Consider the following 57,671-nt stretch of genomic DNA (forward strand, 5'->3'; position numbering starts at 1 on the left):
GCCCAGGGCGCCCGCCCGGTGGCCCTCGACCTCTCCCACCGCCAGCTCCAGCACGCCCTGCGCATCGGCTCCGCGTTCCCCCTGGTGTGCGCCGACGCGACCGTGCTGCCCTTCGCGGACGGCTCGTTCGACCTGGCGTGCTCGGCGTACGGGGCTCTGCCGTTCGTCGCCGACCCGCGGCTGGTGCTGCGGGAGGTGCGCCGGGTGCTGCGTCCCGGCGGCCGCTTCGTCTTCTCGGTCACGCATCCGCTGCGCTGGGCGTTCCCGGATGAGCCGGGACCCGAGGGGCTGTCGGTGTCGGCGTCGTACTTCGACCGCACGCCGTACGTGGAGCAGGACGACGAGGGCCTCGCGGTGTACGTCGAGCACCACAGGACGCTCGGCGACCGGGTGCGGGACGTGGTGACGTCGGGGTTCCGGCTGGTGGACCTCGTGGAGCCGGAGTGGCCGGACTGGAACACCTCGGAGTGGGGCGGCTGGTCACCGCTGCGCGGGCACCTGATCCCGGGGACGGCGATCTTCGTCTGCGAACGGGACTGAGCCGGACCGTGCCGACCCGGGCGAAGGGCGCCCTGTCACGCGCGCGTGGAGGGCGGTTTCGCCGGCGTACGACACTGGGGTCGTGATCCGTTACGACGCCCTGGACGCGCTGCCCGTGCGCGGTGCCCTGCCCGCGCTGCACGACGCCCTGGAGGGGCACGGCACGGCGGTGCTGGTCGCGCCGCCCGGCACCGGCAAGACGACGCTGGTGCCGCTGGCCCTGGCCGGGCTGCTGGGCGGGGACGAGGCTCCCGCGCGGCGCGTGGTCGTGGCCGAGCCGCGGCGGATCGCGGCGCGGGCGGCGGCGCGGCGGATGGCGTGGCTGCTGGGCGAGCGGCCGGGCGCGAGTGTCGGGTACACGGTGCGCGGGGAGCGGGTGGTCGGGCGCCACGCGCGCGTGGAGGTCGTCACGACCGGTGTGCTGCTGCAGCGGCTCCAGCGTGACCAGGAGCTGACGGGCGTCGACGTGGTGGTGCTGGACGAGTGCCACGAGCGCCATCTGGACGCGGACACGACGGCCGCGTTCCTGTGGGACGTGCGCCAGACCCTGCGTCCCGAGCTGCGGCTGGTGGCCGCGTCGGCGACGACCGACGCGGAGGGCTGGTCCCGGCTGCTGGGCGGCGCGCCGGTCGTCGAGGCGCGGGGCGTGTCGTGTCCCGTCGAGGTCGTGTGGGCGCCCCCGGCGCGTCCGGTGCGTCCGCCGCACGGGATGCGGGTGGACCCCGCGCTGCTCGCGCACGTGGCGTCGGTGGTGCGGCGGGCGCTGGCCGAGCGGGACGGGGACGTGCTGTGTTTCCTGCCGGGCGTCGGTGAGATCTCGCGCGTCGCCGGGCAGTTGGGGGCGCTCGCGGACGTCGACGTGCTCCAGGTGCACGGTCGGGCGCCCGCAGCCGTGCAGGACGCGGTACTGGCACCCGGGGCGCGCCGCAGGGTGGTGCTGGCGACCTCGGTGGCCGAGTCGTCGCTGACGGTTCCGGGCGTGCGGGTGGTCGTGGACGCGGGCCTCGCGCGGGAGCCGCGGGTCGACCACGCGCGCGGGCTGAGCGCCCTGACGACGGTACGGGCGTCGCGGGCGGCGGCCGGGCAGCGGGCGGGCCGGGCCGGCCGTGAGGCGCCGGGGGTGGTGTACCGCTGCTGGGCCGAGGCGGAGGACGCCCGTCTGCCGCGGTTCCCGGCACCGGAGATCAAGGTGGCCGACCTGACGGCGTTCGCGTTGCAGGCGGCCTGCTGGGGCGATCCGGACGCGTCCGGTCTCGCGCTGCTGGACCCACCGCCGGGCGGGGCCATGACGGCCGCCCGGTCGGTGCTGGAGGCGGTCGGCGCGGTGGACCCGGCAGGCCGGGCGACGGAGCGGGGCGTGCGACTGGCCCGCCTCGGACTGCACCCTCGGCTGGGCCGGGCACTGCTGGACGCGCCGGAGCTGAGTGGTGGTGCCAGGGGCGACGCGGCCGAGGCGGTCGCCGAGGTGGTGGGGTTGCTGAGTGAGGAGGCGCCGCGGGAGTACGGGGACGATCTTCCGGCCGCGCTGCGGGCGGCCCGGCGTGGCGGGGACGCGTACGGGGCGCGGTGGCGGACCGAGGTGCGGCGGCTGCGGGGCGCCGTGGAGGGCGGGGACGGCGGGCGCGGGCGGCAGCGGGTCGGTGAGGAGGCCCTCGCCGGGCTGGTGGCGGCTCTGGCGTTCCCCGAGCGGGTGGCCAGGAAGGACGGCGGTTCGTATCTGATGGTGTCCGGTACCCGGGCGGAGCTGCCGGAGGCGTCGGCGCTGCGCGGGGCGCCGTGGATCGCCGTCGCCGTGGCCGACCGGCCCGTGGGAAGGGGACACGCGCGCGTGCAGCTCGGTGCGGTCGTCGACGAGGACACCGCCCGGCTCGCGGCCGGGGCGCTGCTGACGGAACGGGACGAGGTGCACTGGGCCGACGGCGACGTGGTGGCCCGGCGCGTCGAGCGGCTCGGGGCGGTGGAGCTGGCGGTGCGGCCCCTCGCCGACGCCGGCCCCGGTCTCGTGCGGGGCGCGTTGCTGGAGGGTTTGCGGCGGGAGGGGTTCGGGCTGCTGCGCCGGTCGGCCGACGGCGACCTGCTGCGCCGGCGGCTCGCGTTCCTGCGGATGCATCTCGGTGAGCCCTGGCCGGACGTCGGCGACGACGCGCTCCTCGCGCGCGCGGACGAGTGGCTGGAGCCCGAGCTGAGCCGGGCGCGGCGACGGGCCGACCTGGGGCGGATCGACACCGGGCAGGCATTGACGCGGCTGCTGCCCTGGGCCTCCGGGGAGGCGGGGCGGCTCGACGAGCTGGCCCCGGAGCGGATCGCCGTCCCCAGTGGGTCCAGGATCCGGATCGACTATGCCGACCCCGAACAGCCCGTCCTCGCGGTGAAGTTGCAGGAGATGTTCGGGCTCCAGCGGTCACCGGAGGTCGCCGGGGTGCCGCTCCTGGTGCATCTTCTCTCCCCGGCCGGCCGTCCCGCCGCGGTCACGGCCGACCTGGCCTCGTTCTGGAGGGACGGCTACAGGGGCGTACGGGCGGAGCTGCGCGGCCGGTACCCGAAGCACCCGTGGCCCGAGGACCCGGCCACGGCGGAGCCGACGCGGTACACGAAGGCCCGGCTCGCCAAGTGACCGCTGTCCGGCGGGGGTCGAGTGCCCCCGCCGGGCTTCGACCGGTGCCTACGCCTCCGGTTCGGTCGACGGCTCGGTGGACGGGGCGGACGGGGACGGGTCGGCCGACGGGTCCGGCGTGGATTCGGCCGCCTCGGCCACCTTCAGGGTGATGTCGAGCTTGCCGCCGCCCGGCGTGGTGAGCCGGAGGATGTACGTGCCCTCGGCGTCGTCCGCGTACAGCTTCGGCAGCTCCAGCAGGCCCTTGGCGTCGGTCTTCCGGCCGGTCAGGGTGCGCACGGCCTTGCCGTCGGCGTCCTTGAAGTAGGGGCCCTTGTCGTTCTCGGCCGGGTCGGTCTCCGACTTGACGAGGGTGGCGGTGACGGCGACCTTGTCCGCGACGGCGCCCTTGAGCGTGGCCTTCACCTCGACCGGGTCGGCGAACTCGCCGCCCGGCGTGCAGGTCAGCGCCGTCTCGGTGGTGCGGGTCAGGGCGTCGGCGACGCGCTCGGTGACGGTGGCCTTGTAGTCCAGGACCGGGACGGTGCGGCCGATCACGGTGGCGCGGACGGTGAATCCGCCGGTCTGCTCGCCCGCCACCAGCGCGGGCGCCACGGCCACGCCCGAGGCGTTGGTGGTGACCGCGGCGACCTTCTCGCCGCCGGTGAAGGTGGCGTCCGTGTCGCCCAGGACCGTGAAGCGGATGCGCACCTTGCCGACGGCGTCTCCGGCCTCGGTCTCGGCACGGGCGCTGATCTTCTCGGCGAAGGTGTCGCCCGCGGTCGCGGTGAGACCCTTGGTGCCGGCGTTCTCCAGGTGGTGAACGGTGTCGGTGGGCGTCGGGGTGGGCGTGGGGGTTCCGGTCGGCGGTGCGGGGTCCGTCGGGGGTTCGGTGCTCGGGCTGCCGGGGCCGGTGGGCCCGCCCGACGCCGGCGGCTTGCTCGGGGTCGGGTCCGGGCTGGGCGTCGACGCGCCCGGGGCCTGGGAGCTCGCACCCGTGCGGCCCGGCGAGGGACTGGCGCCCGCGCGGGTGTCGTCGCTGCGGCCGACCGGGAGGCTGCCGGTGCCGTCCGGGATCTCGTGGGTGCCCTTGCGGTAGTGCTCCAGCCACGACAGGACCGTGTTCAGGTAGTCCTGCGAGTTGTTGTAGCTGAGGATCGCGCGGTTGAGGTCGGCCTGGTCGGACAGGTTCCAGTCGTAGCGGCACAGGTAGTGGCCGGCGGCGAGTGCGGCGTCGTAGACGTTGTTGGGGTCTTCCTTGCCGTCGCCGTTGCCGTCGCGGCCGGCCCACGCCCAGGTGGACGGGATGAACTGCATGGGGCCGACGGCGTTGTCGTAGCTGCTGTTGCCGTCGTAGACGCCGTTGTCGGTGTCCTTGATGAGCGCGAAGCCGTTGCCGTCCAGCTGCGGGCCGATGATCCTGCCGATCGTGGTGCCGTTCGCGTCCACGCGGCCGCCGCGCGCCTGGCCGGACTCCACCTTGCCGATGGCGGCGAGCAGTTGCCAGGGCAGGTTGCAGCCGGGCTTGGCCCGGCGCAGCTCCGCCTCGGCCTTCTTGTAGGCGTCGAGGACGGTCGCGGGAATGCCGGTCTCGGTCGCGCCCAGGGACGTGGGCGTGCCCGTGGTCGGGGCGGGGCTGGGGCTGTTGAGGGGCGGCAGGTCGGTGTAGTAGGGCGAGTTGCCGGTGGCGCTCTCCGCGGAGGGCGTGTCGGACGTCGGCATGTTGTCGGCGGTGGTCTGTCTGCCGTTGCCGTCGGCCGTCACGTCGGGGGCCTGGGACGCGGACAGGGCCGCGACCGCGACCGCCGCCACGGTGGTGGTGACCGCCGCCTTGCGGAGCCTCCTGTCGAAATGCGCCGCCATAGAGTGAACCCCTCCCCTGGACGCCCGCGCGTCCTTCTCCGTCCGTCTTCTGCTGTCGTACTCGCCCGTTGTACCCGCTGTAACCGCCCTGTTGTGACGATCGACGGGCACCGACGGTTGCACCGCGCTCCTGCGAGCACGGTGATCGTCTGTTCGACCCGTACGGTGCCGCAGGCGACCCTACGACAACTTGCTTTGCACGGGCACCCGTTCACGCCCGATATTCACCACTTGGCCATATGCGCCCCGGGGCCCTGCGGCCGTACTCAGTACGGAGCGGGACCGCCGTGGCGCCCACCCGGGGTGTCGGCGGACGCGACGAACACGGTGAAGGTGCGGGCGGGGCGGGTGCGCGGCAGCAGGGTGAGGGCCAGCGCGAGGTAACCGCGGGCCAGGTCGGCCCACACCTGCCAGGCGGGTGTCTCGTGCGGGGCGCGGGCCGTGGAGGCCGCGAGGGCCCGGCGGTGGGCGAGTCTGCGGCGGAGGCCCTTCGCGGTGCGGTGCAGGGCCGTCGTGAGGGTGGTGGGGGTGCGGCCGGTACTTGCGCCCGGTGCGAAGACCGGGACGGGGAGATGTGGCACGCGGGCGGGTCCGTCTGTGCGTGCCCGTGCCGGTGTCGTCCGGTGGTGGAGCATGCGTATACCCATGCCCGCATCCTCTGGGGAGAGCGGGGGCGGGGCGTTTCCGCGGGGGCCAGCGGAGTGACGGGGGCGGTCGGGGTGAGGGAACGGGCAGGTCGGGAGGGTTGGTGGGTGGGGCCGGTGTTCCTGCGGGGCGGGCCCGTGCCGGGGTGTGCCCAGCACGGGCCTACGGCGGGGGCACCCGGCGGTGCGCGGCCCGGCGTTGCGGAGTGCCCCGCGTCGGCGCGGGCGCGGGGCGGGGGCGCGGCCCGGCGTTGCGGGGTGCCTCCCCCAGTGCCTGAACGGCCTGGGAGGTACCCCCACCGCCCACCCGTGCCGCCCCAGCGGCACGACTGCCCGCAGCGACGGCAGGAGCGGCGGCAGCAGCGACGGCTGTGCGACAGCGGCGCGGCAGCGGCAACGGCAACGGCAACGGCAACGGCAACGGCAACGGGAGCAGGGGTGTCCGCGGACTAGGGGTTAGTGTGCTGCCGACTCCCAGTCTCGGCCTGCGCCTACCGAGACGCCCAGGGGGACGCTGAGCTGTACCGCGTCGGCCATTTCGCGGCGGACCAGTTCCTCCGCCGCCGCGCGCTCGCCCGGGGCGATCTCCAGGACGATTTCGTCGTGGACCTGGAGGAGCATGCGGGACTCCAGGCCGGCCTCGCGCAGCGCCTTGTCCACGTTGAGCATGGCGATCTTGACGATGTCGGCCGCCGTGCCCTGGATCGGCGCGTTCAGGGCCATGCGCTCGGCCGCCTCGCGGCGCTGGCGGTTGTCGCTGTTGAGGTCGGGCAGGTAACGGCGGCGGCCGAAGAGGGTCGCCGTGTAGCCCGTGGCCCGTGCCTCGTCGACGACCCGGCGCAGATAGTCGCGCACGCCGCCGAAGCGCTCGAAGTAGGCGTCCATGAGGCCGCGGGCCTCGGCCGCCTCGATGTTGAGCTGCTGGGAGAGACCGAAGGCGGACAGGCCGTACGCCAGCCCGTAGGACATGGCCTTGATCTTGCGGCGCATCTCCGCGTCCACGGCCGACTGCTCGACGGAGAAGACCTGGGCCGCGGCGGTGGTGTGCAGGTCCTCGCCGGAGGTGAACGCCTCGGTCAGGCCCGCGTCCTCGGACAGGTGGGCCATCACCCGCAGCTCGATCTGGCTGTAGTCGGCCGTCATCAGGGACTCGAAGCCCTCGCCGACCACGAAGCCGCGGCGGATGGCGCGGCCCTCGTCGGTGCGGACCGGGATGTTCTGCAGGTTCGGGTCCGTGGAGGAGAGGCGGCCGGTCGCGGCCACCGTCTGGTTGAACGTGGTGTGGATGCGGCCGTCCGCGGCGATGGTCTTGATCAGGCCCTCGACCGTGACGCGCAGCTTGGCCTGCTCGCGGTGGCGGAGCATGATCACCGGCAGTTCGTTGTCCGTCTGGGCGGCGAGCCAGGCCAGGGCGTCGGCGTCGGTGGTGTAGCCGGTCTTGGTCTTCTTGGTCTTCGGCAGGTTCAGCTCGCCGAAGAGGACTTCCTGGAGCTGCTTGGGCGAGCCCAGGTTGAATTCTCGACCGGCCGCCGCGTGCGCCTCCTTCACCGCCTGCTGGACGGCGCCCGCGAACATCTGCTCCATGGCCTGGAGGTGCTCCCGGTCGGCCGCGATGCCGTGCCGCTCCATGCGGGCGAGCAGCGCGGAGGTGGGCAGCTCCACGTCGCGCAGCAGGTCTGCGGCGCCGACGTCCGCCAGGCGGCTCTCGAAGGCCTCGCCCAGGTCGAGGACGGCGCGGGCCTGCACCATCAGCGCCTCGGCCTCGGCGCCCTCGTCCGCGCCGAAGGCGAGCTGTCCGTCGGCCGCGGCGGCGGGGGCCAGCTCGCGGTGCAGGTACTCCAGGGACAGCGCGTCCAGATCGAAGGAGCGGCGGCCCGGCTTGACCAGGTAGGCGGCCAGCGCGGTGTCCATGCCCACGCCCGCGACGCTCCAGCCGTGCTCGGCGAAGACGCGCATCGCGCCCTTGGCGTTGTGCAGGACCTTCGGCCGGTCCGGGTCGGCGAGCCAGGCGCGGAACGCCGTCTCGTCGGCCTCGTCGGTCTCCGTCGGGTCGAACCAGGCGGCCTTCCCGTCGGCCGCGGCCAGCGCGACCTCGGTGACCGAGCCGGTGCCCAGCGCCCAGGTGTCGACCGTGGCCACGCCTAGCGGCTGGTCTCCGTGCCCGGCGAGCCAGCCGGCCAGCTCGCCCGTGCCGAGCACCGTGCCGTCCAGCTCCACGCCGTCCGCGACGACGGGGGCGGTCTCGGCCTCCTCGGCGCCCGGGTCGACGGCGTAGAGCCGCTCGCGCAGGGAGGGATTGCGGATCTCCAGGGTGTCCAGGATCACCGCGACACCCTTGCGGTCGTACGCGGTCCGCTCCAGGTCGGTGACCGTCCTCGGCAGCTCGACGCGCCGCTCCAGCTCGGTGAGCCGGCGGTTGAGCTTGACGGACTCCAGGTGGTCGCGCAGGTTCTGCCCGGCCTTGCCCTTGACCTCGTCGACGCGCTCTACCAGCTCGGCGAAGGACCCGAACTGGTTGATCCACTTCGCGGCCGTCTTCTCGCCGACGCCGGGGATGCCGGGGAGGTTGTCGGAAGGGTCGCCGCGCAGCGCCGCGAAGTCGGGGTACTGGGCGGGGGTCAGTCCGTACTTCTCGAAGACCTTCTCCGGGGTGAAGCGGGTCAGCTCGGAGACGCCCTTGGTCGGATAGAGCACCGTGGTGTGCTCGCTGACCAGCTGGAAGGAGTCCCGGTCGCCGGTGACGATCAGCACGTCGAAGCCCTCGGCCTCGGCCTGGGTGGCGAGGGTGGCGATGACGTCGTCCGCCTCGAAGCCCTCGACGGCGAAACGGGGCACGTGCATGGAGTCGAGCAGCTCGCCGATCAGCTCCACCTGCCCCTTGAACTCGTCCGGGGTCTTGGAGCGGTTCGCCTTGTACTCGGTGAACTCCTCGGACCGCCAGGTCTTGCGGGAGACGTCGAACGCCACCGCGAAGTGCGTGGGCGCCTCGTCACGCAGGGTGTTGGCCAGCATCGACGCGAAGCCGTAGATCGCGTTGGTCGGCTGGCCCGTCGCGGTCGTGAAGTTCTCCGCGGGCAGCGCGAAGAACGCGCGGTACGCCAGCGAGTGCCCGTCCATGAGCATGAGCCGCGGTCGGCCGCCGGAGGTGCTGTCGGTCTTCTTCGATGCTGTCTTCGCCACGACTCCGATCCTGCCATGCGCCACTGACAGTCGGCTCCGCCCTCGCCGTTCCGCGGCTTCCCGCATCGCCCCGCGCCGGGCCCGCGACCGGGACACCGCGGGTTCCGCAAGCTTTGCTCACCATCTCCGCCCCGCCCGGGCGGTCTCGATGTCGGCGGGGCGTGCGAGGATCGGAGACCTACTTCACAACGCGTAAGCGAAGGAGCGCGCGATGGCGACCAAGCCGCCCAAGGGTGATCCGGTTCAGGACGCGCCGCAGGTCTCGGAGCCCCAGCACGCGGCGGCGGGCATCCCGGCGATCGGCCACACCCTGCGGGTCGCGCAGCGGCAGATGGGGGTGAAGCGGACGGCGCTGACGCTGCTGCGCGTCAACCAGAAGAACGGCTTCGACTGCCCGGGCTGCGCCTGGCCGGAGGGCGACCACCGGCACAAGGCGGAGTTCTGCGAGAACGGCGCGAAGGCGGTGGCCGAGGAGGCCACCCTGCGCCGCGTCACCCCGGAGTTCTTCGCCGCGCACCCCGTGGCCGACCTCGCGACCCGCAGCGGCTACTGGCTGGGCCAGCAGGGCCGGCTGACGCACCCGGTGTACCTGCCGGAGGGCGGCGAGCACTACGAGCCGGTCACCTGGGAGCGCGCCTTCGACATCGTCGCCGGGGAGATCGCCGCCCTCGGCTCGCCCGACGAGGCCGTCTTCTACACCTCGGGGCGCACCAGCAACGAGGCGGCGTTCCTCTACCAGCTCTTCGCCCGCGAGCTGGGCACCAACAACCTGCCGGACTGCTCCAACATGTGCCACGAGTCGTCCGGCTCGGCCCTGTCCGAGACCATCGGCGTCGGCAAGGGCAGCGTCCTGCTGGAGGACCTCTACAAGTCCGACCTGATCATCGTGGCGGGCCAGAACCCGGGCACCAACCACCCGCGGATGCTCTCCGCCCTGGAGAAGGCCAAGGCGAACGGCGCGCGGATCATCAGCGTCAATCCGCTGCCCGAGGCCGGCCTGGAGCGCTTCAAGAACCCGCAGACCCCCAAGGGGCTCACCGCGGGCGCCTCCCTCACCGACCTGTTCCTGCAGATCCGCCTCGGCGGCGACCAGGCCCTCTTCCGGCTCCTCAACAAGCTGATCCTGGAGACCGAGGGCGCGGTCGACGAGTCCTTCGTCGAGGAACACACGCACGGCTACGAGGAGTTCGCCGCGGCCGCCCGTGCCGCCGACTGGGACGAGACACTCGCCGCGACCGGTCTCACGCGCGCGGAGATCGAGGAGGCGCTGCGCATGGTGCTCGCCTCGGAGCGCACCATCGTGTGCTGGGCGATGGGCCTGACCCAGCACAAGCACTCGGTGCCCACGATCCGCGAGGTCGTCAACTTCCTGCTCCTGCGCGGCAACATCGGCCGTCCCGGCTCGGGTGTCTGCCCGGTGCGCGGCCACTCCAACGTGCAGGGCGACCGCACGATGGGCATCTTCGAGCGGCCCGCGCCCGCCTTCCTGGACGCCCTGGAGAAGGAGTTCGGCTTCGCCCCGCCGCGCGAGCACGGCTACGACGTCGTACGGGCGATCCGCGCGCTGCGCGACGGCGAGGCGAAGGTGTTCTTCGCCATGGGCGGCAACTTCGTCTCCGCCTCCCCCGACACGGAGGTCACCGAGGCGGCCATGCGCCGCGCGCGGCTCACCGTGCACGTGTCGACGAAGCTGAACCGCTCGCACGCGGTCACGGGCGCACGCGCCCTGATCCTGCCGACGCTGGGCCGCACCGAGCGCGACGTCCAGGGCGGCGGCGAGCAGTTCGTCACCGTCGAGGACTCCATGGGCATGGTGCACGCCTCCCGGGGCCGGCTGGAGCCCGCGAGCCGGGAGCTGCTGTCCGAGCCCGCGATCGTGTGCCGGCTGGCGCGCCGGGTGCTGGGCGAGGACAGCCGCACGCCGTGGGAGGAGTTCGAGAAGGACTACGCGACGGTCCGCGACCGCATCGGGCGGGTCGTGCCCGGCTTCGAGGACTTCAACGCGCGCGTGGCGCACCCCGGCGGCTTCGCCCTCCCGCACGCCCCGCGCGACGAGCGTCGCTTCCCGACGGCCACCGGGAAGGCCAACTTCACCGCCGCGCCGGTCGAGTTCCCCGAGCTGCCCGAGGGGCGGCTGCTCCTGCAGACGCTGCGTTCGCACGACCAGTACAACACCACGATCTACGGCCTGGACGACCGCTACCGGGGCATCAGGAACGGCCGTCGCGTCGTCCTGGTCAATCCGGAGGACGCCCGGAAGCTGGACGTCGCGGACGGCTCGTACGTCGACCTGGTCGGCGAGTGGCGGGACGGGGTGGAGCGGCGGGCACCCGGTTTCCGCGTCGTGCACTACCCGACGGCGCGGGGCTGCGCGGCGGCGTACTACCCGGAGACCAACGTCCTGGTCCCGCTGGACGCCACCGCGGACACCAGCAACACCCCGGCCAGCAAGTCCGTGGTCGTCCGTCTGGAACAATCGGCGACCGACTGAGCGTTTGCTCAGCGAGGCGAGGTGAAGCAGCCGACCGGTCACCGCGACCGGTCGGCGGGCGCACAGACGGATCGACGCAGACGAACGGAGCCGGCCCATGGGCGAGCAGCAGCAGGTGCAGTTCCCGCAGGAGGTCATCGACGAGTACGCCGCGCTCGGCGTCGACCTGCCCGCGCTGTTCTCCGCCGGACATCTGGGGACGCGCATGGGCGTCCAGATCGTCGAGGCGTCGGCCGACCGGGTCGTCGGCACCATGCCGGTGGAGGGCAACACCCAGCCGTACGGGCTGCTGCACGGCGGCGCATCGGCCGTGCTGGCCGAGACGCTCGGGTCGGTCGGCTCGATGCTGCACGGCGGCGCCTCCAAGATCGCCGTCGGAGTCGACCTGAACTGCACCCACCACCGCGGCGCCCGCTCCGGTCTGGTCACCGGGGTGGCCACGCCGGTGCACCGGGGCCGGTCGACGGCGACGTACGAGGTCGTGATCAGCGACGGGCAGGACCGCCGGGTGTGCACCGCCCGGCTGACCTGCCTGCTGCGGGACGTGGCCCCCGGCGCCGGGGCCCCGACGGGCACGGCCGGCTGACACCCCGGCCGCACGGTCCGGGGCGCCCACGCCGCCCTTCCCGGCGCCCGTGCCCGCGACGTCACCCGTCCCGGCCGTGGACATTGCCCCCTGCCGCCGGGCGCCATGGCGTCGGGGCATGGGACGGGGAGGGGACCCTCGGCCGGGGGCGGCGTCGCTCGGGCGCCGCGCCGTGCGGGGACGGGCCGCGCCCGGAGGGAGCGTACGGGCCGCGGCCAGCCGCCCTCCGACCCTGCCCCTGGCCCTGGCCGCCCCGCTGATCGCCGTCTCCGCCGCCGCGGCCCTTGTCCGGCGCGGAGTTGTGCGTGAGCGCCGTCGGGTACCGGGCGCGCGAGACGCTGGACGGCGGTGAACCCTACGGCGACTATCAGTCGATGGGAATGCCCGACCGGCAGTACGACATCCTCCGTCAGGTCGTGGACGCGGCACGGCCCGTGAGGCGTGATCAAGGTGCCCCGGCGGCACGGAACCTGATCGTCCGTCAGGTAGGGCAGGCGTGCGCCGAGGAATACCGGGGCGGCGGTCCGAGCCACAGCCCGTGGCAGTCATGAGCGGCGTCGGCCCCGTCGAGGACACCGTCGTCCGGGAGGCGCCGCGGCCCCGGCCGCGCGGACGGCTCGCCCTGCGCTACGACCGCCACCGCCGGACCGTCCTCGCCGCCGCCGCGCTGGTCGTACTGGCGGGCGGCGGCTACCTGTACGCGAGCCGGCCACAGCCGCGTCCCGGTCCCCCGCCGCCCTACCCGTCCCAGGCGATCGACCTCGTGTACCTGGCCCCCGCGACCGGCTCCCCGGGCACGACGGCCGGCGACTTCGGCTTCACGGTGCTGCTGAGCGTGCGGTCGGGACCACCCGTCACCGTGACGCGGCTGACGCAGCCCTACGACGGCCTGTCGGTGGCCTCCTCCCCCGCGGCACCTTTCCAGACAAAATCCCATTCCACCCGCAAGATCATTGTCACGCTCCGGGTGACGGAATGTGAAAAAGCGCCCCGGAATCCCGGACTCCCTTTCCTGGATGTAACGCTGCGTAATGCGCGCGCAATAGAGTCCCACAGTTTCATCCTGGGGACGCGCTATGCGCGGGACCTCTCCCGCGCCCTTGAGGTCGCCTGCAGCAACGATTCCGGGTAATCACCAAAACGCCCCAGACGCCTGAACACGACCGGCCGGTCCTGCGGGTTCTCACCATGCGGACAGGGCGAATCGGCCTGAATTCAGCCCTTCTTCCCAACCAGTACCGCTCTGCAATACCCGATGTCATAACAAGAGAGTCACAGCATGAGTCAGACCCTCCTCCACCTTCCCTGCACACGCTTAGAGTCACGGCCAGTCACCGCGCCGTCGGATTGTCATTTCGGCCCCGCGCTCGACTCGACCGCCTCCACGGGGAAGCGGCCGTGCCAGGGAAAGGACTGATCGTGCGTCAACGTTCGCTCATCGCCATCACCGCCGCTCTCGCGGCGGGGGCGCTCACCCTCACCGCCTGCGGCTCGCGCGACGACGACGGCGGCTCGGACTCCGGCAACGGCGGCGGTGGCACCACCGTCGTCATCGGCGTCGACGCCCCGCTGACCGGCGACCTGTCCGCGCTCGGCCTCGGCATCAAGAACTCGGCGGACCTCGCGGCCAAGACGGCCAACAAGAACAAGACCGTCGACGGCGTCACCTTCAAGGTCGAGGCGCTCGACGACCAGGGCCAGCCGTCCGTCGGCCAGCAGAACGCCACCAAGTTCGTCGCCAACGACAAGGTCCTCGGCGTCGTGGGCCCGCTGAACTCCTCGGTCGGCGAGTCCATGCAGAAGGTCTTCGACACGGCCAAACTGGTCGAGGTCTCCCCGGCCAACACCAACCCCTCGCTCACCCAGGGCGTGGACTGGCAGACCAAGAAGGTCCGGCCGTACAAGTCGTACTTCCGCACCGCGACCACGGACGCCATCCAGGGCCCGTTCGCCGCGCAGTACGTCTACAACGACTCCAAGAAGCGCAAGGTCTTCGTCATCGACGACAAGAAGACCTACGGCGCCGGTCTGGCCGCCACCTTCACCCAGGAGTTCAAGAAGCTCGGCGGCAAGGTCGTCGGCACCGAGCACATCAACCCGGACACCAAGGACTTCAACGCGGTCGCCACCAAGGTCAAGAACTCCGGCGCCGACGTCGTCTACTACGGCGGCGAGTACCCGCAGGCCGGCCCGCTCAGCAAGCAGATCAAGGCCGCCGGGGCCAAGATCCCGCTGGTCGGCGGTGACGGCATCTACAGTGCCGACTTCATCAAGCTCTCCGGTGCCAGCGGCAACGGCGACCTCGCGACCTCCGTCGGCGCCCCGGTGGAGGAGCTCCCCTCCGCCAAGGAATTCGTCGCGAACTACAAGACCCAGGGCTACAAGGAGGCCTACGAGGCCTACGGCGGCTACTCCTACGACTCCGCCTGGGCGATCATCGAGGCCGTCAAGAAGGTCGTCGAGGCCAACGACGGGAAGCTCCCCGACGACGCCCGCACCAAGGTCGTGGACGCCATGCAGGACGTCTCCTTCGACGGTGTGACCGGCAAGGTCTCCTTCGACGAGTTCGGTGACGCGACCAACAAGCAGCTCACCGTGTACGCCGTCGAGAACGGTGCCTGGGGCTCCGTGAAGTCCGGCACCTTCACCGGCTGACACCCCACCCGCACCACAGCCCACGAGCCGCGCGGGGCGCTGTTCCACAGGCGCCCCGCGCGGACTCGCATCCGGCCACATCCGTCGATTATCCGAAAGTCTCGGAGGACATGCGGTGAACGAACTGCCGCAGCAGCTGGTCAACGGCCTGCTACTGGGATCCATGTACGGGCTGATCGCCATCGGCTACACAATGGTCTACGGCATTGTCCAGCTCATCAACTTCGCCCACGGCGAGATCTTCATGACCGGCGCCTTCGGCGCGCTCACGGTCTACATCTACATCCTGCCCGACGGCACCTCCATGCTGATCGCCCTGCCCCTGATGCTCCTCGGCGCCATGGTCGTCTCCGTCGCCGTCGCCGTCGGGGCGGAACGGTTCGCCTACCGGCCGCTGCGCGGCGCCCCCCGCCTCGCGCCGCTCATCACCGCCATCGGCCTCTCCCTCGCCCTCCAGCAGGCGGTGTGGGCCTGGTACCCCGAGGCCAAGTCGGCACGGACCTTCCCGCAGATCGACGGCGGCCCCTTCCACATCGGCAGCGTCACCCTCCAGACCGGCGACATCTTCCTGTTCATCGCCGCCCCGGTGAGCATGGCCATCCTCGGCTTCTTCGTGATGCGCACCCGCACCGGACGAGGCATGCAGGCCACCGCGCAGGACCCGGACACGGCCAAGCTGATGGGCGTCAACACCGACCGCATCATCGTGGTCGCGTTCGCGCTCGGCGCCGTCTTCGCCGCCGTCGGCGCCGTGGCCAACGGCCTCAAGTACGGTCAGATCGACTTCAAGATGGGCTTCATCCTCGGCCTCAAGGCCTTCACCGCGGCCGTCCTCGGCGGCATCGGCAACATCTACGGCGCCATGATCGGCGGCATCACCCTCGGCGTCGCCGAGACCCTGGCCACCGCCTACATCGCCGACATCCCCGGCCTGGACAAGTTCGGCAGCCAGTCCTGGTCCGACGTCTGGGCCTTCATCCTCCTCATCCTCGTGCTGTTGTTCAGGCCGCAGGGCCTGCTCGGCGAACGCGTTGCGGACAGGGCGTGACACCGATGACCACACAGACCACCGCGCCGAAGAACACCGGCGCCCCCGCCGCGGGCGACACCTCCGGCCTCATCGGCATACCCGCGAACCTGGGCCGCGCCCTCGCCACCGGCGGCGGCGTCCTCACCGTCGTCTCCACGTTCCTCGCCTGGACCTGGACCGCGGAGTTCCCCGGCGACCTCACCGTCTACGGCTACCCGGGCGGCCTCCAGGTGCTGGTGCTCGTCGCCGGCGCCCTCACCGCCCTCCTCGGCCTCGCCTCGTACGACGTCAAGGGGCTGCGCTGGCTGGTGCCGGCCGGCGCCGACGCGGCCCTCAGGTTCGCCGCGCTCGCCGCCTTCGCCACCGCCTGGTACACGGTCGTCGCGATCAGCGCCCAACTCGGCGGCGTCGTCAACCTGGAGCCCGGCGGCTACCTGGTGGCCGCCGCCACCCTGATCGCCCTGCTCGGCTCCCTCGCCCTGCCCGTCCAGCGTCCCGAACCCGACCCGTTCGACCCGGACGACACCGGCTGGGAGCGGTTCAAGCACAACAGCTCCCACAACTGGCAGACCGTCAAGGCGGCCTTCGCCGCCGACAGCCCGCGCCCGCTGCGCACCCTGCCCTCCTACGCCGAGATCCTGATCATCGTCGCCGTCCTCGCCGTCGGCCTGTTCGTCTTCACCTACGGCATCGGCACCGAGTACGACGAACTCTTCGTCGGCTTCCTCATCACCGCCGGCTTCGGCTTCGCCGCCCTCAACAAGTCCGGCCTCATCGGCCAGGTCTCCCAGATCACCGCGCGGCACCAGAACATCACCGTCTGCGGCGCCTTCGTCGCCGCGGCCTGCTTCCCCTTCACCCAGTCCGACGACCAGTACGCCACCATCGGCGTCTACATCCTCATCTTCGCCACGGTCGCCCTCGGACTGAACATCGTCGTCGGACTGGCCGGTCTGCTCGACCTCGGCTACGTCGCCTTCCTCGGGGTCGGCGCCTACGCCGCCTCCATGGTCTCCGGCTCCCCCAGCTCCCCGTTCGACCTGCACCTGCCCTTCTGGGGCGCCGTCCTCGTCGGCGCCGCGGCGTCCCTGATCTTCGGCGTCCTGATCGGCGCTCCCACCCTGCGGCTGCGCGGCGACTACCTCGCCATCGTGACGCTCGGCTTCGGTGAGATCTTCCGGATCACCGCCAACAACCTCGACGGCACCTCGGGCCCGGACGTCACCAACGGCTCCAACGGCATCTCGTCCATCCCCGACCTCGACATCCTCGGCTTCGACCTCGGGATCTCGCACGACTTCGGCGGCTTCACCATCGGCCGGTTCGCCAACTACTTCTTCCTGATGCTCGTCATCACGGCCGTCGTCGTCCTCGTCTTCCGGCGCAGCGGCGACTCCCGCATCGGCCGCGCCTGGGTCGCCATCCGCGAGGACGAGACCGCCGCGCTCGCCATGGGCATCAACGGCTTCCGGGTCAAGCTGATCGCGTTCGCCGTCGGCGCCTCGCTGGCCGGACTCGCCGGCACCGTCCAGGCGCACGTCACCTACACCGTGACCCCCGAGCAGTACCTCTTCGCCGGCACCACCCCGCCCAACTCCGCCTTCCTGCTCGCCGCGGTCGTGCTCGGCGGCATGGGCACCATCGCCGGCCCGCTCATCGGCGCCTCGCTGCTGTTCCTGATCCCCAACAAGCTCCAGTTCCTCGACGACTACCAGCTCTTCGCCTTCGGACTCGCGCTCGTCCTGCTGATGCGCTTCCGCCCCGAGGGCCTCATCGCCAACCGGCGCCGGAAGCTGGAATTCCACGAAGAGGCCGAAGCGCCCACAGTCCTGAGCAAGACAGGGGCCTGACCACCATGACCACCGACACCACCACCAAGGACACCGCACCGGGCGCCCCGGCCCCCGGCACCACCATCCTCGACGCCCGCGGTGTCACCATGCGCTTCGGCGGACTGACCGCCGTGAACGGCGTCGACCTCACCGTCAACAGCGGCGAGATCGTCGGCCTGATCGGCCCCAACGGCGCCGGCAAGACCACCTTCTTCAACTGCCTCACCGGGCTCTACATCCCGACCGAGGGCGAGGTCCGCTACAAGGACCGGGTCCTGCCGGCCAAGTCCTTCAAGGTGACCGCCGCGGGCATCGCCCGGACCTTCCAGAACATCCGCCTGTTCTCCAACATGACGGTTCTGGAGAACGTCCTCGTCGGCCGCCACACGCGGACCAAGGAGGGCTTCTGGTCCGCCGTGCTGCGCGGCCCCGGCTTCCACAGGGCCGAGAAGGCCTCCCGCGAACGCGCCCTGGAACTGCTGGAGTTCGTGGGCCTGGCCGCCAAGGCCGACCACCTCGCCCGCAACCTGCCCTACGGCGAGCAGCGCAAGCTGGAGATCGCCCGCGCGCTGGCCAGCGAACCGGGGCTGCTGCTGCTGGACGAGCCGACGGCCGGCATGAACCCGCAGGAGACGCGGACCACCGAGGAACTGGTCTTCGCCATCCGCGACAAGGGCATCGCCGTCCTCGTCATCGAGCACGACATGCGGTTCATCTTCAACCTCTGCGACCGCGTCGCCGTGCTGGTCCAGGGCGAGAAACTCGTCGAGGGCGACAGCGCCACGGTGCAGGGCGACGACCGCGTCGTCGCCGCCTACCTCGGCGAGCCCCTGGCCGACGACCCCGGCGCCGCGGAAGCCGCCGAGGTGGAGGCCGCCGAAGCCGCCCAGGCCGAAGCCGCGGAAGCCGCCCGGGCCGAGGCCGCGCAGGCCGCCGAGGCCGACACCACCACGGACACCGCGGCGGGCAAGGAGAACGACCGATGACCGCACTGCTCGAGGTCGAGGACCTCCGCGTCGCCTACGGCAAGATCGAAGCCGTCAAGGGCATCTCCTTCAAGGTCGACGCCGGCGAGGTGGTCACCCTCATCGGCACCAACGGCGCCGGCAAGACCACGACCCTGCGCACCCTGTCGGGCCTGCTCAAGCCGGTCGGCGGCCAGATCAGGTTCGGCGGCAAGTCGCTCAAGAAGGTCCCCGCCCACCAGATCGTCTCGCTGGGGCTCGCGCACTCGCCCGAGGGCCGGCACATCTTCCCGCGCATGAGCATCGAGGACAACCTCCGCCTCGGCGCCTTCCTGCGCAGCGACCGGGCCGGCATCGAGAAGGACATCCAGCGCGCCTACGACCTCTTCCCCATCCTCGGGGAACGCCGCAAGCAGGCCGCGGGCACCCTCTCCGGCGGCGAGCAGCAGATGCTCGCCATGGGCCGCGCCCTGATGTCCCAGCCCAAGCTGCTCATGCTCGACGAGCCGTCCATGGGCCTGTCGCCGATCATGATGCAGAAGATCATGGCGACGATCGCCGAGCTGAAGTCCCAGGGCACCACGATCCTGCTCGTCGAGCAGAACGCCCAGGCCGCCCTCTCCCTGGCCGACCACGGCCACGTCATGGAGGTCGGCAACATCGTCCTGTCCGGCAGCGGCCGGGACCTGCTCCACGACGAGTCGGTCCGCAAGGCCTACCTCGGCGAGGACTGACACACCGGCGGACCGCACGGCGAAGGCCCGCGCCCCCTCACCGGGGACGCGGGCCTTCGGCACCTCTGTTCAGCCCTTGGACGCCTTCTTCTCCTCGGCGTCCTGGATGACGGCCTCGGCCACCTGCTGCATCGACATCCGCCGGTCCATCGAGGTCTTCTGGATCCACCGGAAGGCGGCCGGCTCGGTCAGCCCGTACTCCGTCTGCAGCACCGACTTCGCGCGGTCCACCAGCTTCCGCGTCTCCAGGCGCAGGCTGAGGTCGGCGACCTCCTTCTCCAGCGCCTTCAGCTCGGTGAACCGCGACACGGCCATCTCGATCGCCGGCACGACGTCGCTCTTGCTGAACGGCTTCACCAGGTACGCCATCGCCCCGGCGTCCCGGGCCCGCTCCACCAGGTCGCGCTGCGAGAAGGCGGTCAGCATCAGCACCGGCGCGATGCTCTCCTCGGCGATCTTCTCGGCCGCGGAGATGCCGTCCAGCTTGGGCATCTTCACGTCCAGGATCACCAGGTCGGGCCTGTGCTCCCGGGCCAGCTCCACGGCCTGCTCACCGTCACCGGCCTCGCCGACGACGGAGTACCCCTCCTCCTCCAGCATCTCTTTGAGATCCAGCCGGATGAGCGCCTCGTCCTCGGCGATGACGACACGGGTCGTCAGCGGAGGAACGTGCGACTGGTCGTCGTCGGTCACGTCGGCGGGCTGGGGCGACTCGGGGGCGGTCACGTGGGCTCCTCGTTCGGGGCAGGGGTACTGCTGACAAGAGCCTACCTAGCTCCTGTATGTTTGAGTCACCGAGGGGCTACACTGACCTTCGGTTCGAAGAGGCTCCGGTAGTCCAATCGGCAGAGACGATGCCCTCAAAAGGCATTCAGTGTGGGTTCGAGTCCCACCCGGGGCACTTTACCTTCGTTTCGAAGGCTCCCCCAGGGCGTCACGGTGACACCCGTTCAGCTGTCGTCCTCCCCGATGTGGTGCACCCGCACCAGGTTCGTCGTCCCCGAGACCCCCGGCGGCGAGCCGGCCGTGATGACCACGACGTCGCCCTTCTCGCAGCGCCCGTAGCGGGTCAGCAACTCGTCCACCTGGTCGACCATCGCGTCCGTGGAGTCCGCGTGCGGGCCGAGGAAGGTCTCCACTCCCCAGGTCAGGCTCAGCTGCGAGCGGGTCGCCGGTTCGGGGGTGAAGGCGAGCAGCGGAATGGGCGAGCGGTAGCGGGAGAGCCTGCGGACGGTGTCGCCGGACTGGGTGAAGGCGACCAGGAACTTCGCACCGAGGAAGTCGCCGATCTCGGCGGCGGCACGGGCCACGGCGCCGCCCTGGGTGCGGGGCTTGTTGCGTTCGGTCAGCGGGGGCAGCCCCTTGGCGAGGATGTCCTCCTCGGCCGCTTCGACGATACGGGCCATCGTGCGCACCGTGTCGGTCGCGTGCTTGCCGACGCTGGTCTCGCCGGAGAGCATCACGGCGTCCGTGCCGTCGATGACCGCGTTGGCGACGTCGGAGGCCTCGGCGCGGGTCGGACGGGCGTTGTCGATCATCGAGTCGAGCATCTGGGTGGCGACGATGACCGGCTTCGCGTTGCGCTTGGCGAGCTTGACGGCGCGCTTCTGGACGATCGGCACCTGCTCCAGGGGCATCTCGACGCCGAGGTCGCCCCGGGCGACCATGATGCCGTCGAAGGCGGCGACGATGTCCTCGATGTTCTCGACGGCCTGCGGCTTCTCGACCTTGGCGATGACGGGCAGGCGGCGGCCCTCCTCGTCCATGATGCGGTGGACGTCGAGGACGTCGCGTCCGCTGCGCACGAAGGAGAGGGCGACGGCGTCGAAGCCGCTGCGCAGCGCCCAGCGCAGGTCGTCCTCGTCCTTCTTCGACAGGGCGGGCACGGACACCGCGACGCCGGGGAGGTTGAGGCCCTTGTGGTCGGAGACCACGCCGCCCTCGATCACCTCGGTGCGCACGCGGGGTCCGTCGACGCCGGTCACCTCCAGGCAGACCTTGCCGTCGTCGACGAGGACGCGCTCACCGGGGGTGACGTCCTCGGCCAGGCCCGCGTACGTGGTGCCGCAGACGTGGCGGTCGCCCTCGACGCCCTCTTCGACGGTGATGGTGAAGCTGTCGCCGCGTTCAAGGAGTACGGGTCCCTCGCCGAAGTGGCCGAGGCGGATCTTCGGACCCTGAAGGTCGGCCAGGGCACCGACGCTGCGGCCCGTCTCGTCGGACGCCTTGCGGACACGGCGATAGCGCTCTTCGTGTTCGGCGTGGGTGCCGTGGCTGAAATTGAAGCGGGCGATGTCCATTCCGGCGTCGACCAGGTCCTTGATCTGGTCGTACGAATCGGTGGCAGGACCAAGAGTGCAGACGATCTTTGCTCGGCGCATGAGCCGAGCCTATGACTTACTGCCGGGTAGCGAATTGGCCACGCATGACCACACAACAACCTTTGAGTAAAGGGATATTGACAAGTGTTGAATTGTGCACCCGGTCGCTCTGATGAGCATTCCGGGGCCGGTCGGGGGACGTTCGCGTTGCCCGCCACCCCTTGACACGCGGCATGTTCAGGACAGAATCTACGCGCGTTGCCACTGCCCGCACGGGTCACCGAGGAGAGTCAGTCATGCCGTTGAACCGCCGCAAGTTCCTGAGCAGGTCCGCCGTGACGGGAGCGGGTGTCGCGCTGGCCGGCGCGGCGGCGGCTCCGGCGGCCGAGGCGGTGGCCCCCGCGCACAAGGGGCACCGGAAGCCCAAGCGGTACGCGCTGACCGTGCTCGGCACCACCGACCTGCACGGGCACGTCTTCAACTGGGACTACTTCAAGGACGCCGAGTACACGGACGAGGCGGGCAACGCCCAGGGCCTCGGCCGCATCTCCACCCTGGTGAACCGGGTGCGCGAGGAGAAGGGCCGCCACAACACGCTGCTGGTGGACGCGGGCGACACCATCCAGGGCACCCCGCTGACGTACTACTACGCGAAGGTGGACCCGATCACCGCCAAGGGCGGTCCGGTGCACCCGATGGCGCAGGCGATGAACGCGATCGGCTACGACGCGGTGGCGCTCGGGAACCACGAGTTCAACTACGGCATCGAGACGCTGCGCAAGTTCGAGGAGCAGTGCGACTTCCCGCTGCTCGGCGCGAACGCGGTCGACGCGAAGACGCTGCGGCCGGCCTTCCCGCCGTACTTCATGAAGACCTTCCGGGTGAAGGGCGGGCCGCCGGTGAAGGTGGCGGTGCTGGGGCTGACCAACCCGGGCATCGCGATCTGGGACAAGGCGTACGTGCAGGGGAAGCTGGCCTTCCCGGGGCTCGAGGAGCAGGCGGCCAAGTGGGTGCCGAAACTGCGTTCGATGGGCGCGGACGTGGTGATCGTGTCGGCGCACTCCGGTTCCTCCGGCACGTCCTCGTACGGCGACCAGGTCCCGTACGTCGAGAACGCGGCGGCCAACGTGGCACGGCAGGTGCCGGGCATCGACGCGATCCTGGTCGGGCACGCGCACGAGGAGATCGCCGAGCTGAAGGTGGTCAACGAGGAGACGGGGAAGACCGTCGTGCTGTCGGAGCCGCTGTGCTTCGCCGAGCGGCTCACCCTGTTCGACTTCGAGCTGGTCTTCGAGCGGGGCCGCTGGCACGTCGAGTCGGTGAAGGCGTCGCTGCGCGACTCCGGCACGGTCGCCGACGACCCGAGGATCACGAAGCTGCTGAAGGACGAGCACGCGAAGGTCGTGGCCTACTCAACCAGGTCGTCGGCACGGCCACCGAGACGCTGACGACGGTCGAGGCGCGGTACAAGGACGCCCCGATCATCGACTTGATCACCAAGGTGCAGGAGGACGTGGTCAAGGAGGCGCTGGCGGGCACGGAGTACGCCGCGCTGCCGGTCCTCGCGCAGGCCTCGCCCTTCTCGCGGACCTCGGAGATCCCCGCGGGCGACGTGACGATCCGGGACCTGTCGAGCCTGTACGTGTACGACAACACGCTGGTCGCGAAGCTGCTGACGGGCGCGCAGGTGCGGGCCTACCTGGAGTACTCGGCGGAGTACTACGTGCAGACGGCCGCCGGTGCGCCGGTGGACGTGGAGAAGCTGACCAACGCGAACGGCCGCCCGGACTACAACTACGACTACGTGTCGGGGCTGAAGTACGAGATCGACGTCGCGCAGGCGGCCGGGTCGCGGATCAGGAACCTCACGTACGACGGTGCTCCGCTGGACGACGCCCAGCAGTTCGTGCTGGCGGTGAACAACTACCGGGCCAACGGCGGCGGCGCCTTCCCGCACGTGGCGTCGGCCAAGGAGCTGTGGTCGGAGTCGACGGAGATCCGCACCCGGATCGCGGAGTGGGCGACGGCGAAGGGCGTGCTGGACCCGAAGGACTTCGCCTCCCCGGACTGGTCGCTGACGCGGGACGGCGAGCCCCTGTTCTGACGCGCGCCGTGTGAGGCGGCCTCAGATTCCGTCCGCCAACGGGGTGAGTGCCCGGTGGTCGCGCGCGGACGGGATCTGGGGCCGGCCGTTCTCCAGGCCGAAGGTGGTGAAGGCGGTGCGGCCGGGCAGCGGGTACGGCTCCTGCCCGGTCAGGTCGTTGAGGATGGTCGCGCTGCGCCAGGCGGCGAGCCCGAGGTCGGGTGTGCCGACGCCGTGGGTGTGGGTCTCGGCGTTCTGGACGTAGACGGATCCGGTGACCGAGGGGTCGAGGACGAGGCGGTGGCGGTCGTCGACGCGGGGGCGTTCGGAGCCGTCGCGCCGCATGTAGGGGTCGAGCCCGGCGAGAAGGCGGCCGAGAGGGCGCTCGCGGTGGCCGGTGGCGAGGACGACGGCGTCGGTGGTGAGGCGGGAGCGGGTCCTCTGCTGGTCGTGTTCGAGGTGGAGTTCGACCTGGGTGGCGCCGATGCGGCCGGCGGTGCGGACGTGGACGCCGGGGGTGAGGACGGTGTCGGGCCAGCCGCCGTCGAGGGTGCGGCGGTACAGCTCGTCGTGGATGGCGGCGGTGGTGTCGGCGTCGATGCCCTTGTGGAGTTGCCACTGGGCGGCGACGAGGCGGTCGCGGACCGGTTCGGCCAGGCCGTGGAAGTAGCGGGTGTAGTCGGGGGTGAAGTGCTCCAGGCCGAGTTTGGAGTACTCCATGGGGGCGAGGGCCTCGGTGCGGCCGAGCCAGTGGAGCCGCTCGCGGCCGGCGGGGCGGCGGCGTAGCAGGTCGAGGAAGACCTCGGCGCCCGACTGGCCGGTGCCGATGACGGTGACGTGTCCGGCGGCCAGGAGCGTGTCGCGGTGGCGGAGGTAGTCGGCGGCGTGGACGACGGGGACGGCAGGGTCCTCGACGAGGGGTCTGAGCGGGTCGGGCACGTGGGGTTCGGTGCCGACGCCGAGGACGACGTTGCGGGTGTACGTGCGGCCCAGGGCCTCGGCCTCACCGTCGTCGTCGAGCTGGGTGCAGTCGACCTCGAAGAGCCCGCGTTCGGGATTCCAGCGCACCGCGTCGACCTGGTGGTGGAAGCGGAGTGCGGGCAGGTTCCCGGCGACCCAGCGGCAGTAGGCGTCGTACTCGGCGCGCTCGATGTGGAAGCGTTCGGCGAAGTAGAAGGGGAAGAGGCGTTCTCTGGCCCTGAGGTGGTTGAGGAAGGTCCAGGGGCTGGCCGGGTCCACGAGGGTGACGAGGTCGGCGAGGAAGGGCACCTGGACGCGTGCGCCGTCGATGAGCAGGCCGGGGTGCCAGCGGAATTCGGGGCGCTGTTCGTAGAAGACGGCGTCGAGGCCCGTGAGGGGGTCGGCGAGGGCCGCGAGGGAGAGGTTGAAGGGGCCGACGCCGATGCCGACGAGGTCTTGGGGGGCGTCGGGGGCGGGGTGCGGGGTGGCGTTCACCGGGGGGTGTGTCCTTCCACGAGGGTCAGGAGTGCCGCGAGGTCGCCCGGCTGGGCGTGGGGGTTGAGGAGGGTCGCCTTGAGCCAGAGCCGGCCGTCGGCGCGGGCGCGGCCGAGGACGGCGCGGCCGGTGCCGAGCAGCGTGCGGCGTACGGCGGCGACGGCGTCGTCGCAGGCGCCGGCGGGCCGGAACAGGACCGTGCTGATGGTGGGCGGTGCGTGCAGTTCGAACCCGGGGTGCGTCTCGACCAGGCCGGCGAACTGCCGGGCGAGGGAGCAGACCGCGTCGACGAGGTCGCCGAGCCCGGCACGGCCCAGGGTCTTGAGGGTGACGGCGACCTTGAGGATGTCGGGGCGGCGGCTGGTGCGCGGGGAGCGCCCGAGGAGGTCGGGGAGGCCCGCGTCGGTGTCGTCGTCGGCGTTGAGGTAGTCGGCGCGGTGGTGGAGGGCGGCGAGGTCGTCGGTGTCGGTGACGGTGAGGAGGCCGGCGGGGATCGGCTGCCAGCCGAGCTTGTGCAGGTCCAGGGCGACGGTGTCGGCGGCCTCCAGGCCCGCGAGCCGTGCACGGTGCCGGTCGCTGAAGAGGAGGCCCCCGCCGTAGGCGGCGTCGACGTGGAGGCGGGCGCCGTGGGCCGCGCAGCGGGCGGCGATCTCGGGCAGCGGGTCGATGAGCCCGGCGTCGGTGGTGCCGGCGGTGGCGGCGACGAGATGGGGCCCGGGGATCTGGGTGAGCGCCTCGTCGAGGGCGGCGGGGTCGAGGGTGCCGGCGGGGGCGGGGACGGCGACGGGTTCGGGCAGGCCGAGGAGCCGGGCGGCGCGGGGCAGGGAGTGGTGGGCGTTCTCCCCGTGGACCAGTCGCAGGCCGGCGCCGTGCGTCTCGCGGGCGAGCAGGACGGCGAGCTGGTTGGACTCGGTGCCGCCGGTGGTCACGACGGCGTCGGCGGCGCCCGTCTCCCGGGCGAGGGCGCGGGCGACGAGGGCTTCCAGGGCGGAGGCGGCGGGCGCCTGGTCCCAGGAGTCCAGGGAGGGATTGAGGACGCTCGCGGCGAGGTCGGCGGCTGCCGCGACGGCCAGCGGCGGGGCGTGCAGGTGTGCTGCGCACAGGGGGTGGGCGGGGTCGGCGGCGCCCTCGGCGAGGGCGGTGACCAGGACGCGGAGCGCCTCGGGGTCGCCCCGGTCGGGCAGGATGTCGCCGGCCGCGTCCGCCACCCGGGCGGCGACGGTGTCGGGACCGCCCGCGGGCAGCGGGCCGCCGCGTGCGGCGGCGCCGGTGCGCAGGGCGTCGAGCACGGTGTCGAGCAGGGGCCGCAGGGCGTCGGTGCCGTGCGGGCCCGAGGCTAGGGGCGGCATGCCCATGAGCCGTCCTTGGGGCACGGGGACTGGGGTTCCAGCTTGTACGCACGGATGCGCGTACGCCCGGACAGCTCAGTGATCGCAACCCGAAAGGGGTATCCCGGCGGCCTCTCCACCGGGAACCGCGGCCGGTCCCCCGCCTCGTCGGGGACCGGCCGCGGCCGGGCTCAGTCCGCGTTCGCCTCCCGCACCCGCAGCGCGCGGGCCAGGTCGTCGAGCTGGTCGGTGAGCTTGCGGCGCAGGGCCGGGACCGGGTCGGCGCCCGCGAGGCACTCCTGGCCCAGGCGCAGGGTGTCGGCGTCGACGGCGTGGGCGGGGAAGGCCCAGCGGCCGGCGGCATCCGCGATGGCGGGGCCGCGGCGGGCGGCGAGCGCGACGGCCTCGGTGTAGTAGCGCGGTACGTAGGCGCGTACGAGGTCGGCCTGTTCGGGCTGCCAGAAGCCCTGGGCGGTGGCGGTGAACAGGTAGTTGGACAGGTCGTCGGAGGCGAACATGGTGTCCCAGGCCCGGGCCTTGGCACCGGCGTCGGGCAGCGCGGCACGGCAGCGGGCGGCGCCCTCCTGCCCGGTGGCGCTCGGGTCGTTCTCCAGCTCGGCGGCGATGGCGGCCTCGTCGGTGGCGCCGAGGACGGCGAGCCGGGTGAGGATGCGCCAGCGCAGCTCGGGGTCGAGTTCGGGGCCGCCCGGCACGGTGCCGTCGGCGAGCCAGGCGGCGATGGTGTCGGGGTGGGCCGCGGTGGAGATGCGGTGGCGTACGGCGATCAGGCGCAGGCCGGGGTGGTCGCCGTCCTCGGTGCGGCGGATGAGGTCGCGGCACAGCTCGGCGAGGGTGTTCAGGGCGGCGGGCCGCTGCTCGGGGGTGACGTAGCGGTCGGCGACCTGGCCGGCGGCGAAGGCGAGGACGCCGTCGACGAGCGCGAGGTCGGTCTCGTGCGGAAGGTGGGTGCGGGCGATGTCGAGGTAGGTGGCGGCGGGGAGTTCGCCGTCGCGTACGGCGTCCCTGAGGGCGTTCCAGACGACGGCCCGGGTGAGCGGGTCGGGCAGTCCGGACAGGCTGTCGCCCAGGGTGCGGAAGGAGTCGGCGTCGAAGCGGATCTTGGCGTAGCTCAGGTCGCCGTCGTTGAGGACGACCAGGGCGGGAAGCTTGCCGATGGGCCGGGGTCCGGTCTGGGGGACGTCGATGTCGAGGCGTCCGCGCGGGGTGAGGCGGCCCTCCTCGCCCGGGTCCTGGTCGTAGAGGCCGACGGCGATGCGGTGGGGGCGTTCGCCGGTGCGCCGCACGGTGAGGGCGCGGCTGCCGTTGTCGCCGGTGAGGTGCGGGGTGAGGGTGTCGACGCCGGTGGTGCGCAGCCAGGCGTCGGCCCAGGCGTGGACGTCGCGGTCGGTCGCGGCGGCGAGGGAGTCGATGAAGTCGGCGAGGGAGGCGTTGGCGAACTTGTGCCGCTCGAAGTGGATGTTGATGCCGGCCAGGAAGTCCTTCTCGCCGAGCCAGGCGACGAGTTGGCGCAGGGCGGAGGCGCCCTTGGCGTAGGAGATGCCGTCGAAGTTGAGGAGGGCGGAGGCGGTGTCCTGGACGTCCTCGGGGGCGACGGGGTGGGTGGAGGGGCGCTGGTCGGCGTCGTAGCCCCAGGGCTTGCGGGTGACGCCGAAGTCGGTCCAGGTGTCGGTGAAGCGGGTGGCCTCGGCGGTGGTCTGGTAGCCCATGTACTCGGCGAAGGACTCGTTCAGCCAGATGTCGTCCCACCAGCGCAGGGTGACGAGGTCGCCGAACCACATGTGGGCCATCTCGTGGGCGACGACCATGGCGCGGGTCTGGCGCTGGGTCTCGGTGACGGCGGAGCGGAAGACGAACTCGTCGCGGAAGGTGACGAGTCCGGGGTTCTCCATGGCGCCGGCGTTGAACTCGGGCACGAACGCCTGGTCGTAGGAGTCGAAGGGGTAGGGCTCGGTGAACTTCTCGTGGTAGCGGTCGAAGCAGGCGCGGGTGACGTCGAGGAGTTCGTCGGCGTCGGCGTCCAGGTGGGGGGCGAGGGAGCGGCGGCAGTGGATGCCGAAGGGCAGGCCGCGGTGCTCGGTGCGCACGGAGTGCCAGGGGCCGGCGGCGACGGCGACGAGGTAGGTGGAGATCAGCGGGGTGGTGGCGGCCTTCCAGCGGCCGTCGCCGGTGTGTTCGGTGACGCCGTTGGCGAGGACGGTCCAGCCCTCGGGGGCGGTCACGGTGAGGTCGAAGACGGCCTTGAGGTCGGGCTGGTCGAAGGCGGCGTAGACGCGCTGGACGTCGTCCAGGAAGAGCTGCGTGTAGACGTAGGTCTCGCCGTCGCTGGGGTCGGTGAAGCGGTGCATGCCCTCGCCGGTGCGGGAGTAGCGCATGGCGGCCTCGACCCGCAGTTCGTGCTCGCCGGGGGTGAGGTTCTTCAGGGCCAGCCGGTTCTCGTCGAGGGCGGCCGGGTCCAGGGGGTGTCCGTCCAGGGTGACGGTGCGCAGTTCGGCGGGCTTGACCTCGACGAAGGTGTCCGTGGTGTCCGTGTCGCCGCGGACGGTGAACCGGACGACGGTCCGGGAGTCGAAGGTCTCGTCCCCACGGGTCAGATCGAGGTCGATCGCGTAGTGGTGGACGTCGAGGAGCCGGGAACGGGTCTGCGCTTCGTCGCGCGTCAGTACGGACATGGACGACATGCTGCCTGATGCGGTGGGCAGGGCACAGAGGCGGTTCGGTACGTACGGTATGTCCGGTCCGCCGCGCCGCCCGCGCGTCTTGTGCGCACTCCCCGGCGTGCGCCCCCGCGGGTGGGGGCGCGGCCCGTCTCAGTCGGAGGCCGGTGCGCCGCCGTTGCCGTTGCTCTCCGCGATGCGCTCGTGGTGGTGGATCACCTCGGCGACGATGAAGCCCAGGAACTTCTCGGCGAAAGCCGGGTCCAGCTTGGCGCTCTCGGCGAGGGCGCGCAGCCGGGCGATCTGCTGGGCCTCGCGGGCCGGGTCGGCGGGCGGCAGCCGGTGGCGGGCCTTGAGGTGGCCGACCTGCTGGGTGCACTTGAAGCGCTCGGCGAGCATGTGGACGACGGCCGCGTCGATGTTGTCGATGCTGTCCCGTAGCCGGGCCAGCTCCTCGCGGACGGCGGGTTCGACGGCTCCGGTACCGGTGTTGCTGGTGGTCATGGGCGCACACCCTACGGGTGGGGACCGGGCTGTCGCAGACCGTCTCAGGCGCTGAACGCCCCACAGTCCTCGTACGGCTCCTACAGTGGGAGCGGCACTCGGGGAGCAGGGTTCAGGCGTCTTGGGGGTAGGGCGTGGCGAACGGCGGACCGGTCGAGCACGGGTTCCCGCATCTGGAGACGGTGCGGGAGGCGGTCACGGCACTGTACCGGCGGCTGTCGTACGACACCGTCCGGATGTTCTCGGCCAGTGTGGCCCCGGTGGACGTGGCGTTCTGCGACACCGACGACCTGTATCTGGGCGCGCAGCGGGTGGCCCGCGAACTGGTCCGGCACTACCGGCTGCCCGATGCCCGCATGATCGTCTCCTTCCGCGAGATGACCCACGCGGCGAACGTGGAACTGACCGCGGGGCCGGAGTACTTCATCGAGCTGAACGACCGCTTCCGCACCCATCGCCGGGACATCGGCGCGGCCCTCGCCCACGAGGTGATGCACGTCTACCTGCACCGTCTCGACCTGGCCTTTCCCGGCACCCGGGCCAACGAGATCCTCACCGACACGGCGGCGACGTATCTGGGCGCGGGCTGGCTGCTCCTGGACGCCTACCGGGAGGACTCGGTGTCCTCGCAGAAGCTGGGGTATCTGACGCCGGAGGAGTTCGGTTACGTCCTGGCCAAGCGGGCGCTGGTGTTCGGCGAGGACCCGTCGGTGTGGTTCACCAGCCCGCAGGCCTACACGGCGTACGGCAAGGGGCTGGCCCGGGCGCGCCGGGACGAGCAGCAGCCGCCGCTCACCGCGGCCGGCTGGGCGGGCCGCCGCCGCTACGCCCGTGACCGCCGCCACGCGCAGGACCCGCAAGCCGCCGCTGCGGCGGCGGACGGCGGCCCGTACGCCTTCACCGCGCAGGCGGCGGGGCAGCTGCGGGTGTCGTTCCCCTGCCCGACCTGCCACCAGCGGATCAGGGTGCCGGTGCGGGGCCGGGTGCGGGCGCGGTGCGGGCTGTGCCGGACGGTGCTGGAGTGCGACACGTGACCGGGGGCGCGGGGCGCGGGGGCGCTGCTTGAATGCCCGTATGACACAGGCCATCGAAGAACCCTGGGGCATCAGTGTGTTCGGTTCGGGCACCGTGCGGGCCGAGCCCTCGTTCGCGCGGGTGCGGCCGGCGGTGGACGTCCTGGAACCGTCGCCGGAGCAGGCCTTCCGGCGGGCCGGGGAGGCCGTGGTCCGGCTGCGGGAGGTGCTGCGGCGGCACGGTGTGCCGGACGGCTCGGTCTCGGGTTCCCGGCTGGGCCTCAGCTCGGAGTACGACGGTCACGGCGGCCGCCGCAAGATGCTCGGGTACCGGTGCCAGGCCTCGTACGCGGTGGAGACCGAGGGGCTGGACGAGTTGGAGCGGCTGATCGCGGACGTGGTCGAGGCGGGCGCGCACCGGATCGACGGCGTCGAGTTCGACGTGCGCGACCGGTCCGCACTGCTCGACGAGGCGCGGCGCGGGGCCGTGGCCGCGGCCCGCCGCAAGGCGGAGGTGTACGCGGAGGCGGCGGACACGCGACTGGGGCCGGTACTGCACATCCAGGACGTGGAGCCGGAGCCCGTCGCCGCGTTCCGTGCCGCCGCGGGCGGCGGCCCGCCGGGCGCGCTGGCCCCGGGAGTGGTGGAGGTGTCCGCCCGGGTCGTGCTGGGCTTCTCCCTGCGGCACTGACCCGGCGCTCAGGCGGGCCGCATCACCTGGGCGGGGCGGCCGCCGGTCCGGAGGACGACGAAGGCGGGGTCCCGCGCACCACCCCGCCGCTCGGCCCGGTCACCGGCATTCGTTATTTTGTTCGCCGCCGTCCCCACCGGCTCACCGTCCGCCCGTCCCGAGGAGCCGGCCCCCGTGGATTCCGAGTCCACCGCCACCACCTGCTACCGCCATCCCGCGGTGGAGTGCCACGTCCGCTGCGTCCGCTGCGAGCGGTACGTCTGCCCGGACTGCATGCGTGCGGCCGCCGTCGGCCACCAGTGCCCCGAGTGCGCGCGGGAGGGGGCGCGTTCGGTCCGGCAGGCCCGGACCGTCGCGGGTGGCCGGATCTCGGCGACGCCCGTGGTGACGTACGTGCTGTTCGCGCTGAACGTGCTGGCGTACCTGGCGGAGTTGGTGCGGCCGGGGCTGGTGGACCGGTTCGCCATGGTGGGCTCGCGGCTGGTCGCTCCGGACGGCACCCCTCTGGTCGGCGACGGCGTGTTCCTGACCTCCGGGCCCCTGCAGGTGGAAGGTGTCGCCGGGGGCGAGTGGGAGCGCATGCTCACCGGCGCGTTCCTGCACCAGTCGCCCTTCGAGGGCACGTTCGGGATCCTGCACATCACGATGAACATGGTCGTCCTGTGGCAGTTGGGGCGGGTGGTGGAGCTGATGCTCGGCCGGGTCCGTTTCGTCGCCCTGTACCTGCTGTCGGCGCTCGGCGGTTCCGTCCTGGAGCTGGCCCTCGCCGATCCCTGGCGGAGCTCGGTCGGCGCGTCCGGCGCGGTCTTCGGCGTGGGGGCCGCCTACTACGTGCTGCACCGCAGGCTGGGCGCCGACATGGTGCGGGTCAACCGCTTCATGGCCGCCCTGCTGCTGTGGCTGCTGGTCTCCGCCTGGTTCACTTCGTGGCAGGGGCATCTCGGCGGCCTGCTGGTGGGCGGCGCGCTGGGCTCGGCGTTCGCGTACGCGCCCCGGGACGGGCGCCGGGTGGCGATACAGGCCGGCGCGGGTGTCGCGCTGCTGGTGCTGCTGGCGGCGACGGCCGCGCTGAAGGTGTCGGAGCTGACGGGCGGAAGTGTTCCCCTATGAGAGGTGTCCCCCAATGAAACGTGTCGGAGTGCTGCTCCTCGGGGCCCTTCCCGTGATCGCCGCGGGCGTGTATTTCGCCGTGCCGGACGACTCGGCGGACCCGTCGGGCCCCGCGGCCACCGCGTCCTCGTCGTCCCCGGCCGCCGCCCGGTCGGCCCGCGACGACGCCAAGGACCGGGCCGAGGAGGAACGGGAGGCGGACGACGCGCTGATCGCCGACCTGCCGCCGGGGCTCGCCGCACCGGCGAAGAAGGAGCTGGCCCAGCAGCTCGTGTCCAGCGCCGAGAACTCGACCACGAAGTGGCGCACCGCCTACGGCAGCATCCAGGACGTCGGCGACGGCGACGGGTACACCGCGGGCATCATCGGCTTCTGCACCGGCACCCACGACCTGCTCATGCTGGTCGAGCGCTACACCGAGGCCCACCCGGACAACGGACTGGCGTCGTACCTGCCCGCCCTGCGCAAGGTGGACGGCAGTGACTCGCACGAGGGCCTCGACCCGGGCTTCACGGCGGCCTGGAAGGCGGAGGCGGAGGTCCCGGCGTTCCGCGAGGCCCAGGAGGAGGAGCGCGATCGGGTCTACTTCGAACCGGCGGTGCGCCTGGCGAAGCTGGACGGCCTGGGCACGCTGGGCCAGTTCGTCTACTACGACGCGATGGTCTTCCACGGGCCCGACACGGACGCCGAGGGCTTCTACGGGCTGCGCGAGCGGGCCATGAGCGAGGCGAAGACGCCGGGGCAGGGCGGCTCGGAGAAGGACTACCTGGACACCTTCCTGGACGTCCGCAGGCAGGCCATGGAGGCCAAGCGCCCGGGCATCGACACCTCCCGCGTCGACACGGCCCAGCGCCGGTTCCTCGCGGCCGGGAACATGAAGCTGGCGACGCCGCTGGTGTGGGAGATGTACGGGGACACCTACCGGGTGCCCTGAGCATGCGACGGCGCCTGCCCTTGGTCCGGTCGGGGACGGGGCAGGCGCCATCAGTGTTCCGCACGCCTTTGTGCGGGACGTTCTTCGGTTGTTCCGTCCGTCGGGACGGTTGTTCCGTCCGTCAGACCGCGAGGGCGCGGTCGGTCGGGCGGATCGGGGCCGGCAGTTCGCTGGCCCCGGTCAGGAAGCGGTCGGCGCCGCGCGCGGCCGAGCGGCCCTCGGCGATCGCCCAGACGATGAGCGACTGGCCGCGGCCGGCGTCACCGGCGACGAACACACCCGGCACGTTGGTCTGGAAGTCGGCGTCCCGGGCGATGTTACCCCGTGCGTCGAGCTCCAGGCCGAACTGGTCTACGAGACCGTTCTCCCGGTCGGTGCCGGTGAAGCCCATGGCGAGGGTGACCAGCTGGGCCGGGATCTTCCGCTCGGTGCCCGGCTTCGACGTGAGCTTCCCGTCGACGAACTCGACCTCGCTCATGTGCAGCCACTGGACGTTGCCGTCCTCGTCGCCCTCGAAGTGGGTGGTGGAGACGGCGTAGACCCGCTCACCGCCCTCCTCGTGGGCGCTGGTGACCTTGTACAGCATCGGGAAGGTCGGCCAGGGCTGGCGCACCGCGTCCCGCTCCTCGCCCGGCCGGGGCATGATCTCCAGCTGGGTGACGGAGGCCGCGCCCTGGCGGTGGGCGGTGCCCACGCAGTCGGCGCCGGTGTCGCCGCCGCCGATGACGACGACGTGCTTGCCCTCGGCGGAGATGGGGGCGGTGACGTAGTCGCCCTCCTGGACCTTGTTGGCCAGGGGGAGGTACTCCATCGCCTGGTGGATGCCGTTCAGCTCGCGGCCGGGGACCGGCAGGTCGCGGGCGGTGGTGGAGCCGGCGGCGATGACGACGGCGTCGTAGCGCTTCTTCAGGTCGGTCGCCTTGAGGTCGCGGCCGATCTCGACGCCGGTGCGGAAGCGGGTGCCCTCGGCGCGCATCTGCTCTATGCGGCGGTTGATGTGCCGCTTCTCCATCTTGAACTCGGGGATGCCGTATCGGAGGAGGCCTCCGACGCGGTCCGCGCGCTCGTAGACGGCGACGGTGTGACCGGCCCGGGTGAGCTGCTGGGCGGCGGCGAGACCGGCCGGGCCCGAGCCGACGACGGCGACGGTCTTGCCGGACAGGCGCTCGGGGATGCGCGGGGCGACGTCCCCGGTCTCCCACGCCTTGTCGATGATCGAGACCTCGACGTTCTTGATGGTGACCGGCGGCTGGTTGATGCCGAGCACGCACGCCGACTCGCACGGGGCCGGGCACAGGCGGCCGGTGAACTCCGGGAAGTTGTTGGTGGCGTGCAGGCGCTCGGACGCCGCCGACCAGTCCTCGCGGTAGGCGTAGTCGTTCCACTCGGGGATCAGGTTCCCGAGGGGGCAGCCGTTGTGGCAGAACGGGATGCCGCAGTCCATGCAGCGGCTGGCCTGCTTGCTGATGATCGGCAGCAGGGAGCCGGGGACGTAGACCTCGTTCCAGTCCTTGACGCGCTCGTCGACGGGACGGGTCCTGGCGACCTCGCGTCCGTGGTTCAGAAAGCCCTTGGGATCAGCCATTGGTCGCCGCCTCCATCATCTTCTCGGTGGTCTCGGTCTCGGAGAGACCGGCTCGCTCGGCGGCGTCCTTGGCGGCGAGCACTGCCTTGTACGTGCTGGGGATGAGCTTGCTGAAGCGCTCCACGGCGACAGACCAGTCGGCCAGCAGCTTCTGCGCGACCGTGGAACCGGTCTCCTCGGCGTGGCGGCGCACCACGTCGTGCAGCCAGTCCTTGTCGGCGTCGTCCAGCTCCCGGACGGCGTCGGCGTTGCCGGCGTTGACGTTGTCGCGGTCGAGGTCGACGACGTAGGCGATGCCGCCGGACATGCCGGCCGCGAAGTTGCGCCCGGTCTCACCGAGGACGACCGCGTGGCCGCCGGTCATGTACTCGCAGCCGTGGTCGCCGACGCCCTCGGAGACGACCAGCGCGCCGGAGTTGCGGACGCAGAAGCGCTCGCCGACCTTGCCGCGCAGGAACATCTCGCCGCCGGTGGCGCCGTAGCCGATGGTGTTGCCGGCGATGGTGGAGTACTCGGCGAGGTGGTCGGCGCCCCGGTCGGGGCGGACGACGATCCGGCCGCCGGACAGACCCTTGCCGACGTAGTCGTTGGCGTCGCCCTCCAGGCGCAGCGTGATGCCGCGCGGGACGAAGGCGCCGAAGGACTGGCCGGCGGAGCCGGTGAAGGTGATGTCGACGGTGTCGTCGGGCAGCCCGCCGCCGCCGAACTTCTTGGTGACCTCGTGGCCGAGCATGGTGCCGACCGTGCGGTTGATGTTGCGGATGGCGACCTGGGCGCGCACCGGGGCGGCCCGGGTGGCGTCCGGGGCGGCCAGCGCGTCGGAGGCGAGCTTGATCAGCTGGTTGTCGAGCGCCTTCTGCAGGCCGTGGTCCTGGGCGACGGCCTGGTGGCGCACCGCGCCCTCGGCCAGCTCGGGCACGTGGAACAGCGGCTCCAGGTCGAGACCCTGCGCCTTCCAGTGGTCGACCGCGCGGCTCACGTCGAGGGTCTCGGCGTGGCCGACGGCCTCCTCGATGGTGCGGTAGCCCAGCTCCGCGAGGATCTCGCGGACCTCTTCGGCGATGAACCGGAAGAAGTTCACGATGTACTCGGCCTTGCCGGAGAAGCGCTCCCTGAGGACCGGGTTCTGGGTGGCGATGCCGACCGGGCAGGTGTCCAGGTGGCAGACGCGCATCATGACGCAGCCGGAGACGACGAGCGGCGCGGTGGCGAAGCCGAACTCCTCGGCGCCGAGCAGCGCGGCGACGACGACGTCGCGGCCGGTCTTGAGCTGGCCGTCGGTCTGGACGACGATGCGGTCGCGCAGGCCGTTGAGCAGCAGGGTCTGCTGGGTCTCGGCGAGGCCCAGCTCCCAGGGGCCGCCCGCGTGCTTGAGACTCGTCAGGGGCGAGGCACCCGTGCCTCCGTCGTGGCCGGAGATGAGCACCACGTCCGCGTGCGCCTTGGACACGCCCGCCGCGACCGTGCCGACGCCGACCTCGGAGACCAGCTTGACGTGAATCCGCGCCTGGGGGTTGGCGTTCTTCAGGTCGTGGATCAGCTGGGCCAGGTCCTCGATGGAGTAGATGTCGTGGTGCGGCGGCGGGGAGATCAGGCCGACACCGGGGGTGCTGTGCCGGGTCTTGGCGACCCAGGGGTACACCTTGTGGCCGGGCAGCTGGCCGCCCTCGCCGGGCTTGGCGCCCTGGGCCATCTTGATCTGGATGTCGTCCGCGTTGACCAGGTACTCGGAGGTGACGCCGAAGCGGCCGGAGGCGACCTGCTTGATGCTGGACCGGCGCGCCGGGTCGTACAGGCGCTCCGGGTCCTCGCCGCCCTCACCGGTGTTGGACTTGCCGCCCAGCTGGTTCATGGCGACGGCGAGGGTCTCGTGCGCCTCCTGGGAGATGGAGCCGTACGACATGGCGCCGGTGGAGAAGCGCTTGACGATCTCGGAGACGGGCTCCACCTCGTCGATGGAGATCGGCTGCCGGTCCGACTTGAAGCCGAAGAGGCCGCGCAGCGTCATCAGCCGCTCGGACTGCTCGTTCACCCGCTCGGTGTACTTCTTGAAGATGTCGTACGTGCCGGAGCGCGTGGAGTGCTGGAGGCGGAAGACCGTCTCCGGGTCGAACAGGTGCGGCTCGCCCTCGCGGCGCCACTGGTACTCGCCGCCGATGTCCAGGGCGCGGTGGGCCGGCGCGATGCCGCTGGCCGGGTACGCCTTGGTGTGGCGGGCGGCGACCTCCTCGGCGACGACGTCGATGCCGACGCCGCCGATCTTGGTGGCGGTGCCGTTGAAGTACTTGGCGACGAACGCCTCGTCCAGGCCGACGGCCTCGAAGACCTGGGCGCCGCGGTAGGAGGCGACGGTGGAGATGCCCATCTTGGACATGACCTTGAGGACGCCCTTGCCGAGGGCGTAGATCAGGTTGCGGATGGCCTGCTCGGTCTCGATGCCGGGCAGGAAGGTGCCGGCGCGGACCAGGTCCTCGACGGACTCCATGGCCAGGTACGGGTTGACGGCGGCGGCGCCGAAGCCGATGAGCAGGGCGACGTGGTGGACCTCGCGGACGTCGCCGGCCTCGACCAGCAGGCCCACCTCGGTGCGCTGCTTGGTGCGGATGAGGTGGTGGTGGACGGCGGCGGTGAGCAGCAGCGAGGGGATCGGCGCGTGCTCGGCGTCCGAGTGGCGGTCGGACAGGACGATGAGCCGGGCGCCGTTCTCGATGGCGGCGTCGGCCTCGGCGCAGATCTCCTCGATGCGCGCGGCCAGCGTGTCGCCGCCGCCGTGCACCCGGTAGAGACCGGAGAGGGTGGCGGCCTTGAAGCCGGGCATGTCGCCGTCGGCGTTGATGTGGATGAGCTTGGCCAGCTCGTCGTTGTCGATCACCGGGAAGGGCAGCAGGACGCTGCGGCACGAGGCGGCCGTCGGGTCGAGCAGGTTGCCCTGGGGGCCCAGCGAGGAGCGCAGGGAGGTGACCAGTTCCTCGCGGATGGCGTCCAGCGGCGGGTTGGTGACCTGGGCGAAGAGCTGGGTGAAGTAGTCGAAGAGCAGCCGGGGGCGGTCGGAGAGCGCGGCGATCGGCGAGTCGGTGCCCATGGAGCCGATCGGCTCGGCGCCGGCCTTGGCCATCGGCGCGAGGATGACGCGCAGCTCCTCCTCGGTGTACCCGAAGGTCTGCTGGCGGCGGGTGACCGAGGCGTGGGTGTGCACGATGTGCTCGCGCTCGGGCAGGTCGCTCAGCTCGATCTCGCCGGCTTCCATCCACTCGGTGTACGGCTGCTCGGCGGCGAGCCGGGCCTTGATCTCGTCGTCCTCGATGATGCGGTGCTCGGCGGTGTCCACGAGGAACATGCGGCCGGGCTGCAGGCGGCCCTTGCGGACGACCTTGGCGGGGTCGATGTCGAGGACGCCGACCTCGGAGCCGAGGACGACGAGGCCGTCGTCGGTGACCCAGTAGCGGCCGGGGCGCAGGCCGTTGCGGTCGAGGACGGCGCCGACCTGGGTGCCGTCGGTGAAGGTGACGCAGGCGGGTCCGTCCCAGGGCTCCATCATCGTGGAGTGGAACTGGTAGAAGGCGCGCCGGGCCGGGTCCATCGAGTCGTGGTTCTCCCACGCCTCCGGGATCATCATCAGCACGGAGTGCGGCAGTGAACGCCCGCCGAGGTGGAGCAGCTCCAGGACCTCGTCGAAGGAGGCGGAGTCGGAGGCGTCCGGCGTACAGATCGGGAAGAGCCGCTCCAGGTCCGGGGACGAGCCGAACTGGACGGAGGCCAGCTGGGACTCGCGGGCGCGCATCCAGTTGCGGTTGCCCTTGACCGTGTTGATCTCGCCGTTGTGCGCGACGAAGCGGTACGGGTGGGCGAGCGGCCAGGCGGGGAAGGTGTTGGTGGAGAACCGGGAGTGCACGAGCGCGATCGCGGAAGCGAAGCGGCGGTCGGACAGGTCCGGGAAGAACGGCTCCAGCTGGCCGGTGGTCAGCATGCCCTTGTAGACGATGGTCCGCGCGGACAGCGACGGGAAGTAGACACCGGCCTCGCGTTCGGCGCGCTTGCGCAGCGCGAAGGCGTGGCGGTCCAGGGCGATGCCCTGCGAAGCCCCGTCCGTCACGAAGACCTGGCGGAAGACCGGCATGGTGGAGCGGGCGGTGGCACCCAGCATCTGCGGGGCGACCGGGACCTCGCGCCAGCCGAGGACGGTGAGGCCCTCCTCGCCGGCGATGGTCTCGATGCGCAAGGCGGCTTCCTCGGTGCCGTCGACCGGCAGGAAGGCGATGCCGACGGCGTACGACCCGGCCTCGGGCAGTTCGAATCCGGCCACCTCACGGAAGAAGGCGTCCGGCACCTGGGAGAGGATGCCGGCGCCGTCGCCGGAGTCGGGCTCGGAGCCGGTGGCGCCGCGGTGTTCCAGGTTGCGCAGCACGGTGAGTGCCTGGTCGACCAGGGTGTGGGACGCCTCGCCGGTGAGGGTGGCGACGAAACCGACGCCGCACGCGTCGTGTTCGTTGCGGGGGTCGTACATACCCTGCGCGGCAGGGCGAGCATCCATGAAGGACCAGTTCTGGCCGTTCGCGGAGTGCTGGGACGGCTGGCGCGGCGTACGCATCGGCTCTCCCGTCGTCGTCATCTGGCATGTGGCAAGTGCCGAGGGACGACGTTGGCCCTCTGCGGTGGGTGCGTAAGCAGGTGCAAAATTTGGTGCAGGTTACATGATGGATTGGTTCTCGGTAAACGGGACAATCCGTTCCAACATGCGGACAGCCAGGGGTGGCGCCGGGGGTACGGCACCCGTGGTGGAAGCTATGGCGACCGCTGCGAACAGATCGATGTCCGCCGGTCCGGGGGCGCGGAGGAAGCGTCGTCGCCCACTCCGCGGTATGCGTGGCAGGCCTCATTGCCCACAGCGCTTACGGCTCATGCCCGGAGATTGCGCGCTCGAAACCAGCGAGTAACGGTTACGAGCGGGACGACCGGCAGCGACCGCGCACTGCGGCTACTTATGCGTGCCCTCGCATAACTTCGAGCCGGGCTATCCTACGACCGTTCCGAACAGGCTGCCCAGGAGATACGTCACACCGGCCGCAGCCCCACCGAGGCCGAGCTGCCGCAGGCCGCTGTACCACCAGCTGCGGGCCGTGACCTTGGCGACCACCGCGCCGCACAGGAACAGCCCGGCGAGCGCGAGCAGCACCGCGGGCCACAGGGCACTGGCGCCGAGCAGGAACGGCAGGACGGGGAGCAGGGCACCCAGCGCGAAGGACCCGAACGAGGACACGGCCGCGACCGTGGGCGAGGGCAGGTCGGAGGGGTCGATGCCCAGCTCCTCGCGGGCGTGTATCTCCAGGGCCTGCTCGGGGTCGCTGGACAACTGGCGGGCCACCTCGCGGGCGAGCTCGGGTTCGACCCCGCGCGCCTCGTAGAGCGCGGCCAGCTCGGCCTCCTCGTCCGCCGGGTGCCTGCGCAGCTCGCGGCGCTCCACGTCCAGTTCGGCCTCGACCAGCTCACGCTGGGAGGCGACGGAGGTGTACTCGCCCGCGGCCATGGAGAAGGCGCCGGCGGCCAGCCCGGCGAGTCCGCTGATCACCACGGTCTGCTGGCTCGCCGTACCGCCGGCGACACCGGTCATCAGGGCGAGGTTGGAGACCAGTCCGTCCATGGCGCCGAAGACGGCGGGGCGCAGCCAGCCGCCGTTCACGTCACGGTGGGTGTGGTTGTCGCGGTGCGCCTCGTGCAGCGCTGCCTCGGTCTCGATGATGGCCATGAAGGTTCCCCCCGGGAACTAGATTGGACTCAGTCTACTTTTTAACAACACCCAATCTACGCCGATCATTTCCGCCCCGCCAGCAAGGAAAGGCTGGGCTTACCTGCGGTTTCACCCCTTCGCTCTCATTCGTGATCTTGCTCGCTCACATGTCGACCGGGTGACGCTGGGCTGGGTTCGGCTGCGGCGCACACCGCACCGGGGACAGATGTGCCGAGGGAGAGGAGAGGCCGCATGGCATCCACCGCCTGCATTCCCCCGGCCCCCGCGCCGGGAGACGCCGTCGGACTCCGCGACCGGGCCCGGGGCGCGCTGCTCGGGCTGGCCGTCGGGGACGCCCTCGGGGCGCCCGCCGAGAACATGAAGCCCTCTCAGATCCGCGCCCGCTGGGGCCGCATCACGGGATACGTGGCCGACCGGCCGGCCGGTACCGACGACACCGAGTACGCGATCTTCTCGGGCCTGCTGCTGGCCCGTCACGGCGCCGCGCTCACCCAGGCCGACGTGGAGACGGCCTGGCACGAGTGGATCGCGGACCGGGAGGAGGGCCCGTTCCGGGGCGCGGGCTTCAGCGAGCGCGGCACGCTGGAGAACCTGCGCCGGGGTCTCGCCGCGCCGATCTCCGCCCAGCACCGGCACGCCTGGAGCGACGGACTGGCCATGCGGGCCGCGCCGCACGGCGTGTTCGCGGCCGGGCGGCCCACGGAGGCGGCCCGGCTGGCGGCGATCGACGGCTCGGTCAGTCACGAGGGCGAGGGCATCTACGGCGGCCAGGCGGTGGCGGCGGGCGTCGCGGCGGCGATGGCCGGGGCGTCCACCGTCGCGGTGGTGGCCTCCGCGCTGGCCGTCGTCCCGGACGACTCCTGGACGGCGCGCTGTCTGCGCCGCGCGATGACGGCGGCCCACCGCGGCGAACGCGCGGTGCGCTCCGCGGTGGTCATCGGCGGCTACCCGTGGACCGACCTGGCGCCCGAGGCCGTCGCCCTCGCCTTCGGCGCGTACGCGGCGGCCGACGGCGACTTCACGGACGCCGTGCTGACGGCCGTCAACATGGGCCGCGACGCCGACACCACCGCCGCGGTGGCCGGCGCCCTGGCGGGAGCGACCCGGGGCGTCCACGCGATCCCGCCCGACTGGGCGGCCGCCATCGGCCCGGTCCGCGGCACCTGCCTGCCGACGATGGCCGGGCACCACGTACTGGAGGTGGCCGACCTGCTGACGCGGGCAGCACGGCCGGCTCCGCCCGGTTCGGATCGGGCGCCGGGGGACTCGGAGCGGTCGCCGTCCGCCCCGGAGCACGTACCGCCGGACGCGGAAGCCCTGCCACCGGGTGGTGTGCGAACGCCGTCGGACACGGAACCAGCCCCACCGGCCACGGCACGAGCACCCCGGACCACGGAACGGGTGCCGCCGGGGCCCGAGCACCTTCCGCCGGCCACGGAAGCCCTGCCACCGGACGCCGGACCGGCGCCGTCGGCCCAGGCAGCGGCAACGGCGGCAACGGCAACGCAGGACACGGAGCCAGCACCCCGCACCACGGAACGCGTACCTCCGGGCGCGGTGCGGGTACCGCGCCGTGCGCCGTGGTGGCCGGGGGACGCCGGGCGGGCACCGGCGGAGGTGGCAGCGGTGCCGGGGCGGGAGCCGCGGGGCCTCGGGGCGGCCGCATCCCCCGAACCGGACGGACCGTCCGCCGGCACCGACCCCGGCGGCACCCGGCCGCCGCCCGAACCGGACGCCCACGCCAGGGAGGTGCGGCCGTGAGCCGGGCGCGCGGGGGCGGTGTCGGGGCGACGGGCGTCACGGCGTACGTCGAAGGGCCCGGTGTGCCGGAGGCGGCGGTGTCCGGCGGGAGCGGGCACCGGCCGGGGGCGGAGCCCGGGACGGCGGCGTCCCGTACGGTGCCGCTCGCCGACCGCATCGAGGGCCTGCTGCTCGGGCTCGCCGCGGGAGACGCCGCCGGCTGGCCCGCCGCACGGCACCGGGCGGCCCGGATGCCCGAGTGGACGCGCCGGCTCACCCGTGAGCTGGACACCTTCGCCGAGCAGAACGCCACGACCACCCTCCCCGTCCCCATCGCCCTGAACCAGCCCCCGGAACCGCTGCGCCTCGGCCCCTCGGACGACGCCGAGTGGGCGGCGTTCGCGGCGGAGGCGCTGCTGCGGGCCGGGGACGACAGCCTGCTCGGGGACCTGAGCCGGGACCGCCGGATGCGCGCCGCGATCGACCTGACCTGGAACGCCGTCGCCAGCGAGGTCGCCGCCGCGGCCGACCGCGCCCCCGAGGTCGAGTCGGCGGTGCTGCCGTTGCGCGCCCGTATCTCGGTGCGGGCCGGGCTCGGCAATCTCGCGGCCGGCCTGCGCCCGCCCGCCACCGGCCACGACAACCCGCACTACTTCGACGACGCCGCCTGCGTACGGGCCTGCGTCCTCGCCGTCGCCCACCCCGGCGCCCCGCGCCCGGCCGCCGACCTCGCCGAGTTCGACGCCCGCTACACCCAGGACGGCGACGGCGTGCACGGCGCCCGGGCCATGGCGGCGGCACTCGCCCGCGCGCTGGACGGCGCCGCGGTGGACGCCTGTGTGACGGCCGCGCTCGCCGAACTCCCCGAGGCGACGGAGATCGGCCGCAACGCCCGCCAGGCCCTGGCCCTCGCGGCGGACGCCGAGAGCACCTTCGCCCTCGTCCCGCTCCTCGAACACCGCATCGTCGACCACGTCTACAGCTACGGCATCGCCGCCGCCGAGACCGTCCCGGTCGCCCTCGCCCTGGCCACCGCCGCCGGGGGCCGCATCGCCGAGGCGGTACCGGCGGCGGCCTGTCTGTCCAGGGTCGCCGACTCCGCCCCCGCGCTGGCCGGCGCCCTCACCGGCGCGCTCGGCGGCGGCACGTCGGTCCCCGCGCCCTGGCGGGACGCCTGCCGCACCCTGCCCGGCTGCGTACTGCCCCGGCTCGCCGGCACCGACCTGGTCGAACTCGCCGCTCTCCTGCACGCCACGCAACCGTCCCGACCGGAAGGACGAGGCACCACCCCATGACCTCCACCGCCCCGAACCACAGCATCCCCGGCCACGGCACCGCGACCCTCGACGAGCGCGTCACCGGCGCCCTCGTCGGCGCGGCCGTAGGCGACGCGCTCGGCGGCCCCGTCGAGGGCTACTCCCCCGAGCAGATCCTCGAACGCCACGGCGGCCGCGTCCACGGCGTCGTCGGCCCCTGGAACGGCGACGCCTGGCGCACCGCCCGCCCCGTCGCCCCGTACCACAAGGGCGACGGCCACGTCACCGACGACACCCTGATGACCCACGCGCTCGTACGGGTCTACGGCACGGTCCGCGACCACCTGGACGCGTACGCCGTCGCCGAGCACCTGGTCCCCGACCTGATCACGAACCCTCGCTGGATCCCGGAGCTGGAGACCGAGGCGCTCCCGCTCCAGCGGATCTTCCTCGCCGAGAAGTGGCTAGTCGCGCGGATCCACTACGGCCACGTGGACCCGCGCGAGGCCGGCACCGGCAACATCGTCAACTGCGGTGCCGCGATGTACATGGCCCCGGTCGGCCTGGTCAACGCGGCCAACCCGGCGGCCGCCTACGCCGAGGCCCTGGACGTCGCGGGCGCCCACCAGTCGTCGTACGGCCGTGAGGCGGCCGGTGTCTTCGCGGCGGGGGTGGCCGCGGCTTGTCTGCCGGGGGCGACCGGGGAGTCGGTGGTGGCCGCCTGCCTGGCCCTGGCCAAGGACGGCACCCGGGCGGCGATCGAGGCGGTGTGCGACGTGGCCGCCCGCCACTCGGACTTCGAGTCGGCGCTCGCCCCGCTGCGCGCGGCGGTCGCCCCGTTCGACACCGTGGGCCCCGACTACCGCGCGCCCTCGCTCGGCGCCCGCCGCCCCTCGCGCCTGCACGCGATCGAGGAGCTGCCCGTCGCCCTCGGCATGCTGCTCGTCTCCGGCGGCGACTTCCGGCACGCGGTCCTCGGCGCGGTCAACTACGGCCGCGACTGCGACTCCATCGCCACGATGGCGGGCGCGCTGGCCGGGGCCCTCGGATCGCCGGTCCCGGAGGACTGGGCCAAGACCGTCGCCGAGGCCAGCCGACTGGACCTGTGGGAGCCGGCGGCGACGCTCACCGCCGTCGCGCGGGAGGTCTTCACGCGTGACACAGGGCGCCGCCGTGCCCACGAGGAGGCGTTCGCCGCGATCGGGGGCGCGGGATGCTCCGGCTGACCTGGGTGCAGCCCGAGGACCTGGTCGGCCACGAGCTGCGCCAGGCACGGCTGGACGGCCGCGACGCGTCGGCGGTCGCGGCCCGCTGGCGGGCGGCGGGCGGCGGCGAGGCCCCGCCGCGGGCGGGTGCCTCGCCCGGGCCCGCCTCTCCCCGCCTGCGTCGCCTGGCGGAAGACCTCCTGGACGAACTCGCCGGCCTGCGCGGTCCACTCGCGGACGCCGAGCCGACGGACCTCGGCCGGATCAGGGCACTGTGCCCCGACTGGCCGTCCCCGCGCCCCGCCGCCACCGTGTCCCCCGCCCGGCTGGAGGCCGCCTGGCTCGGCCGCGCCGTCGGCTGCCTCCTCGGCAAACCCGTCGAGAAGCTGCCCCTGACCGGCATCCGTCGTCTCGGCCGGGCCACCGGCAACTGGCCCCCGGTCGCGTACTTCACCGCCCGGGGCGTCCCCCGCGACCTGCTCACCGCGTATCCCTGGAACCGCCGCTCCGCGCCCACCTCCCTCGCCGAGAACATCGACGGGATGCCGGAGGACGACGACCTGAACCACCCGCTGCTCGGCCTGCTGCTGCTCCAGCGTCACGGCCGTGCCTTCACCACCGACGACGTGGCCCGCGTCTGGCTCGACGAGCTCCCGCCCGGCCGCACCTTCACCGCCGAGCGCGTCGCCCAGCGCAACCTCCTCACCGGCGTCGAGCCCCCGGACACCGCCCTCCACCGCAACCCCTTCCGGGAGTGGATCGGCGCCCTGATCCGCGCCGACGTGCACGGCTGGACCAACCCCGGCGACCCGGCCGCCGCCGCCGGACAGGCGCACCGCGACGCGACCCTCAGCCACACCGCCAACGGCGTCTACGCGGCCATGTTCGCGGCGGCCGTCATCGCCACCGCCGCCCCCGCCGGCGCACCCGACGTGCACGCCTGTCTGCGCGCCGGACTCGCCGTCGTACCGCCCGGCTCCCGCCTCGCCGGAGCCGTCCGGCACGCCGTACGCCTCGCGGGCGCGCACGCCGGCTTCGACACGGTCGTGGACGAACTCCACGCCGTGCACTCCCCCGCGCACCACTGGGTGCACGCCGTTCCCAACACCGCTCTGATCGCCGCCGCGCTCACCCACGGGGACGGCGACTTCACCGGCTCGGTCTCCCGCGTCGTCTCCGGCGGCTGGGACACCGACTCCAACGGCGCCACCGTCGGCAGCGTCGCCGGGCTGCTCGCCGGTTCCCCCGCCGCGCTGCCCGAGCACTGGACGGCCCCGCTGAAGAACCGCCTGGCCACCTCCGTCGGCGGCTTCGACGGCACCGGATTCGACACCCTCGCCCACCTCACCCACCGGGAGGCCACCCGCCCATGCCCGAGCCCGAGCACGAGCACGCCGTGACCCCTGCGTCCCCCGTCCCCGCCGTCTCCCCCGCCCCGCTGGCCGGCCTGCGCGTCCTCGACCTCGCCACCCTCTTCGCGGGGCCGCTCGCCGCCACCATGCTCGGTGACTTCGGCGCCGAGGTGATCAAGGTCGAGCACCCCACCCGGCCAGACCCGTCCCGGGGGCACGGCCCGTCGAAGGACGGGGTCGGCCTGTGGTGGAAGCTGCTGGGCCGCAACAAGCACACGATCACCCTGGACCTGTCGAAACCCGCCGGGCGCGCCACCCTGCTCCGGCTCGCGGCCACCGCCGACGTCGTCGTCGAAAACTTCCGGCCGGGCACCCTGGAGAAGTGGGACCTGGGCTGGGACGAGCTGTCCGCCGTCAATCCGCGTCTGGTCCTCACCCGGGTCACCGGCTTCGGCCAGTTCGGGCCGTACGCCCGCCGCCCCGGCTTCGGCACCCTCGCCGAGGCCATGAGCGGCTTCGCCGCGATGACCGGCGAGCCCGACGCGCCGCCGACGCTGCCGCCGTTCGGCCTCGCCGACTCGATCGCGGCGCTGGCGACGGCGTACGCCGTGATGACCGCGCTGGCCGCACGGGAGCGCACCGGAGAGGGCCAGGTCGTCGACATGGCGATCATCGAACCGATCCTGACCGTGCTGGGCCCCCAGCCCCTCTGGTACGACCAGCTCGGCCACGTCCAGCCGCGCACCGGCAACCGCTCGCAGAACAACGCCCCGCGCAACACCTACCGCACCGCCGACGGCACCTGGGTCGCCGTCTCCACCTCGGCCCAGTCGGTCGCCGAGCGCGTGATGCGGCTGGTGGGCCGCCCGGAGCTGATCGACGAGCCCTGGTTCGCGACGGGTGCCGAGCGGGCCCGGCACGCCGACGTGCTGGACGCGGCGGTCGGCGACTGGATCGCCCGGCACTCCCGCGCCGACGTGCTCGCCGCGTTCGAGAAGGCCGAGGCCGCGGTCGCGCCGGTCCAGGACGTGCGGGACGTGATGGCCGACCCGCAGTACCGGGCCCTGGACACGGTCACCACGGTCGACGATCCCGAGCTGGGGCCGCTGCGTATGCAGAACGTCCTCTTCCGGCTCTCCGCCACTCCGGGCGCGATCCGCTGGGCGGGCCGCCCGCACGGCGCGGACACCGAGGAGGTGCTGACCGGGCTGGGGCTCACCCCGGCTGACGTGAAGGAGCTGCGTGAGGAGGGCGTCGTATGACCGCACCCCCGCTGACCTGGCTGTACGCCCCCGGGGACCGGCCCCGGGTGGTGGCCAAGGCGCTGGCCGCCGGTGCCGACGTGGTGGTGGTCGACCTGGAGGACGCGGTCGCCGCCGACCGCAAGGAGTACGCCCGCGACGCCACGGCCGAGCTGCTCACCGAGCCGCAGCCGGTGCCGGTGCACGTCCGCGTCAACGCCCTGGACGGTCCGCTCGCCGCCGGGGACCTGGCGGCGCTGGCCGCGCTGCCCGGCCTCTCCGGGCTGCGGCTGCCCAAGGTGACGGCGCCGGAGCAGGTCGCCGAGGTCGCCGCGGCCGCCGGTGGGCCGCCGCTGTACGCCCTGCTGGAGACGGCCCTGGGGGTGGAGCGGGCGTACCGGATCGCCGCCGCCCACCCGGCGCTGCGCGGCATCGCCCTCGGGGAGGCGGACCTCCGGGCCGACCTGGGCGTCAGCGGGGACGCCGGCCTGGACTGGTCGCGCTCGCGGGTGGTCGTGGCGGCGCGGGCGGCGGGCCTGGCGCCGCCGTCCCAGACGGTGCATCCCGACACCCGGGACCTGGAGGGCCTGGCGGCGTCCTGCGCCCACGGCCGTGCCCTGGGGTTCCTGGGGCGGGCCGCGATCCATCCCCGCCAGCTGCCGATCATCGAGCGGGCGTACCTGCCGACCGAGCGGGAGCTGGAGGAGGCGGAGACGATCGTGAAGGCGGCCACGGTCCAGCCGGGCGCGCTGGCGCTGCCGGACGGCCGGTTCGTCGACGCGGCGGTGGTGGCGACGGCCCGGCGCACCCTGTCGCTGGCCCGGCGGCCCTCCCTTTCCTGAGCCGTCTCTCCCCGGCACGCGCCGAGGGCGCCCGGTGGATTCCGGGCGCCCTCGGCGGTGTGTGTGCGGCGGGCGGGGTCAGCCCTTCTTGGCGGAGTCGGCCCCGTTCTTCACGCCCTCGGCGTCCTTCGGGTCCCCCGTGTCCGCCGCGTCGTCCGCGTCCTCGGGGGCCTTGGCGGCTTCGGTCTTCTCCGCGGTGTCCGTCTCGTCGGCCCCGGCGTCCGCGTCCTGCTCGGCGTCCTTCGCCTCGGCGTCCTTCGCCCCTTCGCGACCGGTGTCGCCGTCGGCGGAGTCCGCGCCCGGCTCCACCACGGCCTCCCGGCCGGGCCGCTTCCGCGCCGAGAGCACCATGTACAGCACGGCGAGCAGGAACACGAAGAGCGCGGTCCAGTTGTTCAGGCGCAGGCCGAGGATGTGGTGGGCGTCGTCGACGCGCATGTACTCGATCCAGAACCGGCCCGCGCAGTACGCCGCGACGTACAGGGCGAAGGCCCGCCCGTGGCCGAGCTCGAAGCGGCGGTCGGCCCAGATGACGAGCAGCGCGACGCCGATGCACCACAGCGACTCGTACAGGAATGTCGGGTGGTACGTGCCCGGCAGCCGTCCGTCGGCCGTGGAGGTGATCTCCACGGCCCACGGCAGGTCGGTCGCCCTGCCGTACAGCTCCTGGTTGAACCAGTTGCCCCAGCGGCCGAGGGCCTGCGCCAGGGCGATGCCGGGGGCGACGGCGTCGGCGTACGCCGGCATCGGGATGCCCCGGCGCCGGGCCCCGATCCAGGCGCCCAGCGCGCCGAACGCGATCGCGCCCCAGATGCCGAGTCCGCCCTCCCAGACCTTGAAGGCGTCGACCCAGTCACGGCCCTCGCTGAAGTACAGCTGGTAGTCCGTGATCACGTGGTAGAGGCGTCCGCCGATCAGGCCGAAGGGAACGGCCCAGACCGCGATGTCGGCCACCGTGCCGGGCCGCCCGCCCCGGGCGATCCAGCGCTTGTTGCCGAGCCAGACGGCAACGAAGACGCCGATGATGATGCAGAACGCGTAGCCGCGCAGCGGGATGGGGCCGAGGTACAGCACCCCGCGCGACGGGCTGGGAATGAAGGCAAGTTCCATGGCAGGGTCGACGCTACCGTGTCGGACGGGGAGCGCGGCGGGCAGCCCGGCTACGGGTCCGTAACGAGCGGGCGCGCTACTTGTTGGCGTCCTCCACCATCTGCTTGAGCTTGGCCGGTGTCATGGAGCGGTCCTGGTAGATGTTCTTGCCGTCCAGGAGCACCGTCGGGGTGCCGCTGAAACCGCCTTCCTGGAAGGCCTTGTTGGACTTCTCCACCCAGCTGTTGTGCCTACCGTTCTTCACGCACTCCTGGAAGAGGGTGGTGTCGAGGCCGTCGACCTTGCCCGCCAGGTCGAGCAGCTTGTTCTCGTCGGCGAAGGCGTCGTCGGTCTCCGGCGGCTGGTTGTCGTACAGGACGTCGTGGTAGGCGGGGAACTTTCCGGCGTCCTGGGCGCAGGCCGCCGCGTTGGCCGCCTTGCGGGAGCCGGTGCCGCCCATGTTGCCGTCGATGATGGTGGCCAGGTGGTACTCGACCTTGAGCTGTCCGGCGTCGCTCAGCTCGTGGACGGTGTCGCGGTACGCCAGCTCGAAGGCCTTGCAGGCCGGGCAGCGGAAGTCCTCCCAGACGGTGAGCGTGGACTTGGCGCTCTCCTCGCCGACGGGGATCGCGAGGCCGTCCTTGCCCTGGGCGCCCGAGGGGGCCACGATCGGGCCGGCCGACTCGCTGCCGTCGTCCTTGCCCGCGTTCGCGGCGACCACGCCGATCACCGCCGCGAGTCCGAGGACGCAGACCACGCTCGCGCCGACGATCAGCGCCCGGCGGCGCTTGTCCCTGGACTTCTGCTTCTCGCGCTCGGCCGCCAGCTTCTCGCGGGCGCTGCGCTTTCCCTGTCGGTTCTTCTCGCTCACACCCCGCAGAACGAACCGGGGAGGCGCAGCGCGCCTCCCCGGTCCCAGGTCCACTCTTACGAGGGACCTCTGTCATGCGCTCGTCGTCCCGCGCCGGCCGTCAGGCCTGTCCGCGCACGCCCTTCGCCAGGTCGGCGGCGAGCTCGCGGACGCCCTCGACGCCGGCCGCGTCGTCGGGCGCGTCCAGCATCCGCTTGACGAAGGCCGAGCCGACGATCACGCCGTCGGCGAAGCCGGCCACCTCGGCGGCCTGGGCGGCGTTGGAGACGCCGAGCCCGACGCAGACCGGGGTGTCGGTGGTGGCGCGGGTGCGCCGCACCAGGTCCTCGGCCTGGGCGCCGACCGACTCGCGGGTGCCGGTGACGCCCATGAGGGAGGCGGCGTAGACGAAGCCGCTGCCGGCCGCGGTGATCTTGGCGAGCCGCGCGTCCCTGCTGCTGGGCGCGACCACGAAGACCGTGGCGAGCCCGTGCTTGTCCGCGTGCTCCCGCCACAGCGCCGACTCCTGGACCGGCAGGTCGGGCAGGATGCACCCGGCGCCGCCCGCGTCGGCCAGCTCGGCGGTGAAGCGCTCCACTCCGTAGCGGTCGATGGGGTTCCAGTACGTCATGACGAGGATCGGTTTGCCGGTGGCCGCGTGCGCCTCGCGGACGGTGCGCATCACGTCGGCGATCCGCACGCCACCGCGCAGGGCGATGTCGTCGGCGGTCTGGATCACCGGGCCGTCGAGCACCGGGTCGCTGTGCGGCAGGCCCACCTCGACGACGTCGGCGCCGCCGTCGAGCGCGGCCCTGATCGCCTCGATGCCGCCGTCCACGGTCGGAAATCCGGCCGGGAGGTAGGCGATGAGGGCGGCGCGCCCCTCGGACTTCGCCGCGGCGAGGGTGTCGTTCAGCAGCAGCACGTTCCCGCTCACTTCGCGTCCCCCTCGATCTCCGCGGCGCCGGTCTCGTCGGCGGCGACCTCGGCGTCGGTGTCGTACAGCCCGAAGTAGCGGGCGGCGGTGTCCATGTCCTTGTCGCCGCGGCCGGACAGGTTGACCACGATCAGGCCGTCCCTGCCCAGCTCCTTGCCGACCTCGACGGCACCGGCCAGCGCGTGGGCGCTCTCGATGGCCGGGATGATGCCCTCGGTGCGCGACAGCAGGCGCAGGGCCTGCATGGCGGCGTCGTCGGTGACCGCCCGGTACTCGCCGCGGCCGGAGTCCTTGAGGTAGGCGTGCTCCGGGCCGATGCCGGGATAGTCCAGACCGGCCGAGATCGAGTACGGCTCGGTGATCTGGCCCTCGTCGTCCTGGAGGACGTAGGACCGGGAGCCGTGCAGGATGCCGGGCTCGCCCGCGGTCAGGGTGGCCGCGTGCTCGCCGGTCTCGACGCCGTGCCCGGCGGGCTCGCAGCCGATGAGGCGGACGTCCGCGTCGGGGATGAAGGCGTGGAAGAGGCCGATGGCGTTGGAGCCGCCGCCGACGCAGGCGATCGCGGCGTCGGGCAGGCGTCCGGCCTGCTCCAGGAGCTGGCGGCGGGCCTCGACGCCGATGACTCGGTGGAAGTCGCGGACCATCGCCGGGAAGGGGTGGGGGCCCGCGACGGTGCCGAACAGGTAGTGGGTGCGGTCGACGTTGGCGACCCAGTCGCGGAACGCCTCGTTGATCGCGTCCTTGAGCGTGCGGCTGCCGGACTTCACGGCGATGACCTCGGCGCCGAGCATCCGCATGCGGGCCACGTTGAGGGCCTGGCGGCGGGTGTCGATCTCGCCCATGTAGATGGTGCAGTCGAGGCCGAACAGGGCGCAGGCCGTCGCCGTCGCCACGCCGTGCTGGCCCGCTCCGGTCTCGGCGATGACGCGGGTCTTGCCCATGCGCTTGGTGAGCAGGGCCTGGCCGAGCACGTTGTTGATCTTGTGCGAGCCGGTGTGGTTCAGGTCCTCGCGCTTGAGGAAGATCCGGGCGCCTCCGGCGTGCTCCGCGAAGCGGGGCACCTCGGTGAGGGAGGACGGGCGGCCCGTGTAGTGGACGAGCAGGTCGTCCAGTTCGCGGGCGAACTCCGGGTCGGACTTGGCCTTGTCGTACTCGACGGCGACCTCGTCGACCGCCGCGACGAGGGCCTCGGGGATGAACTTGCCCCCGAAGGCGCCGAAATAGCCCTCGGCGGAGGGGACTTGGCCCTCCGGGTCGGGGATGAAGAAGGTGCTGGACATGCGTGTACCTCACGGTGAGTGTCTGATGTGACCAGTCGCCGTGGGGGCGGGTGTCGTGTGTCGGACAGGCCCGTCGTGGCCGGTCGCGCCCACGCGACGGAGTCGCAGAATTCGATACTGCCCCGCGCCCCTAGGCCGGCTGGTGCCATCGCATGCCGTTGACCTGCCCGGGTTCGTCTCCGATGACGTACCGCACGCGGCGGCCGTGCACCCTGCGGGCGGGCGCGCGGCAGCCCCGGGGCCGGCAGCCGCGCGCGAGGCGGGCGTACGGGTCCCGGGGGGCCGTGGTGAGTGCGGATGTCATCGGGATCAGCCTACCGGGGCTCAGCCCCGGCCGTGGCGCAGTGCCGGGTGCTCGCCCGCCGCCACCAGGTCGGAGACCGCCGTCTTGGGGTCGCGGCCGGTGACCAGGGACTCGCCGACCAGCACGGCGTCGGCGCCCTCGTTGGCGTAGGCGATGAGGTCGTGCGGGCCGCGGACGCCGGACTCGGCGACCTTGACGATGTGCGCGGGGATCTCCGGGGCGACCCGCTCGAACGTGCCGCGGTCGACCTCCAGGGTCTTCAGGTTGCGCGCGTTGACGCCGACGACCTTGGCGCCCGCGTCCACCGCGCGCTCGACCTCGTCCTCGTCGTGCACCTCGACGAGCGGGGTGAGTCCGATGGACTCGGCGCGCTCGATCAGCGACTCCAGGGCCGGCTGCTCCAGGGCCGCGACGATCAGCAGCACGAGGTCGGCGCCGTGCGCGCGGGCCTCCCACAGCTGGTACGAGGTGACGACGAAGTCCTTGCGCAGCACGGGGATGTCCACGCGCGCGCGGACCGAGTCCAGGTCGGCGAGCGAGCCGCCGAAGCGGCGCTCCTCGGTGAGGACGGAGATGACGGCGGCACCGCCCGCCTCGTAGTCGGCGGCGAGCCCGGCCGGGTCGGCGATGGCCGCCAGCGCGCCCTTGGAGGGGCTGGAGCGCTTGACCTCGCAGATGACCTTGACGCCGTCGCCGCGCAGCGCGGTCACGCCGTCCTTGGCGGGGCGTGCCTTGGCCGCGCGCTCCTTGAGCTCGTCGAGGCTGACGCGCGCCTGCCGCTCCGCGAGGTCGGCACGGACTCCGTCGATGATCTCGTCGAGCACACTCACGCGAGCGGCCCCCTTTCAGACGGCAAAACGTGTGGTCACTGTGATGGTATCCGGAGCCGGGCACCGGTCCCGCATCCGGCCTTCACGGTCCCAGTACCTGGACGTCCGCGAACGATCAAGGGATCAGCCAGCCGCCGAACGGCAGGTTCCGGACAACGGTGAAGACCAGCAGCAACGTCCCGAGAGTCCACAGGTGGACCGGTCCGAGGTCGACGCGCACCGGGCGCCCCCGGGCCGCGCGGATCACCCAGACGGTCCACAGGACGGCGAAGCCCAGGTAGGCGAGGACGGCGGGCGCGTTGGCGTGCAGTGCGGCCGTCAGGTCACCGTGGACGAAGGCGTGGGCGCTGCGCAGACCGCCGCAGCCGGGGCAGTAGACGCCCGTGAAGCGCAGCAGGGGGCAGACGGGGTAGTGGCCGGGCTCGTAGGGATCCACGCTCCCCACGTACGCGAAGGCCCCGGCGACGGCCGCGAGCACCCCGGCGGGGACGGCCAGGCGGAGGGCCGCGCCGCGGAACTGGATGGTGCCGGTCCGGCTCGGTTTCCCGCTCTCGACGTCCACGCCCGCATTCTGCACCCGCCGGCCCCCGCCCGCACATGAGGGGCGGTCCCGGCACCCGTGTGCCGGTCCGCCCCTCAGGAACTCCGTGGCCGCCGTCTCCGGTCAGCCCATGGCGCCGGCCTGCGCGTGCTCGCCGGAGACCTGGTGCACGGGGTGGTTCTGCTTCGGCTGGCCGAGGCCCATCATCCGCATGATGTAGCCGACGACACCGCCGAGGAGCACGACCGCGATGCCGGCCCAGAAGCCCCACGGCTGGGCCGCCACCATGAACATGCCCGCGATGCAGAAACCGATGAAGGCGATGATGACACCGGTCCAGGCGGCCGGGGTGTGACCGTGGCTGCTGCCCGCCATTGCTTGCTCCTCGTTGCTGTGTGCCATGTCTGAGCAGGACGCTCGCGCCCATTGTCCCGCACGGGGGCACGCGCCGTGAGCGGGGGTGCTCCGGTGGGTGGACGCGGGCCCGGACGCGGGGTCAGCCGCTGGTGGGGTCCTCGCCGCGGTCGATGGCCTTCCACAGGTCCTCGGGGCGGTCCGGGTCGACGGTCTGGGGCCTGCGGCGCGGCCGCGGGGTGCCGTCGCGCTCGTAGCGGCCGGACATCGCGGGCCACAGGCGGCCGTAGCGCAGCGCGAGCAGCCCGGCCAGCAGGAGCAGGGCGCCGCCCACGGCCGCGGCGTACGGCCACGCGGTGTGGGAGAGCGCGTCGACGGTGGCCGAGGTGTCGCCGGCCGCCTTGGCCGCCTGGTCGTCGAGGGCGGAGCTGTCCGAGGCACCGGCCAGAGCGGCGGCGACAGTGCCGGCGCCGCTCAGCGCGAGGACGGCGGCGACGGCGAAGCGGCCGGCGCGGCGGACGGCGAAGACGGCGACCAGCGCGGCGAGGCCGACTATGGCGAGCGCCGCGGGGACGCCCGTGACGTCGCTGCCCTTGGCGGTCAGCGAGAACGCGCCACCGGCCACGGTCGCGGTGCCCTCCGCCCACTCCTGCCGGGTGGCGAGCAGGGCGACGGCCGCGCCGAGCGCGCCGCACAGCAGGGCGACGGCGAGGCTCCGGCGGCCGGCCCGGGCGGGTCCTGCGGCTGGGGTACGGGGGTGAGGAACGGCTGTCACGTACTCCACTATCACCCGAACCCTGGGCGATCCGTCACCCGGGGTTCGAAATGGGGGACGTGAGAATCACCCCACCGCCGGGTGCGGTTGGCCCTGTCGCGCCAGCCGGTTGGCCGTGTGCACGGCCCTGAGCACCGCGGCCGCCTTGTTGCGGCACTCGGTGTCCTCGGCGACCGGGTCGGAGTCGGCGACGACTCCCGCGCCGGCCTGGACGTAGGCCGTGCCCTCGCGCAGCAGCGCCGTGCGGATGGCGATGGCGGTGTCGGAGTCGCCGGCGAAGTCGAGGTAGCCGACGCAGCCGCCGTACAGGCCGCGGCGGGAGGGTTCGAGTTCGTCGATGATCTGCAGGGCGCGCGGCTTGGGCGCGCCGGAGAGGGTGCCGGCCGGGAAGCAGGCGGTGAGGACGTCGAAGGCGGTGCGGCCGGGGGCGACCCGTCCGGTGACCGTCGAGACGATGTGCATGACGTGGGAGTACCGCTCGACGGACATGAAGTCGACGACCTCGACGGAGCCGGGCTCGCAGACGCGTCCCAGGTCGTTGCGGCCGAGGTCGACGAGCATCAGGTGCTCGGCGCGCTCCTTGGGGTCGGCGAGCAGTTCGTCGGCGAGGGCCTGGTCCTGCTGCGGGGTGGCGCCGCGCGGGCGGGTGCCGGCGATGGGGTGCACCATGGCGCGCCCGTCCTCGACCTTGACCAGCGCCTCGGGGGACGAGCCGACGACGTCGAAGCCGTCGAGGCGCAGCAGGTACATGTACGGGGAGGGGTTGGTGGCCCGCAGGACCCGGTAGACGTCGAGGGCGCTCGCCGTGCAGGGCGTCTCGAAGCGCTGGGAGGGGACGACCTGGAAGGCCTCTCCCGCGCGGATGCGCTCCTTGATGTCCTCGACGGCGTCCTGGAAGTCGGGGCCTCCCCACAGGGCGGTGTACTCGGGCAGCTCGGAGGGCGGCAGCGCGGCCGGCGGCTGGGCGACCGCGCGGGTGAGGTCGGACTCCATGGCGTCCAGGCGGGCGATCGCGTCGGCGTAGGCCTCGTCGACGCCGGATTCCAGGTCGTTGTGGTTGATCGCGTTGGCGATCAGGAGGACCGAGCCCTCCCAGTGGTCCATGACGGCGAGGTCACTGGTGAGCAGCATGGTCAGCTCGGGGAGCTTCAGGTCGTCGCGCTCTCCGGGGCCGACCTTCTCCAGGCGGCGCACGATGTCGTAGCCCAGGTAGCCGACCATGCCGCCGGTGAAGGGCGGCAGGCCCAGGTCGTGGGCGAGGTCGCGCGGGGTGTGCAGGGCCTCGACGGTGGCGCGCAGGGCGGCGAGCGGGTCGCCGCCGGTGGGGACGCCGACGGGCGGGGTGCCCTGCCAGTGCGCCTTCCCGTCCTTCTCGGTGAGGGTGGCGGCGCTGCGGACGCCGACGAAGGAGTAGCGGGACCAGCTCCGTCCGTTCTCCGCAGACTCCAGCAGGAAGGTGCCGGGGCGCTCGGCGGCGAGCTTGCGGTACAGGGCCACGGGGGTGTCGCCGTCGGCGAGGAGCTTGCGGCTGACCGGGATCACCCGGCGGTCGGCGGCCAGCTTGCGGAAGGTGTCGAGGTCCATGTCATGCGTGACGTCCATGGCGGCAGACCCTACTGATCCGCGCCGGGCGCGTCGGTGCCCGCGGCGGCTTCGGCGCTCGCGGTGTTCCCGGCGAGGAGCACGTCGGTGTCGAAGCAGGTGCGGGTGCCTGTGTGGCAGGCCGCGCCGACCTGGTCGACCTTGACGAGCACGGTGTCGGCGTCGCAGTCCAGGGCGACGGACTTCACCCACTGGAAGTGACCGGAGGTGTCCCCCTTGACCCAGTACTCGCGGCGGCTGCGCGACCAGTAGGTGCAGCGTCCGGTGGTCAGGGTGCGGTGCAGCGCCTCGTCGTCCATCCAGCCGAGCATCAGCACCTCCCCGGTGTCGTACTGCTGGGCGATGGCGGGCAGGAGGCCGTCGGCGCTGCGCTTGAGCCGGTCGGCGATCTCCGGGGCGAGCGGGCCGGGCCGCCCGGGGGCGTCGCTGGTGGGGGAGCTGCTGGTCATGCGCCCATTGTGCCGCGCGGGACCGACACGCCCCGGAAATGTCCATTGGGCGGACCCGGCCGGCCGCCGTAGGCTGGCCCCATGTCGACTTTCGCCAAGCGTGAACGACTTCTGCTCGCGGACCTGTTGGAGACGGCGGGTCCGGACGCCCCGACCCTGTGCGACGGCTGGCGGACCCGTGACCTGGCCGCGCACGTGGTGGTGCGCGAGCGCCGGCCGGACGCCGCCGGGGGCAGCATGATCAAGCAGCTGGCGTCCCGCCTCGACCGGGTGATGGAGGAGTACGGCGCGAAGCCGTACGAGGAACTGCTCCGGTTGATCCGCACGGGCCCGCCCCGCTTCTCCCCCTTCCAGCTCAAGCAGGTCGACGAGGCGGCGAACACGGTCGAGTTCTACGTCCACACCGAGGACGTACGCCGCGCCCGGAGCGACTGGTCGCCGCGCGAGCTGGACCCGGTCTTCCAGG

Annotated in this window: 43 protein-coding genes, 1 tRNA gene and 3 pseudogenes (2 of these 47 cut by a window edge); 24 read left to right on the forward strand and 23 right to left on the reverse strand. The window is 72.6% G+C overall.

Annotated elements, in window-relative coordinates:
* Together ACIQFU_RS21385 and hrpB are read left to right on the forward strand one after the other, a co-directional pair.
* A protein-coding gene (locus ACIQFU_RS21385) for a class I SAM-dependent methyltransferase (protein ID WP_402553535.1) crosses the window boundary here: on the forward strand, positions 1–540 show its 3' portion. Its footprint begins 123 nt before the window's first position; only the last 540 of its 663 coding nucleotides appear in the window; its start codon lies off the left edge, out of view; it ends in the stop codon at positions 538–540.
* Between the two features lie 82 nt (positions 541–622).
* On the forward strand, positions 623–3,154 hold the full coding sequence (hrpB, locus tag ACIQFU_RS21390; RefSeq protein WP_402553537.1) for an ATP-dependent helicase HrpB: 2,532 nt from the start codon (positions 623–625) through the stop codon (positions 3,152–3,154).
* Between the two features lie 48 nt (positions 3,155–3,202).
* Here hrpB and ACIQFU_RS21395 read toward each other — a convergent pair whose 3' ends face one another.
* The 3 genes from ACIQFU_RS21395 to polA all read right to left on the reverse strand — a co-directional run bounded on the left by ACIQFU_RS21395 (position 3,203) and on the right by polA (position 8,820).
* Positions 3,203–4,996, reverse strand: a complete 1,794-nt coding sequence (locus tag ACIQFU_RS21395) for a lytic transglycosylase domain-containing protein (RefSeq protein WP_402553538.1) — start codon at positions 4,994–4,996, stop codon at positions 3,203–3,205.
* Positions 4,997–5,262: 266 nt separating this feature from the next.
* On the reverse strand, positions 5,263–5,577 hold the full coding sequence (locus ACIQFU_RS21400) for a hypothetical protein (protein ID WP_402553540.1): 315 nt from the start codon (positions 5,575–5,577) through the stop codon (positions 5,263–5,265).
* Positions 5,578–6,096: 519 nt separating this feature from the next.
* Positions 6,097–8,820, reverse strand: a complete 2,724-nt coding sequence (gene polA, locus ACIQFU_RS21405; RefSeq protein ID WP_402553541.1) for a DNA polymerase I — start codon at positions 8,818–8,820, stop codon at positions 6,097–6,099.
* 211 nt (positions 8,821–9,031) lie between these two features.
* On the opposite strand from polA, the gene ACIQFU_RS21410 reads away from it, so the two are divergent.
* From ACIQFU_RS21410 to ACIQFU_RS21450, 9 genes are all read left to right on the forward strand, one after another.
* The gene (locus ACIQFU_RS21410) at positions 9,032–11,311 is read left to right on the forward strand and encodes an FdhF/YdeP family oxidoreductase (protein ID WP_402553543.1); all 2,280 of its coding nucleotides are present in this window, start codon (positions 9,032–9,034) and stop codon (positions 11,309–11,311) included.
* A gap of 97 nt (positions 11,312–11,408) precedes the next feature.
* Positions 11,409–11,897: a PaaI family thioesterase gene (locus tag ACIQFU_RS21415; protein WP_402553544.1), complete on the forward strand. Its 489-nt coding sequence runs from the start codon at positions 11,409–11,411 to the stop codon at positions 11,895–11,897.
* A 305-nt stretch (positions 11,898–12,202) separates the two neighbouring features.
* Positions 12,203–12,448, forward strand: coding sequence for a hypothetical protein (locus ACIQFU_RS21420; RefSeq protein WP_402553545.1), 246 nt, complete (start codon positions 12,203–12,205; stop codon positions 12,446–12,448).
* Entirely contained in the window at positions 12,445–13,029 is a 585-nt protein-coding gene (locus ACIQFU_RS21425; RefSeq protein WP_402553546.1) for a Tat pathway signal sequence domain protein, read from the forward strand. Before ACIQFU_RS21420 ends, ACIQFU_RS21425 begins: the two co-directional genes overlap by 4 nt.
* 287 nt (positions 13,030–13,316) lie before the next feature.
* On the forward strand, positions 13,317–14,552 hold the full coding sequence (locus ACIQFU_RS21430) for a branched-chain amino acid ABC transporter substrate-binding protein (RefSeq protein WP_402553547.1): 1,236 nt from the start codon (positions 13,317–13,319) through the stop codon (positions 14,550–14,552).
* A gap of 115 nt (positions 14,553–14,667) precedes the next feature.
* Complete coding sequence (locus ACIQFU_RS21435) at positions 14,668–15,600, forward strand: branched-chain amino acid ABC transporter permease (protein ID WP_153180351.1); 933 nt, start codon at positions 14,668–14,670, stop codon at positions 15,598–15,600.
* 5 nt (positions 15,601–15,605) lie between these two features.
* Entirely contained in the window at positions 15,606–17,432 is a 1,827-nt protein-coding gene (locus tag ACIQFU_RS21440) for a branched-chain amino acid ABC transporter permease (RefSeq protein WP_402553549.1), read from the forward strand.
* 5 nt (positions 17,433–17,437) lie between these two features.
* Entirely contained in the window at positions 17,438–18,400 is a 963-nt protein-coding gene (locus ACIQFU_RS21445; RefSeq protein ID WP_402553551.1) for an ABC transporter ATP-binding protein, read from the forward strand.
* On the forward strand, positions 18,397–19,113 hold the full coding sequence (locus ACIQFU_RS21450) for an ABC transporter ATP-binding protein (protein WP_402553552.1): 717 nt from the start codon (positions 18,397–18,399) through the stop codon (positions 19,111–19,113). Before ACIQFU_RS21445 ends, ACIQFU_RS21450 begins: the two co-directional genes overlap by 4 nt.
* A gap of 69 nt (positions 19,114–19,182) precedes the next feature.
* On the opposite strand, the gene ACIQFU_RS21455 is transcribed toward ACIQFU_RS21450, so the two are convergent.
* Complete coding sequence (locus ACIQFU_RS21455) at positions 19,183–19,839, reverse strand: ANTAR domain-containing response regulator (RefSeq protein ID WP_133888483.1); 657 nt, start codon at positions 19,837–19,839, stop codon at positions 19,183–19,185.
* Positions 19,840–19,940: 101 nt separating this feature from the next.
* Here ACIQFU_RS21455 and ACIQFU_RS21460 point away from each other — a divergent pair.
* Positions 19,941–20,014, forward strand: a tRNA-Leu gene (locus tag ACIQFU_RS21460).
* Positions 20,015–20,063: 49 nt separating this feature from the next.
* Here the strand turns inward: ACIQFU_RS21460 and pyk are convergent.
* On the reverse strand, positions 20,064–21,494 hold the full coding sequence (pyk, locus tag ACIQFU_RS21465; RefSeq protein WP_402553554.1) for a pyruvate kinase: 1,431 nt from the start codon (positions 21,492–21,494) through the stop codon (positions 20,064–20,066).
* Between the two features lie 236 nt (positions 21,495–21,730).
* Between pyk and ACIQFU_RS21470 the strand changes: the two are divergent.
* A pseudogene (locus ACIQFU_RS21470) lies at positions 21,731–23,538 on the forward strand (bifunctional metallophosphatase/5'-nucleotidase).
* Positions 23,539–23,559: 21 nt separating this feature from the next.
* Here ACIQFU_RS21470 and ACIQFU_RS21475 read toward each other — a convergent pair.
* From ACIQFU_RS21475 to ACIQFU_RS21490, 4 genes are all read right to left on the reverse strand, one after another.
* Positions 23,560–24,972, reverse strand: coding sequence for a lysine N(6)-hydroxylase/L-ornithine N(5)-oxygenase family protein (locus ACIQFU_RS21475; RefSeq protein ID WP_402553556.1), 1,413 nt, complete (start codon positions 24,970–24,972; stop codon positions 23,560–23,562).
* Entirely contained in the window at positions 24,969–26,327 is a 1,359-nt protein-coding gene (locus ACIQFU_RS21480; protein WP_402553557.1) for a pyridoxal phosphate-dependent decarboxylase family protein, read from the reverse strand. The genes ACIQFU_RS21475 and ACIQFU_RS21480 overlap by 4 nt, the downstream gene beginning before the upstream one ends.
* Positions 26,328–26,491: 164 nt before the next feature.
* Positions 26,492–28,990, reverse strand: a complete 2,499-nt coding sequence (gene pepN / locus ACIQFU_RS21485) for an aminopeptidase N (protein ID WP_402553558.1) — start codon at positions 28,988–28,990, stop codon at positions 26,492–26,494.
* Between the two features lie 138 nt (positions 28,991–29,128).
* A complete protein-coding gene (locus ACIQFU_RS21490) occupies positions 29,129–29,479 on the reverse strand; it encodes a chorismate mutase (RefSeq protein WP_402553560.1) in 351 nt (116 codons plus the stop codon).
* A 134-nt stretch (positions 29,480–29,613) separates the two neighbouring features.
* Here ACIQFU_RS21490 and ACIQFU_RS21495 point away from each other — a divergent pair, with 134 nt between their 5' ends.
* From ACIQFU_RS21495 to ACIQFU_RS21510, 4 genes are all read left to right on the forward strand, one after another.
* Entirely contained in the window at positions 29,614–30,513 is a 900-nt protein-coding gene (locus ACIQFU_RS21495; protein ID WP_402553562.1) for a hypothetical protein, read from the forward strand.
* A gap of 40 nt (positions 30,514–30,553) precedes the next feature.
* Positions 30,554–31,183, forward strand: coding sequence for an SIMPL domain-containing protein (locus ACIQFU_RS21500; protein WP_402553564.1), 630 nt, complete (start codon positions 30,554–30,556; stop codon positions 31,181–31,183).
* Between the two features lie 174 nt (positions 31,184–31,357).
* Positions 31,358–32,293 (forward strand): rhomboid family intramembrane serine protease, encoded by a 936-nt coding sequence (locus tag ACIQFU_RS21505; protein WP_402553565.1) that lies wholly within the window; start codon positions 31,358–31,360, stop codon positions 32,291–32,293.
* A gap of 13 nt (positions 32,294–32,306) precedes the next feature.
* The gene (locus ACIQFU_RS21510; RefSeq protein ID WP_402553566.1) at positions 32,307–33,227 is read left to right on the forward strand and encodes a chitosanase; all 921 of its coding nucleotides are present in this window, start codon (positions 32,307–32,309) and stop codon (positions 33,225–33,227) included.
* Between the two features lie 121 nt (positions 33,228–33,348).
* Here the strand turns inward: ACIQFU_RS21510 and ACIQFU_RS21515 are convergent, their stop codons facing one another.
* From ACIQFU_RS21515 to ACIQFU_RS21525, 3 genes are all read right to left on the reverse strand, one after another.
* A complete protein-coding gene (locus ACIQFU_RS21515; protein WP_402553567.1) occupies positions 33,349–34,812 on the reverse strand; it encodes a glutamate synthase subunit beta in 1,464 nt (487 codons plus the stop codon).
* Positions 34,805–39,343: a glutamate synthase large subunit gene (gene gltB, locus ACIQFU_RS21520; protein ID WP_402553750.1), complete on the reverse strand. Its 4,539-nt coding sequence runs from the start codon at positions 39,341–39,343 to the stop codon at positions 34,805–34,807. Before gltB ends, ACIQFU_RS21515 begins: the two co-directional genes overlap by 8 nt.
* Before the next feature lie 480 nt (positions 39,344–39,823).
* Positions 39,824–40,555: a VIT1/CCC1 transporter family protein gene (locus ACIQFU_RS21525; protein WP_402553569.1), complete on the reverse strand. Its 732-nt coding sequence runs from the start codon at positions 40,553–40,555 to the stop codon at positions 39,824–39,826.
* 234 nt (positions 40,556–40,789) lie between these two features.
* Between ACIQFU_RS21525 and ACIQFU_RS21530 the strand changes: the two are divergent.
* The 6 genes and pseudogenes from ACIQFU_RS21530 to ACIQFU_RS21555 form a co-directional block, all read left to right on the forward strand.
* Positions 40,790–41,816: pseudogene (locus tag ACIQFU_RS21530) on the forward strand (ADP-ribosylglycohydrolase family protein); the annotation flags it as partial.
* Positions 41,817–42,315: 499 nt separating this feature from the next.
* Complete coding sequence (locus ACIQFU_RS21535) at positions 42,316–43,593, forward strand: ADP-ribosylglycohydrolase family protein (RefSeq protein WP_402553571.1); 1,278 nt, start codon at positions 42,316–42,318, stop codon at positions 43,591–43,593.
* Positions 43,590–44,780, forward strand: coding sequence for an ADP-ribosylglycohydrolase family protein (locus tag ACIQFU_RS21540; RefSeq protein ID WP_402553573.1), 1,191 nt, complete (start codon positions 43,590–43,592; stop codon positions 44,778–44,780). Before ACIQFU_RS21535 ends, ACIQFU_RS21540 begins: the two co-directional genes overlap by 4 nt.
* Entirely contained in the window at positions 44,768–46,159 is a 1,392-nt protein-coding gene (locus ACIQFU_RS21545; protein ID WP_402553574.1) for an ADP-ribosylglycohydrolase family protein, read from the forward strand. The genes ACIQFU_RS21540 and ACIQFU_RS21545 overlap by 13 nt, the downstream gene beginning before the upstream one ends.
* Positions 46,129–47,373: a CaiB/BaiF CoA transferase family protein gene (locus tag ACIQFU_RS21550; RefSeq protein ID WP_402553576.1), complete on the forward strand. Its 1,245-nt coding sequence runs from the start codon at positions 46,129–46,131 to the stop codon at positions 47,371–47,373. Before ACIQFU_RS21545 ends, ACIQFU_RS21550 begins: the two co-directional genes overlap by 31 nt.
* On the forward strand, positions 47,370–48,194 hold the full coding sequence (locus tag ACIQFU_RS21555; RefSeq protein WP_402553578.1) for an HpcH/HpaI aldolase/citrate lyase family protein: 825 nt from the start codon (positions 47,370–47,372) through the stop codon (positions 48,192–48,194). The genes ACIQFU_RS21550 and ACIQFU_RS21555 overlap by 4 nt, the downstream gene beginning before the upstream one ends.
* A 269-nt stretch (positions 48,195–48,463) precedes the next feature.
* Here ACIQFU_RS21555 and lgt read toward each other — a convergent pair.
* The 11 genes and pseudogenes from lgt to hisI form a co-directional block, all read right to left on the reverse strand.
* Positions 48,464–49,304, reverse strand: a pseudogene (gene lgt / locus ACIQFU_RS21560) (prolipoprotein diacylglyceryl transferase); the annotation flags it as partial.
* Positions 49,305–49,380: 76 nt separating this feature from the next.
* A complete protein-coding gene (locus ACIQFU_RS21565; protein ID WP_402553580.1) occupies positions 49,381–50,154 on the reverse strand; it encodes a DsbA family protein in 774 nt (257 codons plus the stop codon).
* Between the two features lie 100 nt (positions 50,155–50,254).
* Complete coding sequence (trpA, locus tag ACIQFU_RS21570) at positions 50,255–51,070, reverse strand: tryptophan synthase subunit alpha (protein WP_402553581.1); 816 nt, start codon at positions 51,068–51,070, stop codon at positions 50,255–50,257.
* Positions 51,067–52,350, reverse strand: coding sequence for a tryptophan synthase subunit beta (gene trpB, locus ACIQFU_RS21575; protein ID WP_402553583.1), 1,284 nt, complete (start codon positions 52,348–52,350; stop codon positions 51,067–51,069). The genes trpA and trpB overlap by 4 nt, the downstream gene beginning before the upstream one ends.
* A gap of 130 nt (positions 52,351–52,480) precedes the next feature.
* Positions 52,481–52,654 (reverse strand): tryptophan biosynthesis modulator TrpM, encoded by a 174-nt coding sequence (gene trpM, locus ACIQFU_RS21580; protein WP_402553584.1) that lies wholly within the window; start codon positions 52,652–52,654, stop codon positions 52,481–52,483.
* Positions 52,655–52,674: 20 nt separating this feature from the next.
* Positions 52,675–53,484 (reverse strand): indole-3-glycerol phosphate synthase TrpC, encoded by an 810-nt coding sequence (gene trpC, locus ACIQFU_RS21585; RefSeq protein ID WP_402553586.1) that lies wholly within the window; start codon positions 53,482–53,484, stop codon positions 52,675–52,677.
* Positions 53,485–53,599: 115 nt separating this feature from the next.
* Entirely contained in the window at positions 53,600–54,046 is a 447-nt protein-coding gene (locus tag ACIQFU_RS21590; protein ID WP_402553588.1) for a DUF2752 domain-containing protein, read from the reverse strand.
* Positions 54,047–54,148: 102 nt separating this feature from the next.
* Positions 54,149–54,400 carry an HGxxPAAW family protein gene (locus ACIQFU_RS21595; protein WP_402553589.1) on the reverse strand — a complete coding sequence of 84 codons (252 nt, stop codon included), beginning with the start codon at positions 54,398–54,400 and terminating at the stop codon, positions 54,149–54,151.
* A gap of 121 nt (positions 54,401–54,521) precedes the next feature.
* Entirely contained in the window at positions 54,522–55,163 is a 642-nt protein-coding gene (locus ACIQFU_RS21600; protein ID WP_402553591.1) for a TIGR02234 family membrane protein, read from the reverse strand.
* Between the two features lie 57 nt (positions 55,164–55,220).
* Complete coding sequence (locus tag ACIQFU_RS21605; RefSeq protein ID WP_402553592.1) at positions 55,221–56,756, reverse strand: anthranilate synthase component I; 1,536 nt, start codon at positions 56,754–56,756, stop codon at positions 55,221–55,223.
* 11 nt (positions 56,757–56,767) lie between these two features.
* Positions 56,768–57,205 carry a phosphoribosyl-AMP cyclohydrolase gene (gene hisI / locus ACIQFU_RS21610; protein ID WP_402553594.1) on the reverse strand — a complete coding sequence of 146 codons (438 nt, stop codon included), beginning with the start codon at positions 57,203–57,205 and terminating at the stop codon, positions 56,768–56,770.
* Positions 57,206–57,286: 81 nt separating this feature from the next.
* On the opposite strand from hisI, the gene ACIQFU_RS21615 reads away from it, so the two are divergent.
* A protein-coding gene (locus ACIQFU_RS21615) for a TIGR03085 family metal-binding protein (protein ID WP_402553596.1) crosses the window boundary here: on the forward strand, positions 57,287–57,671 show its 5' portion. The gene runs 251 nt beyond the window's last position; only the first 385 of its 636 coding nucleotides appear in the window; the start codon lies at positions 57,287–57,289; its stop codon lies beyond the right edge, outside the window.

Origin of the sequence: Streptomyces sp. NPDC093065, assembly GCF_044754585.1 — a bacterium.
Classification (GTDB): Bacteria; Actinomycetota; Actinomycetes; order Streptomycetales; family Streptomycetaceae; genus Streptomyces.

Bases quoted from the DNA above. Each gene is read 5' to 3' on its own strand.
- ACIQFU_RS21490 (WP_402553560.1), bottom strand. From the start codon at position 29,479: ATGACCACCAGCAACACCGGTACCGGAGCCGTCGAACCCGCCGTCCGC.
- ACIQFU_RS21555 (WP_402553578.1), top strand. From the start codon at position 47,370: ATGACCGCACCCCCGCTGACCTGGCTGTACGCCCCCGGGGACCGGCCC.
- ACIQFU_RS21595 (WP_402553589.1), bottom strand. From the start codon at position 54,400: ATGGCGGGCAGCAGCCACGGTCACACCCCGGCCGCCTGGACCGGTGTC.
- hisI (WP_402553594.1), bottom strand. From the start codon at position 57,205: ATGACCAGCAGCTCCCCCACCAGCGACGCCCCCGGGCGGCCCGGCCCG.
- ACIQFU_RS21525 (WP_402553569.1), bottom strand. From the start codon at position 40,555: ATGGCCATCATCGAGACCGAGGCAGCGCTGCACGAGGCGCACCGCGAC.
- ACIQFU_RS21550 (WP_402553576.1), top strand. From the start codon at position 46,129: ATGCCCGAGCCCGAGCACGAGCACGCCGTGACCCCTGCGTCCCCCGTC.
- ACIQFU_RS21545 (WP_402553574.1), top strand. From the start codon at position 44,768: ATGCTCCGGCTGACCTGGGTGCAGCCCGAGGACCTGGTCGGCCACGAG.
- ACIQFU_RS21540 (WP_402553573.1), top strand. From the start codon at position 43,590: ATGACCTCCACCGCCCCGAACCACAGCATCCCCGGCCACGGCACCGCG.
- gltB (WP_402553750.1), bottom strand. From the start codon at position 39,343: ATGGATGCTCGCCCTGCCGCGCAGGGTATGTACGACCCCCGCAACGAA.
- ACIQFU_RS21515 (WP_402553567.1), bottom strand. From the start codon at position 34,812: ATGGCTGATCCCAAGGGCTTTCTGAACCACGGACGCGAGGTCGCCAGG.
- ACIQFU_RS21450 (WP_402553552.1), top strand. From the start codon at position 18,397: ATGACCGCACTGCTCGAGGTCGAGGACCTCCGCGTCGCCTACGGCAAG.
- ACIQFU_RS21395 (WP_402553538.1), bottom strand. From the start codon at position 4,996: ATGGCGGCGCATTTCGACAGGAGGCTCCGCAAGGCGGCGGTCACCACC.
- pyk (WP_402553554.1), bottom strand. From the start codon at position 21,494: ATGCGCCGAGCAAAGATCGTCTGCACTCTTGGTCCTGCCACCGATTCG.
- trpB (WP_402553583.1), bottom strand. From the start codon at position 52,350: ATGTCCAGCACCTTCTTCATCCCCGACCCGGAGGGCCAAGTCCCCTCC.
- trpM (WP_402553584.1), bottom strand. From the start codon at position 52,654: ATGACATCCGCACTCACCACGGCCCCCCGGGACCCGTACGCCCGCCTC.
- ACIQFU_RS21410 (WP_402553543.1), top strand. From the start codon at position 9,032: ATGGCGACCAAGCCGCCCAAGGGTGATCCGGTTCAGGACGCGCCGCAG.
- ACIQFU_RS21425 (WP_402553546.1), top strand. From the start codon at position 12,445: ATGAGCGGCGTCGGCCCCGTCGAGGACACCGTCGTCCGGGAGGCGCCG.
- ACIQFU_RS21480 (WP_402553557.1), bottom strand. From the start codon at position 26,327: ATGGGCATGCCGCCCCTAGCCTCGGGCCCGCACGGCACCGACGCCCTG.
- ACIQFU_RS21445 (WP_402553551.1), top strand. From the start codon at position 17,438: ATGACCACCGACACCACCACCAAGGACACCGCACCGGGCGCCCCGGCC.
- ACIQFU_RS21415 (WP_402553544.1), top strand. From the start codon at position 11,409: ATGGGCGAGCAGCAGCAGGTGCAGTTCCCGCAGGAGGTCATCGACGAG.
- ACIQFU_RS21510 (WP_402553566.1), top strand. From the start codon at position 32,307: ATGAAACGTGTCGGAGTGCTGCTCCTCGGGGCCCTTCCCGTGATCGCC.
- ACIQFU_RS21440 (WP_402553549.1), top strand. From the start codon at position 15,606: ATGACCACACAGACCACCGCGCCGAAGAACACCGGCGCCCCCGCCGCG.
- ACIQFU_RS21605 (WP_402553592.1), bottom strand. From the start codon at position 56,756: ATGGACGTCACGCATGACATGGACCTCGACACCTTCCGCAAGCTGGCC.
- pepN (WP_402553558.1), bottom strand. From the start codon at position 28,990: ATGTCCGTACTGACGCGCGACGAAGCGCAGACCCGTTCCCGGCTCCTC.
- ACIQFU_RS21500 (WP_402553564.1), top strand. From the start codon at position 30,554: ATGACACAGGCCATCGAAGAACCCTGGGGCATCAGTGTGTTCGGTTCG.